General features: G+C 28.3%; 50 protein-coding genes. 7 read left to right on the top strand and 43 right to left on the bottom strand.

The genetic code is table 11. The features are described from left to right. Positions 1-314: 314 nt before the first annotated feature. The 33 genes from AYC61_RS10285 to AYC61_RS10165 form a co-directional block, all read right to left on the bottom strand. Positions 315-1,457, bottom strand: coding sequence for a radical SAM protein (locus AYC61_RS10285; protein WP_162265459.1), 1,143 nt, complete (start codon positions 1,455-1,457; stop codon positions 315-317). Between the two features lie 779 nt (positions 1,458-2,236). Next, entirely contained in the window at positions 2,237-3,493 is a 1,257-nt protein-coding gene (locus tag AYC61_RS10280; protein WP_066501277.1) for a radical SAM protein, read from the bottom strand. 611 nt (positions 3,494-4,104) lie between these two features. Beyond that, positions 4,105-5,664 (bottom strand): S8 family serine peptidase, encoded by a 1,560-nt coding sequence (locus AYC61_RS10275; RefSeq protein WP_066501273.1) that lies wholly within the window; start codon positions 5,662-5,664, stop codon positions 4,105-4,107. A 2-nt stretch (positions 5,665-5,666) separates the two neighbouring features. After that, entirely contained in the window at positions 5,667-5,951 is a 285-nt protein-coding gene (locus tag AYC61_RS10270; protein ID WP_066501267.1) for a peptide maturation system acyl carrier-related protein, read from the bottom strand. Between the two features lie 12 nt (positions 5,952-5,963). Further along, on the bottom strand, positions 5,964-7,070 hold the full coding sequence (locus tag AYC61_RS10265) for a TIGR04066 family peptide maturation system protein (RefSeq protein WP_066501262.1): 1,107 nt from the start codon (positions 7,068-7,070) through the stop codon (positions 5,964-5,966). Positions 7,071-7,087: 17 nt separating this feature from the next. Then, a complete protein-coding gene (gene ccpM / locus AYC61_RS10260; protein ID WP_066501254.1) occupies positions 7,088-8,524 on the bottom strand; it encodes a Cys-rich peptide radical SAM maturase CcpM in 1,437 nt (478 codons plus the stop codon). Between the two features lie 377 nt (positions 8,525-8,901). After that, positions 8,902-9,039 (bottom strand): hypothetical protein, encoded by a 138-nt coding sequence (locus AYC61_RS21260; protein WP_156456431.1) that lies wholly within the window; start codon positions 9,037-9,039, stop codon positions 8,902-8,904. Between the two features lie 247 nt (positions 9,040-9,286). Continuing rightward, on the bottom strand, positions 9,287-9,418 hold the full coding sequence (locus tag AYC61_RS22030; protein ID WP_275935234.1) for a hypothetical protein: 132 nt from the start codon (positions 9,416-9,418) through the stop codon (positions 9,287-9,289). A gap of 243 nt (positions 9,419-9,661) precedes the next feature. After that, positions 9,662-9,796 (bottom strand): hypothetical protein, encoded by a 135-nt coding sequence (locus AYC61_RS22025; protein WP_275935233.1) that lies wholly within the window; start codon positions 9,794-9,796, stop codon positions 9,662-9,664. Positions 9,797-9,844: 48 nt separating this feature from the next. After that, a complete protein-coding gene (locus AYC61_RS21255) occupies positions 9,845-9,994 on the bottom strand; it encodes a hypothetical protein (protein WP_156456430.1) in 150 nt (49 codons plus the stop codon). A 13-nt stretch (positions 9,995-10,007) separates the two neighbouring features. Further along, positions 10,008-10,163: a hypothetical protein gene (locus tag AYC61_RS21250; RefSeq protein ID WP_156456429.1), complete on the bottom strand. Its 156-nt coding sequence runs from the start codon at positions 10,161-10,163 to the stop codon at positions 10,008-10,010. 51 nt (positions 10,164-10,214) lie between these two features. Continuing rightward, positions 10,215-10,352: a hypothetical protein gene (locus AYC61_RS21245; protein ID WP_156456428.1), complete on the bottom strand. Its 138-nt coding sequence runs from the start codon at positions 10,350-10,352 to the stop codon at positions 10,215-10,217. Between the two features lie 572 nt (positions 10,353-10,924). Beyond that, positions 10,925-11,128, bottom strand: coding sequence for a hypothetical protein (locus AYC61_RS10255; RefSeq protein WP_066501242.1), 204 nt, complete (start codon positions 11,126-11,128; stop codon positions 10,925-10,927). 69 nt (positions 11,129-11,197) lie between these two features. Continuing rightward, positions 11,198-11,320: a hypothetical protein gene (locus AYC61_RS22020; protein ID WP_275935232.1), complete on the bottom strand. Its 123-nt coding sequence runs from the start codon at positions 11,318-11,320 to the stop codon at positions 11,198-11,200. 381 nt (positions 11,321-11,701) lie between these two features. After that, positions 11,702-11,827: a hypothetical protein gene (locus tag AYC61_RS22015; protein WP_275935231.1), complete on the bottom strand. Its 126-nt coding sequence runs from the start codon at positions 11,825-11,827 to the stop codon at positions 11,702-11,704. Positions 11,828-12,414: 587 nt separating this feature from the next. Further along, positions 12,415-14,118, bottom strand: coding sequence for a phosphoenolpyruvate--protein phosphotransferase (ptsP, locus tag AYC61_RS10250; protein ID WP_066501235.1), 1,704 nt, complete (start codon positions 14,116-14,118; stop codon positions 12,415-12,417). An 11-nt stretch (positions 14,119-14,129) separates the two neighbouring features. Beyond that, positions 14,130-14,393 (bottom strand): HPr family phosphocarrier protein, encoded by a 264-nt coding sequence (locus AYC61_RS10245; protein ID WP_066501227.1) that lies wholly within the window; start codon positions 14,391-14,393, stop codon positions 14,130-14,132. 387 nt (positions 14,394-14,780) lie between these two features. Then, positions 14,781-15,089 carry a PTS fructose transporter subunit IIB gene (locus tag AYC61_RS10240; RefSeq protein ID WP_066501217.1) on the bottom strand — a complete coding sequence of 103 codons (309 nt, stop codon included), beginning with the start codon at positions 15,087-15,089 and terminating at the stop codon, positions 14,781-14,783. Between the two features lie 45 nt (positions 15,090-15,134). After that, entirely contained in the window at positions 15,135-17,153 is a 2,019-nt protein-coding gene (locus AYC61_RS10235) for a BglG family transcription antiterminator (RefSeq protein WP_066501207.1), read from the bottom strand. Between the two features lie 263 nt (positions 17,154-17,416). Then, entirely contained in the window at positions 17,417-18,583 is a 1,167-nt protein-coding gene (locus AYC61_RS10230; protein ID WP_066501199.1) for an iron-containing alcohol dehydrogenase family protein, read from the bottom strand. A gap of 13 nt (positions 18,584-18,596) precedes the next feature. Beyond that, a complete protein-coding gene (locus AYC61_RS10225) occupies positions 18,597-19,391 on the bottom strand; it encodes an HAD-IIA family hydrolase (RefSeq protein ID WP_066501192.1) in 795 nt (264 codons plus the stop codon). Positions 19,392-19,405: 14 nt separating this feature from the next. Then, complete coding sequence (locus tag AYC61_RS10220; protein WP_066501186.1) at positions 19,406-21,571, bottom strand: beta-galactosidase; 2,166 nt, start codon at positions 21,569-21,571, stop codon at positions 19,406-19,408. Positions 21,572-21,587: 16 nt separating this feature from the next. Further along, a complete protein-coding gene (locus AYC61_RS10215; RefSeq protein WP_066501179.1) occupies positions 21,588-22,922 on the bottom strand; it encodes an L-fucose/L-arabinose isomerase family protein in 1,335 nt (444 codons plus the stop codon). A 322-nt stretch (positions 22,923-23,244) separates the two neighbouring features. Then, positions 23,245-24,090, bottom strand: coding sequence for a class II fructose-bisphosphate aldolase (locus AYC61_RS10210; RefSeq protein ID WP_066501177.1), 846 nt, complete (start codon positions 24,088-24,090; stop codon positions 23,245-23,247). A gap of 74 nt (positions 24,091-24,164) precedes the next feature. Continuing rightward, entirely contained in the window at positions 24,165-25,157 is a 993-nt protein-coding gene (locus AYC61_RS10205; protein ID WP_066501175.1) for a dihydroxyacetone kinase subunit DhaK, read from the bottom strand. Between the two features lie 17 nt (positions 25,158-25,174). Beyond that, positions 25,175-25,807, bottom strand: a complete 633-nt coding sequence (dhaL, locus tag AYC61_RS10200) for a dihydroxyacetone kinase subunit DhaL (RefSeq protein WP_066501173.1) — start codon at positions 25,805-25,807, stop codon at positions 25,175-25,177. Positions 25,808-25,871: 64 nt separating this feature from the next. Continuing rightward, positions 25,872-26,711, bottom strand: coding sequence for a sugar phosphate isomerase/epimerase family protein (locus AYC61_RS10195; protein WP_066501171.1), 840 nt, complete (start codon positions 26,709-26,711; stop codon positions 25,872-25,874). Positions 26,712-26,857: 146 nt separating this feature from the next. Next, positions 26,858-28,165, bottom strand: a complete 1,308-nt coding sequence (locus AYC61_RS10190; protein WP_066501169.1) for a PTS ascorbate transporter subunit IIC — start codon at positions 28,163-28,165, stop codon at positions 26,858-26,860. 105 nt (positions 28,166-28,270) lie between these two features. Continuing rightward, the gene (locus AYC61_RS10185; protein ID WP_242866777.1) at positions 28,271-28,561 is read right to left on the bottom strand and encodes a PTS sugar transporter subunit IIB; all 291 of its coding nucleotides are present in this window, start codon (positions 28,559-28,561) and stop codon (positions 28,271-28,273) included. An 85-nt stretch (positions 28,562-28,646) separates the two neighbouring features. Further along, positions 28,647-28,937 (bottom strand): PTS sugar transporter subunit IIB, encoded by a 291-nt coding sequence (locus AYC61_RS10180; protein ID WP_202906827.1) that lies wholly within the window; start codon positions 28,935-28,937, stop codon positions 28,647-28,649. 29 nt (positions 28,938-28,966) lie between these two features. After that, the gene (locus AYC61_RS10175) at positions 28,967-30,991 is read right to left on the bottom strand and encodes a BglG family transcription antiterminator (protein ID WP_066501166.1); all 2,025 of its coding nucleotides are present in this window, start codon (positions 30,989-30,991) and stop codon (positions 28,967-28,969) included. A 635-nt stretch (positions 30,992-31,626) separates the two neighbouring features. Beyond that, complete coding sequence (locus AYC61_RS10170; RefSeq protein ID WP_066501159.1) at positions 31,627-32,235, bottom strand: DUF5317 family protein; 609 nt, start codon at positions 32,233-32,235, stop codon at positions 31,627-31,629. 170 nt (positions 32,236-32,405) lie between these two features. Continuing rightward, positions 32,406-32,690, bottom strand: a complete 285-nt coding sequence (locus tag AYC61_RS10165; protein WP_066501154.1) for an ArsR/SmtB family transcription factor — start codon at positions 32,688-32,690, stop codon at positions 32,406-32,408. A gap of 148 nt (positions 32,691-32,838) precedes the next feature. Between AYC61_RS10165 and AYC61_RS20690 the strand changes: the two genes are divergently transcribed. Continuing rightward, on the top strand, positions 32,839-32,988 hold the full coding sequence (locus tag AYC61_RS20690; protein WP_082759901.1) for a spore coat associated protein CotJA: 150 nt from the start codon (positions 32,839-32,841) through the stop codon (positions 32,986-32,988). 44 nt (positions 32,989-33,032) lie between these two features. Beyond that, entirely contained in the window at positions 33,033-33,293 is a 261-nt protein-coding gene (locus AYC61_RS10160) for a spore coat protein CotJB (RefSeq protein WP_066501143.1), read from the top strand. A gap of 472 nt (positions 33,294-33,765) precedes the next feature. Here the strand turns inward: AYC61_RS10160 and AYC61_RS10155 are convergent, their stop codons facing one another. Next, the gene (locus tag AYC61_RS10155; RefSeq protein WP_066501137.1) at positions 33,766-35,004 is read right to left on the bottom strand and encodes an MFS transporter; all 1,239 of its coding nucleotides are present in this window, start codon (positions 35,002-35,004) and stop codon (positions 33,766-33,768) included. Between the two features lie 620 nt (positions 35,005-35,624). Here AYC61_RS10155 and AYC61_RS10150 point away from each other — a divergent pair. Then, positions 35,625-38,087, top strand: coding sequence for an efflux RND transporter permease subunit (locus AYC61_RS10150; RefSeq protein WP_066501131.1), 2,463 nt, complete (start codon positions 35,625-35,627; stop codon positions 38,085-38,087). Next, positions 38,068-41,520: a hypothetical protein gene (locus tag AYC61_RS10145; protein WP_066501125.1), complete on the top strand. Its 3,453-nt coding sequence runs from the start codon at positions 38,068-38,070 to the stop codon at positions 41,518-41,520. The genes AYC61_RS10150 and AYC61_RS10145 overlap by 20 nt, the downstream gene beginning before the upstream one ends. 94 nt (positions 41,521-41,614) lie before the next feature. On the opposite strand, the gene AYC61_RS10140 is transcribed toward AYC61_RS10145, so the two are convergent. From AYC61_RS10140 to AYC61_RS21860, 7 genes are all read right to left on the bottom strand, one after another. After that, positions 41,615-42,172, bottom strand: a complete 558-nt coding sequence (locus AYC61_RS10140; RefSeq protein WP_066501117.1) for a hypothetical protein — start codon at positions 42,170-42,172, stop codon at positions 41,615-41,617. Between the two features lie 558 nt (positions 42,173-42,730). Continuing rightward, positions 42,731-45,004 carry a HelD family protein gene (locus AYC61_RS10135; RefSeq protein ID WP_066501112.1) on the bottom strand — a complete coding sequence of 758 codons (2,274 nt, stop codon included), beginning with the start codon at positions 45,002-45,004 and terminating at the stop codon, positions 42,731-42,733. Positions 45,005-45,675: 671 nt separating this feature from the next. Continuing rightward, the gene (locus AYC61_RS10130; protein WP_066501110.1) at positions 45,676-46,470 is read right to left on the bottom strand and encodes an ABC transporter permease; all 795 of its coding nucleotides are present in this window, start codon (positions 46,468-46,470) and stop codon (positions 45,676-45,678) included. 2 nt (positions 46,471-46,472) lie between these two features. Continuing rightward, the gene (locus AYC61_RS10125; protein WP_066501108.1) at positions 46,473-47,267 is read right to left on the bottom strand and encodes an ABC transporter permease; all 795 of its coding nucleotides are present in this window, start codon (positions 47,265-47,267) and stop codon (positions 46,473-46,475) included. Continuing rightward, positions 47,264-48,244: an ABC transporter ATP-binding protein gene (locus tag AYC61_RS10120; protein WP_066501092.1), complete on the bottom strand. Its 981-nt coding sequence runs from the start codon at positions 48,242-48,244 to the stop codon at positions 47,264-47,266. The genes AYC61_RS10125 and AYC61_RS10120 overlap by 4 nt, the downstream gene beginning before the upstream one ends. Before the next feature lie 220 nt (positions 48,245-48,464). Continuing rightward, positions 48,465-48,821, bottom strand: a complete 357-nt coding sequence (locus AYC61_RS10115; RefSeq protein ID WP_066501089.1) for a hypothetical protein — start codon at positions 48,819-48,821, stop codon at positions 48,465-48,467. A 156-nt stretch (positions 48,822-48,977) separates the two neighbouring features. Then, a complete protein-coding gene (locus AYC61_RS21860; protein WP_275935235.1) occupies positions 48,978-49,214 on the bottom strand; it encodes an ATP-binding cassette domain-containing protein in 237 nt (78 codons plus the stop codon). Between the two features lie 469 nt (positions 49,215-49,683). On the opposite strand from AYC61_RS21860, the gene AYC61_RS10110 reads away from it, so the two are divergent. The 3 genes from AYC61_RS10110 to AYC61_RS10100 all read left to right on the top strand — a co-directional run bounded on the left by AYC61_RS10110 (position 49,684) and on the right by AYC61_RS10100 (position 55,101). Then, a complete protein-coding gene (locus AYC61_RS10110) occupies positions 49,684-50,256 on the top strand; it encodes a manganese catalase family protein (protein WP_066501084.1) in 573 nt (190 codons plus the stop codon). Between the two features lie 445 nt (positions 50,257-50,701). Further along, a complete protein-coding gene (locus tag AYC61_RS10105; protein ID WP_066501082.1) occupies positions 50,702-51,565 on the top strand; it encodes an S-layer homology domain-containing protein in 864 nt (287 codons plus the stop codon). A gap of 290 nt (positions 51,566-51,855) precedes the next feature. Beyond that, positions 51,856-55,101, top strand: a complete 3,246-nt coding sequence (locus tag AYC61_RS10100) for a S8 family serine peptidase (RefSeq protein ID WP_066501079.1) — start codon at positions 51,856-51,858, stop codon at positions 55,099-55,101. Between the two features lie 212 nt (positions 55,102-55,313). Here AYC61_RS10100 and AYC61_RS10095 read toward each other — a convergent pair whose 3' ends face one another. Further along, complete coding sequence (locus AYC61_RS10095) at positions 55,314-56,363, bottom strand: DmpA family aminopeptidase (protein ID WP_066501071.1); 1,050 nt, start codon at positions 56,361-56,363, stop codon at positions 55,314-55,316. A gap of 118 nt (positions 56,364-56,481) precedes the next feature. Next, complete coding sequence (gene cuyB, locus AYC61_RS10090; protein WP_066501068.1) at positions 56,482-57,177, bottom strand: cysteate racemase; 696 nt, start codon at positions 57,175-57,177, stop codon at positions 56,482-56,484. Positions 57,178-57,671: the final 494 nt, after the last annotated feature.

Below are 57,671 nucleotides of genomic sequence, written 5' to 3'. Positions count from 1 at the left end.
AACATTGAGCCATACTTTACTCAAAGGTTTACCCTAGCTATTTTAGCAATTTTTTTGAACTCTTATTAAAAAAGTTGAACTTTCTTATTATATAAAAAACTGAGCCATAGACTCAGTTTTTTGTATTACTAATCTTAAATTGGTCCTAACTTTCCAGGCAAACAGTTTGCTATGAACTCATCACACCCAGGCCATTTATTTGAACTTGCTTTATAATTTAAAAATTCCTTTTTATTCATTTTTTCACCTCCTTTTTATTTAAATGTAATTTATAGTTAGTTTTCTACGCTTTTCAAAACTTTAATGAATTATCGTTAAATACATTTTTCATTGTAATATTCCATAATAATTGGACATATTTCTTTAACACTTGAATTTATTCTATTCAATTTATCTTCCCATTTTTTTGTACTTTGTGACAGTTTGTCCATTGTATATTTATCAAGTATATCTTCTATGTTTTCTTCTTCTATGCAGCCTACAGAAAATATATCGTCTGGTACATAATCACAAGGTTTTATATTTCCATATTCACTTATAACCCACTGAAAAAGTCCTGCTCCACAATCATAACAATTCTGATCATCCATTTTTTTCATTTCACTATTTGTTTTCCATTTTTGAATATAAATTTTATCTTTATATCTGTCAGATAACTTGTCTATGATCTCGGTAATTTGCTCTTTTTCCTGAGTTGATAAACATATTGTATCCTTAAGTTCTATACCTCTTCCCATTGGTATTAGTGCTCCAAAATTAAGTTGATTCACACCATGTTCTACTGCTAAATCAATCATGTCTTCCAATCTATCTTTATTTCTCTTAGTTATTATAGTTGCTATTGTAACAGGTATACTTGCTTTTACAATTGTATCAATACCATTTATAGTTTTTTCAAAAGAGCCTTCTAAATTTGTAATCATATCATGTTCTTTAGAATCATTTGAATATACGGATACTTGAATTCTTTCAACCTTCTTGAAATGATCTATGTTCTTATTATTTATCATAACAGCAGTAGTAGTTATAGTTGTTCTAAAGTTTTCAGAGCAGTAGTCTAATACATCTAAAAAACTGTCATATGCCATAGGTTCTCCTCCTGTTAACTGTAAGGTCAGAGATTTGCCAGTCAAAAATTTTAATACATTCATCAACTTATTATAGTTAAGTGATTTATTCCCCTTTGTACTACAACTTTTATAGCAATGTTCACAATTCATTACACACTTATTTGTTAAACTTAATATAATATTTAATGGTACGTTTTTACCTTTGATTCCTGTTCTTTTAATAATATGGTTTTTAGGCACTTTACTTTTTTTTATAAGTAATGGTTTACTTTCAACAAACTCATCAAATATACAACCAATCTTTTTAATATCATTTAATTCTAACTCATCTGCTATTTCTTTAATTATTTCATCCTCTGTCTTTTTACCATCAATTTTTTCTGACATATATATTTCGATTTTGTTTATTATATACCTTTCAACATTCCCATAAAGAACAGCGTTGCTACCCAAGTAATGCAATATGGTGTTCTCAACAATATATGGATACATGAGTTTTTTATTACAGAATTATCTTCTGTAATTCCTCCTCTCTACTAATTTATTATTTGTATTTACAATATATATTGTACCATATTTGTTTTTAATTGTAAATATTGTTCATTTTAGTATTTTGCTGTTACAGGTATACAATTTACAATTTCGAGTTTGGTTACAAAGAATAAAAAAATAGGCTGCAAGATATTGTGGACTTAGCTATAGAACATGATGTGAAATGTTAAAAGCTTGATTTAATTAAATCTCAATACAACAAAAAAACCTTCTTGGAATTTTATTTTTTAATTCTTACCAAGAAGGTTTCTTGTATTTTTTTTCATAACATTATTCATTACATACTTAGAATTATTCATGTCTCTACTAATCAATTTTTATCATTCTTGAATTTGTTTTTTTAAAACTTTACCTTATTGCTATTAAAAAACAAAACCTTTGATGGCAAATAAATAAGCCTGAAAAATCAGACTTATTTAATGAGATGAACTAAATTGCTGCTACAACACGTGGTTCGCAATCTAATAAACCACCAGGAAATTCACCACACGTTTTCAAAGTGCTATTACTTACAGTGTAATTAAAAAATTCTTTTTTATTCATATTTTCACCTCCTTTTTTAATAATGAAAAATGAGTCATATATATATCTAAAAAGTTTTTAATATAATAATATTAAACACATTTTTCTTCATAGTATTTTCTAATATTTGGACATATTTCATTAACAGTTGAATTTATATCATTTAAGTCTTTCTCCCATTTTTTAATGCTTCTTGCAAGGTTGTTCAAATTATACTGTTCAAGTATATCTTCTACGCTTTCTTCTTCAATACATCCCATTGTAAATATTTCATCCGGAATGAACTCACAAGGCTTAACATTTCCATTTTCATTTATAATCCACTGGCAAAGACCTGCTCCACAATCAAAGCAATCCATATCTTTGTCCCTGTCTTTTTCAAATTCATTTTTACTACTTTCCCAATTTCCAATATTAATTTTATCTTTATATTTATTTGAAAACTCATCTATAATGCCAGTCATTTCATCAATTTCATCATTTGATAAGCATATTTGATCCTTAAGTTTTAAACATCTTCCCATTGGAACTAATGATCCAAATCTTAATTTATCTACACCATGCTCTAATGCTAGCTCGATCATATCTTGTATTCTATCCTTATTTCTCTTAGTAACTATTGTTGAAATACAAACCGGTATACCTGCTTGTACAATTGTATCTATTCCATTAATAGTTTTATCAAATGAACCATTTAAATTAGTAAACATATCATGTTCTTCAGGGTTATTTGAATATACTGACACTTGGATCATTCTTACATTTTTGAAATGGTCAATATTATTTTTATTAATTAAAACTGCAGTAGTAGTTATTCTTGTTTCAAAGTTTTCTGAGCAGTAATCTAATACATCTAAAAATCTATCATAAGCCATAGGCTCTCCACCGGTTAATTGAACTGTCATAGTTTTTCCACTTAAAAATTTTAGTGTATTCATTAATTTATTATAACTAATTGATATATTACCCTGTGTGCTACAGCTTTTGAAGCAGTGCTCACAGCTCATAACACACTTATTTGTTAAACTTAAAATCACATTTAATGGTACCTTTTTACCTTTAATTCCTGTTCTTTTAATAATATGACTTTTTGGTGTTTCACTAGTTTTTATAAGTAATGATTTACTATTAACAAACTCATCAAATATACTTCTAATTCTATCAATATCATCTGATTCTAAATCATTCGCTATCTCTTTAACTATTTCATCTTTTGTTTTCATACCATCTATTTTTTCTGACATATATACTTCAACATTATTTATTATATATCTTTTTACATCTCCATAAAGAACAGCATTTTTATCTAAATAGTGCAATGTTGTATTTTTTTGGATATACGGATACATATAACCTATATTACAGAAATATTAGCTTCTGTAACTCCTCCTCTCTTTTTTTATTTAGCAATTAAACCCAGATTATTCATAGAAAATTATGAGCAGTGAACCCAAATCTTGATTTGGCGTGAATCGCTTACTCCTAAAATAGGAGATTCATTAATAAAATCCTTCTGATTAGAAGATATCCATTAACTTCTCGACATACCAATTCGGTATGCCTTCGAATTCACTGAAATCTCCTAATTCAGAAACCTACAGCATATTATCGGGAGTTATACGAATAATCAGGTTTAAATTTTTATATTAGTAAAATTATATTGAATATTTTTTTATGATTTGTTTAATTTGTGAATATTTTGTATGAATTTATAATGATTGGTGTTGTAAACATATTATAGCATAATTTAGTTTATTTTTCTATTTTATTAATTTTTTTTAATATAATATTAATTTTAGTTAATATGTTTTTATATATATTAATTTATATTTATTTATTTTTCTTACTTTATTTTCTTGTTAAAAAAATAGTAAGCTTTCCAATACATTGAAATTATGCAACTTTTTAAGTTTAACATAATCTAATTTATTGTACAAAGCTTACTACTTAAATTTATAATTTAAACTATAATCTCTTCAGTATCATAAAAATCTACTATTTGCTCATATATCATGTTAGCATATTCTTTTATTTGGTTGTCACTAGGAAACTTTAATACTAACATTTCTTTATCTCCACGAGCCATTTTTTTATAATATTCTATATATGTTTTATCGTTTTGATTCAATATATATACATCTATATCTAACATAGCATCTAATTCGTATAGTACATTATCTTTGGCAGCAATTCCAATTATACCTATATCGCCATTATAGAAGTCAATCATACTATTAATATTATTAATATTATCTCTATTTTTTTCATCTATTTGTCTGAAATCATAAAACAAACCATACATACTATTTGTAAATATGGTAGGATTGTAACCATTTTCTTCAAAAAGTTTTCCTAATTCGACTAAAACATTTAGAACTAAATCAAGATTCGAATCCTTTATTATTATTAAAGGCATTTCTTCTCTTTTTTTTACATTTAATGGTATGTCAATATTATTAAAGTAAACAGGACTGTTTACATTTTTTAATATATTTTTTATAACTTTATCATCTTTATTATGATTTAAAATTATAGGCTTCTTGTTTATACTTATAACATATTTAATAAACTCTTCAATATCGTCAATATTTATATTACAATTATATAAATCAAATATTATGGAGTCTATTTTTATTAATCTACTTTTAATTGTTGATAGATATCCTAATATATATGGAACTATTTGATCATTTTCCAAATGATTTATATTTATTATGTCAACAGCATTGAAATATGATGGTTTAATAATATTATTTGAAGTGAATATTATGGGATTTTTTATCCAATCAAGTTCCAGATATGTTTGATAATATTTTTGATTATTATAATTTATAGAACTTTTATATAAATATTCTTTTATACTATTTAAATCTGCATTTGGATTTGTAGCTAAATAATCAGCTACAAATGCTGTTATCATAGGAGTAGCAAAACTGTTGCAATTTTGCACTTTCTTTTCTATAGATAAGTGATTTTTCAACATATGACTACCACATGCAATAATATGTACTCCATCAGCTGATTCATGGTTATATATATATTCTCCCTCTTTTAAATCACCAGTAATAGAACATTTTACTCCAATTGTATTCATAAATACTGCTGGATAAGTTATTATTCTATCATTTTTGTTTGCTGCAATTATAATTATCCCTTTTTTGAATGCTTTATAAATTACATCTTTTATTGATTTTTTATCTTGATAACACACAGTACCCATGCTTAAATTTATAATATCTATGTCATTTTCTATGCACCACTCCATTGCCGCTAATAATTTATTTAGCTTTCCATCTCCATATTTGCTTAAAACCTTTATACTACTTAATTGTATATTGCACGAAACATATTTCTTTATAATACCAGCACATGTAGTTGCGTGATTTTTTTTTTCTTTATTATAATCTATTCTGTTTATTATCTCTAAATCTTCGGTTACTTCTAAATTGTAAATGAGAGATGTATCAAAATATCTCTCATTTACACCATCATCTATTATTGCTATATGGATTTGTTTCATGTTTAATCAGCCTGAGTTTCCAATATTTCAATCACGCTGTTAAAGCTACTAAATTTCCCTTGTGCTAGATTTTGTTCGCTAATTGTTATTCCAAATTCTTTTTCCACATCACGAAGTAAATATAATAAATCTGTAGGATTTAATCTAATATCTGTTCCTAAAAAGTGTTTATCATAATATGATTCATCACCAAACTTGTTATAATCTATATTAAATCTTTTTATAAATATTTTATTAAGCATTTCTTTGTATTCATTAACTCTACTTACTTCACAAACAGCTTCCATTTTAACCCTCCTTTATAATACATCCTCTATAAATTCTTCACCTGCAAGTACATCTATTAAATAACTAGCCATTTTTATTCTATCTTCTTTTTTCTGAACATTATAAATAGGCTTTGTTGCTTTATAATGTTTAATCTTTTCGTCTATATAATCAGAATCAATTACTGTATATAATTTATTTAGGAAGAATTTCGAATCTTGATAGTCTAGTTGATTATTAGCTATATTAAAGCAATCAATTTCAAAATCAAATCTATACTTGCATAAATTTTGAATTTCTTCAAAATAGTCAGCTTTGTAATTATTGTACATCATACTCACAATAGCTGCGTCAGGTTTGACTGCTCTTGATACCATAAAACCTGTACATCCGAAATCATCAGGTAATTCTTTGCAAATAGGTGCTAAACTCCTCGGAATACCTATTATGATTACATGTGGTTTTTCAAGCACTTCTATTCCTTTGACAAAACTATTAAACTTCTTGATTTTTTCAATATTACTTGTACCATTTTCAAACATAAATGATGGGAATGAATGAAAACCAAATAATTCACAGTGATTTTTAGTTCCTATTTGCGAAACTTTATATCCCATATTTTCGAATTCTTTCCTTAATGAAAGCTGTATGTCAAATTTATTAGTTCTATCAGATATTCCTGCTACGAATACAACTGGAACAGTTATATCATAAATTATTTTTATGTCATGTAGATTATAATGTTTTTCTAGTATATTTTTAAAACCAACATTATTTTCTTTACATAAGTCTATAATTTGCTTAAGCTGCTCATCAGTTAACTCTCTCACATTTACTATTTCTTTTTTATTTTTTACAACTTGCTTAAGTTTAGGAAAAATGTACTTTTCAAAATCAAGTTCTATTTTTGAATCTACTAAAAATAATGTGTCAAATTCGTCTGTATCTTCAATTTTATCCTTTACTTTTATATTTAAAGCATGTCCAGCATCAGCACTTCCTACGTCTTTGCCTCTTAATCCCCAACCATTTGGTGATACTGCACCAACCACATCATACATTTTGTTCATTTCATTAAATCTAAAAAAATGTGTTGACTCACTATCATATGGATATATAAAAGCTTTCTTTTTAATCAATATTTTCGCCCCCTTTTTTATAGATCTACAAAGCCTAAATCTGTATCGAAAGTACATCCAAATTCTTTTAGTATACAAAGTTCTTCTAAATCTTTTTCTGCATTAAATTTAACTGACGGACAGCCTTTTATTTTTGTTTCTCTGGATAATTCACCAATCGCATCAGCAGCAGATGCACACATGGTACAAAATCTAAATGCCCAACAGTTTTTACAAAGATCTTCGCTTAACTTACCGATATTTAATATAGCTCTTATCTTATCAAGATAAAAACCATCATCGATATTACCAATAATCATCGGTTTAGATATTTCACTAACTCTTTCACATGGGAAAAAGTCTCCGTCAACATTAACAAAAAGTTTTTTTACACCTGGAACACATGGACCACCTGGGTGTTCTTTATCATTTATTGATGAACTAAATTCTCTTTCATAAAGATTTTGTTTTAATCTAATAAATTGAGAATCAAATAAATCAGATGTTAGGTTACTATCTAATCTACCAATTTTGTTCAATAATACTTTGAATTTCTCATAGCTGTACTGTATTTTATATTTTTCATATACATCAAAATTCACCTTTGCATACTTGTCAGAAATAAAACTAGTATTAACATTTAAGTCCTTTATTTCATCATAATCAGCAAAGAACTGTTTTGTGCAACTGAAATCTGTTGTTCCATCAAGAACAGCATTAAAACTAATCTTGTTTTTTACATATTCAGGGTATTTTTTATGCATATCTCTTATATTATCCATTATTACTCTGAATGTACCTTTTCCGTTTGCAGCAAAAACCCTGTTTTTATCATGTATTTCTTGTGGTCCATCTATACTAATCAAAAGTTTGAAATCGTTTTCCACAAGATATTCAAGTATCTCTCCTCTTAATAAAGTTCCATTTGTAGTCATATGATAATAAATTTCTCTACCATCTGCATTTTCTTTTGCATACTCAACACATTTTTTAATCAAATCAAACATCAATAAAGGCTCTCCGCCATAAAATCCGATACTTATAACTTGAGCTTCTGAGGAATTATCTATAACAAAATCCAAACTTTTTTTAGCAGTTTCAAAGCTCATATCAAGATCTGAATGAACTCTCTCTTCATATTTACCCGAATATGCACAGTAACTACATCTCAAATTGCATCTTTGTGTTACTTGCAAAGTTACTGTATTCAATCTGTTTTTGAGATAGAAAGGTAACATTTCATTATAAGGATGTTCTATTTCTTTAATACGTCTTTCTGATAAAAATCCTTGATCAACCATTTTTTCTATTTTTACTCTTAAGTCATTGCTTATTTCTTTTTCCTCATTAATACCTGTACTTAAATAATCAAACACATCATCAGATATATTAAGTATGGTATTAGTATTAACATCGTACACATACTTTTTGTCCCTAGTTATAAAAGTATGTATAAATGGTTTTTTAGGTAACATGTTATCATCTCCTTATTTTTGTATAATTTATTCCATTTAAAACTTTATCTGTATACAAGCTCCAATCAGTAAAATCTTATTTAATAATTAAATAGATATATAACTTAGCTTAATAGGTAAGAATACTTGGAGCTCTTCCGTCCCATCTATCTATATATTCAAGCATTTTTAGTGGGTCACATATACAGTAACATTTAACTTGAAAACTTTGTATTGATTTTCAAATATATTCTTGGTAACTATCTGATTGAAGCTTTATAACCATTTTAATTTTTATTAATTTTTATTATATTGATTTGAATATGTATTTATATATGTATATAAAATATTAGCATACGGACATCTAGTAATTTTTTTATATACATATATAAAATTATTTAGTTATAAAAATAGGTATTTTGCTGTTCATCGTAGGTATTATCATAAATAATACTACATGCACATATACACTTATATGGTGGAAGTTTGTTTAATTTTAATGTGTTAATATCAAATTTTTTTGTTAATTTCTTCATATTATCACCTCATAACATTTAAAATTTTCATATAAAGTTAATATGAATACTCAAATTTTTTATAATAAGTGAACTTAGCACTCATCATTATTGTTTTCAAGACACGTAACCTTCTTCATTTGCATCTTTATGGTAAAAGACTATTTGATTTTAATATATTGCAATCAAACTAATTAATTTCATGCGCCAGTAAAATACTAAACCATTAGAAAAATATATTTACTAACTAATTTTTATAACTTAAGTATCATATAGCAAAAGCACGTGAATAATTACAAAGATCTTCAAGAGTCATAGGACAATTACATGCACATCCTCTAAGAGATTGTCCATATAACTGAAGAGACTTTAGATTTACCTTTTTTACTAGCTTTTTCATAGTTACACCTCCTATTTTAAATATTTAATAGCACTGACATAAAACAATTTTTTATGATATTGTAAATTATAGTGGTAGTAAAAACTCTATTATCAGCTAAGTCTTTAAGCGCATAAGGACATATATATTTACATACGCTAGTAAAATATAACTCATTTTAAATAGTTTATTTCACTAGCGTAAATGGTTTATATCCTAAAATACTAATTTTTTAATAAAAATTTTTCATTAATAGTTAATTACCTAATATCTAAAAAAACTAGCTTTAAGATCATAAACGTATTCAAGGGACACAGGGCACATACAATTACAAGAATAAAAAATTTCACTATAACCATTCAATGTTTTTGCATTAACTTTTTTAGTTAATTTTTTCATATATTCCCCTCCTTATTTTTTATTAGTCAAAAATAAACTAAATCTAACTTATAGTTTTGTAATATCCATACGCATACAATTGCTTTGAGCTTTAGCATCAACCGCTACTTCGTGTAGGCATGCACAATCACAAAGCATAAACAATTCATTATAAGTTTGTATTGATTTTAAATTAGCTTTCTTTACTAATTTTCTCATATATATTCCCCTTTTACTGGTAGTAATAACGTCTATCTGCAAAAAGTCTATCATCTATAAAAGAATTTTTACTTAGTGGTGGTAACATGCATGCACATAAGCATTTTACTGATAAATCAGTATTTTTTTCTATGGTATTTAAGCCTATTTTCTTTACTAATTTTTTCATACAACCACCCTTTCATTAATAATTATGTTAGTTTTATTTTGCAATCTGACACTATATTCTCCAATAATATACAGCATCATTAGAGTCTTCAGGAATAATTTTATAAGCACACATACATATACAAATATTGTTCAATTCATTATAAGTCTGTAATGTTTTTAAATTTACTTTTTTTTGTAACTTTTTCATTATGACACCTCCTTCCAAATAAATATTAATTTTATTACATTTTTTATAATACATTTTTGTAATAAAGTTTTGTATATTATATAAAAATTTGGTAAATTGGATTTATCATGTTATAATTATATTGTTATTAAAATTTTAGTTAACTAATTATCTAGAAAAAAAATTCATGCTATAGTCTATAAATTATTTTTTAAATAATTTTTTCATACAATCATCCTTTTTTTATATTAATTAGACTTAATATTTTTTATATTAGGTCTAATTTTTTTGATTAATTCTTCCATACAATCATCATTTACTAATTGTAATTAAGCTTAGCAAATCTAAATTTAATATAGTAAGTTATAAGTCTTTTATATAGCATACTTTACTAATTACTCTACATTAAAATGAAAATCATTAATTATTACATCTTTAATATTTAATCTCTTTGATAATTTTTTTATCAAATTAACTCTTTTAAAAACCAAAGATAAAAAAATATTAAATATTATTTATTAATGTTAAGCTCAATTGATTATTTGCTTGATAAATTTTATAATTTTATATTTCAATAACAATTTTATAACTGCTTAATATTCAGGATGCTCAATTATCTTACTTTCTTCGTAATCATCACGATAATCTATATCTATTTGTCTACAAATACATGTACAATAAGGTCTACATTTTTCTAAACTAATAAAACTAACTTTTTTTATTAATTTTTTCACAAAATCATCCTTTCTTAAAATAGACTTAGTCAATACATTCATTGAAGAAATAAATATATTCATACTATTCACTTTTATACTTTTATTCAATTTTTCCGTTCATATTACAATTTTTATGATGATTTAAATGACTCAATCAATCAACCCATTATAATAAACATCATAATAATCAAATCTTACTCCACATTTACAATCATATACAGGTGGATCACTATAAAACTCCACTTTTCTAATTTTTTTCATTAATTTTTTCATACAATCTTCCTTTCTCATTTATATTGATTAAACTTAATAAAGTCATGATAATTCAATTTTGGGATAGATTTAAAATTAATTTGCTTATTTAACTATTTCTAAATAATCTTTACTCTTCTAAGCAAACCTTTATGTTTGCCTATTTGTACTACTTTTTTGTCCTAAAGGCCTATAATATTATCTAAGTCTTTTAATATATATTGCCTATTAGTTATAAATATTATTGTTTCTAATAAAAATATATTTTTAACTATCCCAAGTAGTATGAATTTAAGCTGAAACATCTCTTATGTTTGAGCTATAAATTCTATTTCATAATCTTTTTAATTCAGAATTAAGCTAACATACATAATATAAGCCCTGCTTACTAATTAATAATTATTATGGTAATCTAGTTGCCATCAAAGTATTTAAAGCTCTGTCTTCATTTGGTGAACAATAACATTTGCAAGCTGTAAACAATTCTGTTGAAGATTCATTCTGTATTTTTTTTAGTAATTTTTTCACAACATCACTCCTTTCATTTAGATACTTGTCCTACTTGAGGACTATATAGCTTTAATAAACATTTATGAAAATATTTTTTCTTGAATCGTTCTAGCTTACAAATCCTAATTTATCCAAAGGTTAATCTTTTTGAACGTTTATTATTCCTTGGTATTTAGGAATCATATAGGGATTAGAATATATATATTCTTTTATATGTTAGATTATTACATATTCATTTTTGTTCCAGTTTTTTTATTTAAAATTAAAACAAAAAAAATTAAAGATTAACTAACATAACTTTTCTTTAATTAAAAGCATATATATATTTAATATTAATCATTCTATTATTTTAGTAGAAAACTATGCAGCTTCTACAATTACATATGTCTGAGACATTGACATACACTTTTTTAAACTTACTGGATTATTGGGATGACAATTGGACTACTAATTTTTTGAAAAGTATTTTGCTTTAATAACAGTTTAAAATATAAGCAATCTATTCATAAACAAAATTTAATTTTCTATGAATAATCTGGGTTAAAAAAAAAGATGTTTTAAAACAGCAACTTTTGCCATTTTAAAACATCTCTAAAATTTATATATTATTTTATATTTTCATCAATATATTTCTTAACATCCTCAGCTGTTGGTAACATAACAACTTTTTGTGCATGTTCTTTCATTTCTTCTTTAGAAATATTTTTTATTATATGTCTAGCCTTAAGTATGGATATTGGACTCATACTAAACTCATCTAATCCAAATCCTAAAAGTATTGGAATTAATTTAGGATCTCCAGCAACTTCTCCACACATTCCAACCCAAATTCCTTCTTTATGACCATTTTCAATAGTCATCTTAATTAATCTTAATAAAGCTGGATGGAATTGATTGTATAAGTGAGATATTTTTTGATTCATTCTATCAACCGCAGTTGTATATTGGATTAAATCATTAGTACCTATACTGAAGAAATCAACCTCTTTCGCAAACATATCTGATAGTATTGCTGTAGCTGGAATTTCTATCATCATACCAATTTGTACTGAATCACTGTACTTGATACCTTCTTTTCTCAATTCATCCTTTACTTCTTCTACTATTGCTTTTGCTTTTCTAAGCTCTTCAATACTAGATATCATAGGAAACATTATTCTTAAATTTCCATGAACACTAGCTCTAAAAAGTGCTCTAAGTTGTGTTTTAAAAATACCTACTTTATCTAAGCAAAGTCTAATAGCTCTATATCCTAGGAAAGGATTCATTTCTTCAGGCATTTCCATATAAGAAAGCTTTTTATCTCCACCTATATCTAGTGTTCTAATTACTACTGGCTTACCATTTAAACCTTCTAATACTGCCTTGTAAGCTTCGAATTGTTCATCTTCAGTTGGTAACTTCTCTCTATCCATATATAAAAATTCTGTTCTATATAATCCTATACCTTCTGCATCATTCCTAATTACACCTTCTAAATCATTTGGTGTTCCTATATTACCAGCAAGTTCAACTCTAACTCCATCTTTTGATACACTTGGTTTTCCAACAAGCTCTCTTAGCATTTTTTGGAATTTGTCATATTCTTCTTTAGTTGCTTTCGCTTCATCTACAATATCTTGTGAAGGATTTACATGTACTTCACCTTTGTCTCCATCAAATACTATACTATCTCCATTTTTAACTTGAGATAATATTCCATCCAATCCAACAACAGCTGGTATTTCTAATGTTCTAGCCATTATTGCAGAGTGAGAAGTTCTTCCACCTATTTCTGTAACAAAACCGATTACTTTGTTTTTATCCATCGAAGCAGTGTCAGAAGGTGTTAAATCTCTAGCAACTATAATAACTTCTTCTTCAAGATTGGTGAAATCTGTGATTTCAATTCCTAAAAGAATTTTCATTATTCTACCAGTAATATCTTTTATGTCTGCAGCTCTTTCTCTCATATATTCATTATCCATATTTGCAAACATATCAATGAAGAAATCAGATACTTGCTTTAATGCCCAATCTACATTTACATTATCAGATGATACTTTATCTTCTACTTGACTAAAGAATTCTGGATCATCAATTATCATCATATGAGCTTCGAAAATGTTTGCTTCTTCTTCACCCATATTTTTTAATGCTAATTGATGAAGCTTTTTAACTTGTTGTTTAGCAATTTCTCTAGCTTCAGTAAGCTTTTTTATTTCATCTTGTGGATTATCTATAGCCTTTTTTACTATTTCAACTTTTTGTTCATTTTTAATTAAAACTCTACCAATAGCAATCCCTGGTGATGCTCCAATCCCTTTCATTAAATAGCCTCCTATTCACCAAAGTTGTCGTCAACTAATTTCTTTAATGCTTCAACAGCTTCCTTTTCATTTTTTCCATCAGCTACTATAGTGATAACATCACCTTTCATTGCACCCATGCTTAAAATACCCATTATACTTTTTGCATTATATTCTTTTCCTTCTTTAATCACTTTAACGTCTGCTTCATATTTTGAAGCTTCTTTTGTAAACATACTCGCTGGTCTAGCATGTAATCCTGTTTCATTTTTTAATACAGCGTCTAATTTAAACATTGTTTAAACCCCCTAATTATAATTAATTTTAGTCAGTTGCAAAACTTAACAACTATTGTTAAATACTATCCCTGATTATTCATAGAACTTTGAATAGTATGCTGTATAATTTTGAATTAGAAAATTCCAGTGAATTCGAAGGCATACCGAGTTGGTATGTCGAGAATTTAATGGACATCTTCTAATCAGAAGGATGCAGTAGAATATTTGATTTTCTATGAATAATCTGGGATTATATATTTTTATGTTTTAAAAAGAATTTCTCTAACTAAATGAGAATATTAAATATTCCCTGATACATCAAACTTAAAAAGGAGAAATCCCATAAAAACTAATTCCAAACAAATTTAATGACAATTCTTTTACTTAATCTTCCTAAAATAAAGTTTAAGCATTATCCTCTATTATTTCTTTAATTATTTTATTTGACTTTCTTATAGTGTCGTATATTGAAACATATTTTATGGGCAATTCTTTGAATCTATCAGTATTCTTTATTGGCATATCCTTTGTTAGTATTACTACATCACCTTTTTTTATATCAGTATCAGTTATCTCATTTTCTACACCCATAAAACCTTGTGTCTCTACTTTTATATCAAAACCAAATTCTCTTGCTGCTCTTTCTAATCCTTCTGCTGCCATATAAGTACTAGCCATACCCAAAGGGCACGCTGTAACAGCTAATATATTCATAGTCTCACTCCATTAACTAAACCCATGTTATATGAACAATCAGGGTTAAAATATTTTATTATCAAGTAAAACTTCATATATTTCTTCAGAAGTTCTTTTATCTCTAATTAAATTCAAAATTTCTTCATTATCTAACATAGAATAAAAATTCTTAAAAAAATATCTTATTTCGTTTTTATTTTCGAATTTTAAAGCTAATAAAAATACAATATCTACTTTCCCATTAGACCATTCTATAGGTTCTTCTAAAGTAGCAACTAATATAGTAGGTTTACTGACAAAATCATGAGAACCATGAGGTATAGCAACACCCTTACCAACTGCTGTTGAAGTTATTCTTTCTCTTTCTAAAGCTATATTTAAAAATCCATTTTCTACATATCCTTTATTTATTAGAATCCCACATAAGTCGTTTATCAATTGAATTTTATTTGTAGCTTTTACTTTTGGTAGTATTAATTCTTTTTGAAATAAATCATTTTTTTTGTCTGATAAATTACCTTTTATAAAACGTCTTGTATTTTCAATATTTTTTAAATATTTTTTAACTGCTTCTAAATCATCCTTGTTAATTATTGGATTTATCTGTATAACTGGCTTTGATAAATATTCAAAAGGTAATGTTGAAATAATTAAATCAAAGTCATTAGTTTTTATATTTTTTATATCATGAACAGAAGTAATATCTACTATCTCTAATCCTCTTATTTCTCTTTCAAGTCTAACTGCAACAAGTTGAGCAGTACCTATACCACTGCTACATACAATAACAGCTCTAGTCTTTTCATTTAATCTCTCTAATGCAGCACCTATGTGAATAGCTATATATCCAATTTCTTCTTCTGTTACTTTTATACCAAAATATTTTTCAAACAGTACACTCGATGCCCATGCTGCACCAAATATACTTGGATAATTCTTTTTTATATCTTTTAGCAGCGGATTTCTTATGCTTAAACCATATTTCATTCTGTTTATTGCAGCTCTCAAATGTAATACTAATCCTATAAAGAGTTTATTATCCTTACTGAAATCTACTGATAAAATATTTTCAATTAACAATATTATTTCTTTTGCTATCTCAATTATGTCTGTATCTATATTAATGAGTAATTCTTCTGAGCTATTATTTTTAATATTTTGTTGTATCTTTGAACATAAAATATGCAATGCTAAATTTCCAATCTCAGCCTCTGGAAAATCTATATCAAATCTAGCCTTTATTTGAGAAGATATTTTTTTTGCAACTCTATATTCATTTTTTTTCTTTAGTTCATTTAGCTGCCCTTCAAGCATTTGTACAACTTTATTCTTTTTAAGTCTTTCTAATGCTATAGCAACATGTATTACTAAACATGAATATGATTCATCTGTAAGTTTGAAATCCATATTTTGCTCTACATGAGTTAATATAAGCTCAATTTTATTTAAATCAATGTTTTTAAATAAATCTTCCAGTTGTATTTGCGCCTGTTTATGAATCCTTCTAAATTCATTAGGTTTAAAGTCGTAAAAATCTGACTCTCGTTTTTCTTCTTTTCTAAGTATTGTAAGTAAATCAGCAACTGCTTTTCTTAAGTCTTGTTCTTTTCCTACAACTTCAACACCATAATTTTTCTTTCTCTTTATTTTTAGAGAATATTTTGAAAGCCAATTTTCAACTTCTTCAAAATCATTGTATATAGTTATTCTGCTTACATATAACTCATTGCCTAAATTTTGCATAGTTACACTATCGTCCGAAAGTAATAACCGTTTAATTATATAACGTTTTCGTAACTTTGATGAATATGGCTGTATATACTCATTATTATCAGATATTACTGCTTGTAAAAACTTTTTCCCTTTTAAAGTAGTCTGTATCCAAATACCTATTCTTGGCTTTTTTATTATTTTTATTTCATCATTATTTTTAATAGAATCTTCGATTTTTTGCAAATCATTTCTTATAGTTCTATTGGATACTTTCAATTTATCAGCTATATCATTTATAGTAATAGGCTTTTGATTTTCCATCAAAATTTTAAGTATTTCGCCACATCTTTCATTAGAAAGTTTTTTCATCCTAACACCTCATAATCATTTTTATAATAAAATGGTATGACTATTATTATATTAATGTGGTAAATTGTATACTTTTATTCTACTACTTATATCTTACCATAATGATGCTGATTTGTAGGTAATACTTCATTACATATTATTGTGGCAATTGTTTATATATTTTTGCCACATATGCATAGAGAACTAAAATCAAATGATTTTAGTCCTCTGCTAAACTTTTGCAGCATATTATTTAACGTTATATGACAATTTACACTAAATGATTATCTGCTTATAGTTTCTTTATAAATCTTTATAACTGTTTCCTTATCTAATAGCCTTTTATTTAATCCAGTACAACCATGAATCAATGCATCCTCAGTCATAGCTTCTAGTTTTTCTTTAATCTTATCAGTATCCTCTAATTTTTCATTTACATTAATTTCTTTAAATAGATTTCTAATTCTTTCAATAAACCAATCTGCAACTTCATCTTGTTTTATTTCAATGTTTGGTTTTATATATTTAGCAATTTCCATTAATTCATCTTTTAATACATCTCTGTTAAAATCAATCATTGGAATTTGAAGTAATCCAACTGTAAGTCCATGTGGTAAATCACAATGTCCCGAAAGTGGACAACCTAATCCATGAGGTATCGTAGCACCACAATGACTCATAGCAATTCCTGCTATTAATGAGGCATAGGCCATTTTTTTTCTTGACTCTAAATCACCTTTTTGCACAGCAATCGGAAGATATTCAAATACTAACTTTATTGCTTCTTTTGCAAACATATCTGTCATTACATTATCTATTTTAGAAGTGTATGCTTCAAGTGCATGTCCTAAAACATCTAATCCTGTATATGCTGTTATCTTAGGAGGTAGTCCTAGCATCAATACTGGGTCTATAATTGCTACTGCTGGATAAATATCCTCTGACGTTATAGAATCTTTTATCCTTGTTTTTTCATCAGTAATTACTGAGTACATAGATGCCTCTGAACCTGTTCCTGCTGTTGTAGGTACTGCTATAATAGGTAGTGGTTTTACATCTATATTTCTTTTTTCATTTCCTCTACCATCTAAATAATCATAAATACTACCTTCATTTACAGCCAGTACTGCTATCCCTTTTGCAGTATCCATACTACTACCACCACCAAAAGCGACTATTAAATCATAGCCACCATGAGAAGCAGCATCTCCACCTTTGTCAATAATACCAACTTCAGGATTAGGTTTTACTTCATCATATATATCGTAGGATATCCCTGTAGCTTCAAGCTCTGTTTTTATAGGATCAACCAATCCAATTTTTACTAAATTTTCATCCGTTACTATCAATACTTTTTTAGCATTTCTTCCTTTACAATGCACTGTTAAGTTTTTAATGCTATTTTCTCCAAAATCTATTTTTGTTTTTAAATAAAATTGAAAATCTTTCAATTATTTCACCTTCCTATTTTACTGCATCTTTTAATTCTTTTATGGATGGATATACAAAGTCTGCTCTTATGTCTGATTTATCATAATCTTCATTAGTAGTCTCACCTGATAGTACTAAAACAGAAGTGATTCCTGCATTAGCTCCCGTTTTAATATCTGTATATAATCTATCTCCAACCATTGCTATTTCTTCTTTTTTGAAGCCGCACTTACTAGCTACTGCATCTATAATCGTCTTATTTGGCTTTCCTATTACATAAGGCTCTTTTCCTGTTGAAGCCTTTATAAAAGCTATCATTGCACCTGCATCTGGCATGAATTTTCCTTCTTCTAGCGGACAATTATAATCAGGATGTGTTGCTAAATAAGTCTTACCGTTTCTTATATAATCACACGCAATCCATAGTTTTTCATAAGTCAAAGTCGTATCAAAGCCTAATACTACATAATCTATATCTTCATCTCTTCCATCTACTAATGTAAATCCATTCCTACAAAATTCTTCTTCTAAAGAAGGTGTGCCTAACAAAAATACTTTTGCACCCGGTTTATTATTCTTTAGATAAATAGTTGTAGCTTCACCAGATGTGAAAATTTTGTTTTCATCTACTTCAATTCCTAGTCTTTTTAGTTTTTCTACGTAAACTGTGCTATTTTTAGAAGAGTTATTAGTTAAAAACACAAATGATTTGTCTTGTTCTTCTAATAAACTCAAGAAATCTAATGCTCCATCTATCAATTGATCTCCCAGATATATCGTTCCATCCATATCTAAGAGAAAACATTTTATATCTTTTATGTCTTTCATTTCACACCACCTATTTATTTTAGTTTAATAAGCTTCACTTCATTTTTAATAATCTCTAGTTCAATACAAACTCTATTTCCTTCTATTTTAAATTCAACTGGTTTATCTTCAGTTACATCAAATAATTCTTTATATGTTTTTGTAGCTTCTAAATCTATTCTTACTTTCTTTTTATCGTTATTAAAGAACCCTGAATGTTTTTGATTTACATAGTTAGTTATGATAATCCAATCTTCATTTTCACCTTCTAGATAATGTGCATCAACCTCTTTATCTTTTCTATTGCTGTAATCTAGCTTTAACTGTGGTTTAATATTTAAACTATCTATCAAATCCCAAAGAAGATATGAATTATCTTCTAAATATGCAACTTCTGGATGTGTAGCAATATATATTGCCCTACCTTTTCCATGATTATTTAAAGTAACTGCTGGTGTATCATTGTTAAACCGTGCAAGTACATTTACATCATCCTTTTTTAATTCTAAGCTCTCTTTATGCCAATGTCCTGTGTAGCTTTTATGGTTATAAGTTATATTTGGGTTTGTATTAGAAACTACTTCTGTCACTTCTACACCAAAAGTATTCATCAAATCAAAACAAGGCATTTTGTGATTGTACCATCCATATTTACCTAGCATACCTAGTCTAGCTGCACCTATTAAAGTTCCTCCAGCTTCAACATATTTGTTTAAGCTTTGAGCCATTTCCTGTGTTACCATTGCTAAAAACGGCATATAGATTATGCTGTATTCACTTATATAATCACCATTCTCAAGTATGTCCGGAGTTATAAAGTCAATATCATATCCTTTTTCCCAGAATACTCTATATGCTCCTCGCATAGCCTTAATTAAGAATGCTTCCTGTCCCATACCATTTAGCACGATAGCATTTTCTTTAGATATAAGAAGTGCTACTTTACCTTTTGGTTTAGAAGCGTTATATAGTGATTCTCCATTTTCTTTTAAAATAGCTCCTATTTCCTCAGCTGATTTTGTTCTATTTGTTGGCTGTCCATCTAAGTCAACAATAGCTCCCCAATGAAGAGGTTGAAAATCCCACTCTCTCCATCCTTGATAAAGTGTCAGCTTAGAATTATGACCTACCGCTTCAAATATATTTCTCTTTAAATCTTGTCCATTGACATTTCTATGTGGTCCTAATACCCAGCCATTGATAGGTCCACTCTCTGTTTCAAGCAGCCAATATTTTTTATTTAGAGGCTTCACTGTACTCTCAGCCATATCTAAGAACATAGATGAAAATTCAGGCTTAGATTCTAGCTTATTACCACTGCCTGGATATAAATCATACCCTACTTGATCTACAACCTTTGCAACCTCAAATTGATCTACACCTGTTAATACTCCCAATGGATCTTGGCTTTTTAAGAAGAATGTGTTTGTTGAAGTTACATGCTCAGCATCAAGAGTTTTTATCAGTTTATTTTGCCATGATATGAACTCTACAAAGTTATCCATCCAGTATAAACGCCAATCTAACCATCTTGTAACACTTGACCAACTTGTAGGCTTAGTCATTGGTGGCTCAATTTGTGACCAATCAGTGTAATGTGTGTTAGTTGCTCCCCATCTATATGCATAATTCACATCATCTAAAGTCTTATATTTATTCTTTAACCATTTTTTAAATTTTGCTTTACAGTGATCACAATAGCAGTATATATCTATGTCTCCTTCTCTAAGAGGCATAAAAGGAAATCCGAATTCATTGTGTATTTGATACGCACCAAGTGCCTCGTGATCTTTGTAACGGTTAACAAGTGTCTTAATATATCTTTCTGACTCATTTAAATAACCTACGTGATTAATACATGCCCAAGTATATGAAACATTGTTTGGATATTGCTGTCCGTGATTGTTTAATATATTTACATCAGGATACTTTTCATGTATCCAATAAGGTGGTGCTGCTGTACCTGTTCCGAGAAGTATTTTCATGCCGTGCTTTTGACATAAATCAAAGAAATCATCAAGAAATTCAAACCTAAATTTGCCCTTTTCAGGTTCTATTTGATCCCATGTATTAAATAACTCAGCAGTTCTGATAAGCTGTATTCCTGCTGCTTTCATTCTTAATATATCCTGCTCCCAGTCTTTTCTCTCTTGCATTAGTGGATAATATCCTGCGGAATAAATGATTCGTTTATCTAACATATGCTTCTCCTTTCAACTACTTCAATATTTGTATATCCATCCACTTACATAACTCCAATAAGTCTTTTTCCAAATCCTTATAAGCTAGAACGTAATGGTGCTCTACTCCGTTATTCATTATAATATCTACTACTTCATCTATTGGTTTATCAAATTTTACATCTAATTGATTTGCAACTAAATCACGATCTTCATCTACAGCCATGCCTTTCGCCATAAATAATTCATATTTGTTCTTACCTTCTTTTATCTTCATCATTGTTACATAATCTTTCTTTAATTCAAATTCCACTGCCATTCCTATACCGTTTTTAATAGTTGGATGCTCACGATATTCAGTTTTATCTGGATTATTAGCAAGACAAAGCGGTGCGGGTCCACAATGCCACATTTTTGCAATTCCTTTTTCATTTATGTTAACAAAATCTGCAAAGAAACAAGGCTGTTTGCTTAGTAAATACTGAATATACATTGTAACAAGTCCGCTCACATCACCTTCACAAGATGTTGTAATACCTTTGTTATTAAGTCTTGATACTACACCGCATACTCCCAAGCCGTAGAGTTCTTGGAATTCTGGCCAACATTTTATTGTAAAAGCATCTATATTATTTGATTCTTTGAAATCCTCTATAGCTAAATATACTCTTGCACTCTTTTCTAACATTTCATCAGTTGTTGTTACCTTAGCCACTTCATTTTTCATAGTATCTACTTCTCGTTTAACCCTATCAGTATCTATATTTTGAGCATCTCTTAAAAGTGATGCTATACTGTAATATAGTAGCTCAGGTCCAATTTGATGTCTAAATCTCAATTCATCAACATTTGATAAATAAAAGCCCGGTACTCTGCTGCCAATTATACAGAACTTTGAGGCTTTTAATTTTACTTTAACATCTATTACTCTAATCATTTTTTCTACTTTTTCATATACTGCTTTTTCATCTATAGCTCCATAGACATATGAAAACTTCTTATCTACCTTTTTCAAAAAACTTGCATACATATTAAGTCCGCATAGAGAATTTAGTGGCAATCCTCTAAATCCATCTATCATAGGTTCTCTAAAACCCCATATTAAAAGCGGCATATCTTTTAACCACTCTGTAATCTTCATCATCATACTTCCATGAGAATATGTTCCGCATTGTACAATAAGCATTTCTATTCCCTGTACTCTCATGTTTTCTAAAATTCCATCTAACCCTTTATCCTCAATTAAAACCTTGTCATGGTAAACTAATTCATAGTCCATCCTCTCAAGATGTTTAACCGATTTTTCTAAATATTCTTGGGCTATATCATATCTAAAATTAGGAAAACCTAATGAAATCAATCCTACTTTCATACTTACCTCCTCTATCAAACATATTTAACTGTGATAAAATTACCAATATAGTTGCTAGGGAACCTTCTCATGTTTCTTTGAAAGCGTAACTTCAAGAGTTCGTTTCTTCATCGCTCTTACATAAATCATAAGAAACGGGCTCTTGTCGGAACCGTCAAAGATTATGAGATGGTTCCCCTCACCAAAAACTTATGAGCTAAAACATAAAAAGTTATCCACATTTTTTATGTTTTAGTTTTGCAACTACCTAAAACTTATGAGTTAAATAATATACATTTCCAAACTATTTAAAATAATAGTTTTGCAATAACCTAAAAACTCATCAGTTAAAAACACATACCTTCATCTTCTCATCTATTTTCTTCATCATCATCTGCCTAGCATCTTCTTGAGCCTTCATCATATATATTGATGGATTTTCCTCATGAGCTTTGATAAAGCCTAGTACAAACTCTCTATCTATTTCAGTGAAAAAATTAATTTTCTTGATACCTTTTTTTATTGCTATTTTTAATGCTTCATCTGTTATACCTGTTCCTCCGTGTAAAACTAACGGTATCTTTGTCTCTTCATATATTTTATCTAGTCTATCAAAATCTAGCTTAGGTTCTTTCTTATAAAATCCATGAGCATTTCCAATAGCTACAGCTAAACAGTCAACTCCTGTTCTGTTAACAAACTCTTTTGCCAAATTAGGATCTGTCAAAACGTCATCATTATTATCTGATGCTTCTCCTTCTGTACCGCCGACCTTACCAAGCTCAGCTTCTACTGTTACCCCTTTATCCTTAGCATATAAAACTACTCTTCTGGAGTTTTCTATGTTTGTCTCATAACTTTGTGCTGAGCCATCATACATAACAGATGTAAATCCGGCATCTATAGCATCACAGCATTGCTTTACCTCTGTTGCATGATCTAAATGTATTGCAATATCTATATCAAAGTTTTTACATAAAAGCTTAACCATTTCTACAAATTCATAGTAATTTATTTTTTGCATTTCAAACTGTATTGGTGAAATTTGCATTATAATCCCTGTTTTATATTTTTCAGTACTTTCACAAACTGCCTTTATAGTTTCCATGTTACTTACGTTTATCGCAGGTATAGCTATACCATTTTTTTCTGCTCTCTCAAGTAATACTTTCATAGTTACTATATTCATTTTTTAATCTCCTTAATTTAAAGATTATTCTATAATCTATTACAGTAGGGGTGTTGTTACACCCCTCTTAAAATTTATATATTAAATCCTATTGCATCTGTTTCTTTAGCCCAAAGTTCCTTCATTTCCTCATCTAATTGACAAAATGAAAGTGCAATTCCTCCCATTTCTTGAGTAGTTATAAAATTTCCTATAGCTGGTCTAAAGCTCTTGATACCTTTCTCAGCTAATATACCTTCAACTTCTTTGTAAAATATCAACAACTCCATATAAGTTGTTTGACCACAGCCATTTACTAAAACAGCTACTTCATCACCTTCTACAAAAGGCTTATCAGCTATCAATTGCTCGCACATTTTCTTTGCTATTGCTTTTGCCGTATCTATTTTCATAGTACTTGCAGCAGCTTCTCCATGAACTCCCATACCTATTTCAATCATGTCGTCCTCTATTTCAAACATTGGAAAACCTGTAACAGGAGAAGTTCCTGGAAGTGTAGCTAGTGAAAGAGTTCTAGTTCTATCTCTAACCTTTTCAGCCATTTTAACTACTTCATCTAAATCATGTCCTTGTTCTGCATATGTTCCTGTGATTTTGTAATTAAATAGCGTTCCAGCTGTTCCTCTTCTTTCTTCTTGCTTCTCTTTTGGAGCTGATGCAATATCATCATACAAAATAACACCTTTGCAGTTGAAATCATCATCTTGTGCCATATCTATTGCCATTTTTGAATTTATAACATCTCCTGCATGATTAGATATTAAAACACAAACCCCTTTTCCAGTGTCTGCTGCCTCTATAGCTGCATAAGTAGTATCAGGTCCTGGAGCTGCAAATATACCACCATACCCATTTGCATCCAACATGTTTTCTCCAACAAATCCAATACATGCAGGTTCATGTCCTGAACCGTTACCTATTACAACTCCAACTTTATCCTTTTTTCTATTTTTCCTTACAATAACATTTTCGTGTTCTAATTTTTCTATCTTGTGACTATATGCTTTTACAAATCCATCTATCATATCTTCTACTATATAATCTGCATCATTAATAATTTTCTTCATTTAAAGTCACTCCTTATTTATAAAGTTTCAAAATAACAGGCCATTTCACATATTAAATAATAAACTGATGTAGCTCCTGCATCTTGATGACCTCTTGATTTTTCTTGTAAGAATTTCGATCTACCTCTTTTAGAAATTAAATCTTTAGTAGCCTCTACTCCATTTTTAGCAGCTTCACATGCTTTTTGAAAAGCTGATGTTAATGATTCTTTATCCTCAAATGCTTTTTCTAGGGCTTTTACAGCAGGATCAAGTGATTCTAACATTGTTTTATCTCCTAGCTTTGCTCCACCTAAATCCATAATCTTTAATTCTGCATTTCTTAGACCTTTTGCCATAAGCTCTAAAGTATCAAGTTCGTTATCTTTAGCTACTTTTGATATTTCTAAAAATATACTTCCAAACAACGGACCCATTGCTCCTCCTATTGTAGAAACTAATGCTCTACCATAGCATTTAAAATAATCTCTACAAGTACCTTCTTCTAATGCACTTATTCTTTCTTTAGCAGCTCTTGCTCCTCTTGCCATAGAAATACCATGATCTCCATCACCTATTACTGCATCTAAACGTGCTAACTCATCTCTTTTCTCTATAAATAAATCTGCAATTTTTAGTAATAATTCTTTTGATTGATTTCCTGTCAACATTTTATTCACCTTCTCAAATTTATATTTAAATGTTTGCCTAATATCTATTTCCTTATAAGGGTTGTTATTTAAACAACCCCTTCATAAATTTAATACCTTCCTCAGCAGCAACCATTGTATTTTCAGCTTTATTACTCCAAATGTATAAGTCTTTTCCTACTTCGCAATCAGCTAATACAAAGTTTTCAATTGTAATCCAGCGATTGTAGTTTATACTTTCTAGTCCTTCTTTCACTTCATTCCAGTTTATCTGCCCTGTTCCCGGAATACCTCTGTCATTTTCACATATATGCACATGATACAAATCGTTATCTGCTGTTAAAATAGCGTCTTTCATATTTATTTCTTCTATATTTGCATGAAATGTATCAAAATGAAGTTTTATATTAGGATGATTTATCTTTCTTAAATAGCTTTTACCTTCACTCATATTATTTAAAAAATAACTTTCATATCTGTTTATTGCTTCTAAAGCTAAAACAACACCTTTCTTTTTTGCATACTCACCTATTATTAATAGATTTTCTAAACTTCTTTTGATGTTGTCACCCGCATTCTTTCTCATTGTTATTTCACCCCAAGGAGCGTACAATACACCCCCAAGACAATCACTTTCAAGTTCACTGCATATGTTTATACACTTTTTCAAATGTAATATCCCTGCATTCATAATATCTTTGTCTTTAGAACCGATATTTCTATCCTTGTTAAGTCCTGTTCCACAAGTACATAATAAATCATTTTCTTTTAATGCTTTCTTGATTTTACTTGTATCAATACTGTCAGGATCCATTAACGGATACTCTATCCCATCAAATCCCATTTCTTTTACAGGTTTTATATACTGAATTAAATCTTCGTCCCATCTTTTTGTAAATGCTGATAGATGTATACCGAATTTCATAAAAACACCTTCTCTTTTATTTTAAAATTTAATCAAAATCTTACTTATTGATTAACAATCATCATAAACTTACCTATAAACTAGCACACATTTTTTAATGTGTGCTAGATGACTTTTTGTTTTAATTGAATGCTATAATTATTTCATTAAAATATCTTACCAAATACTGATCCAATCATTGCCCATAGTGAGAAGTCATTTCCACCAAATGCTTGAACGAATCCTGCTCCCGTTCCTTTTAATACTGCCATAGATCCTGCAGCAAGTACTACTATTAATACTCCACCAACAATACTTGAAATAATAACTCCTCTACGTCCACCTGTAGCATTTGCAAATATTGCTCCTGGTGCTATATCAAAGAAGCACGCAACCGTTAATGGAATAACTGCATAAGTTAACATACCTGTAGAAGCTAATATAATTATTGCTAAGGTACTTGTTACCATACTGATTAAGAATCCTAATAATAATGAATTTGGTGCAAATGGAAATACCATTGGGCAATCAAGTGCTGGTATTGCATTTGGTATGATTTTATCTGATATACCTTTAAATGCTGGTACGATTTCACCTAGCATTAAACGAACACCTGCTAATAATACTGTCATACCTGCTCCAAATGTTAATCCTGCCATTAAACTAAATGAAAATAAATCGTACTGCATACCACCTATAGTAGCTATACTTCCTATTGAACCTCCAAATGCAGCAACTCTTGCTTCAGATCCAATAACTAATCCTACCACTATATAAGTAGCAAACATAAATAATGAAGTTGCTATAGTTGTATTTCTAAAGAATTCAAGTTGAGTAGGTATTTTTAAATCTTCAGCAGATTTTTCTTTGTTTCCAAAGATTTTACCTATATATGCACCAATTACACAAAATAGTGAACAAGAGTGACCTATAGTAAAGTCATCGCTACCTGTAACTTGCTTAACAAAAGGTCTTAGCATAGCTGGCACAAATATTATATATATTGATAAAAACGCTGTCGCAAATGCTACTAATTTTGCTCCTGTTAAACCTACTTCTACACCAACACAAACAAATATATATGACATCCAGAAGAAAATATGTCCAGTTAAGAATATGTTTTTAATAGGTGATATTCTAGCTACAAGCAAATTAATTGCAAAAGCTAAAACTATAACTAGTCCAATAGTAGAACCATAATCACCTAATATATTTAACCATGCAGCAGGGTCAAATTGATTTGCTTCAGGGATATTATATAAACCTGAAAACGCTCCTGCTAATGGACTTATAGAAGCTGCTATTATATTAACACCTTTAAATAAAACAATAACACCAATAATTGTTTTGAATGTTCCATTAATTATGTCACTAAAGCTTTTTCTCTGTACTAATAAACCAATAAGTGCTACTAATCCCAAAAATATCGGCGGTTGTTTAAATATATTACTTGTCAAATAATTAATAAAATCCACATTTACCCCTCCTAATATAATTGCTTATAATTAAACTTATATTTATAAATATAATAACTATTTTTATTTAGTTTTACATTTTGGAAATTGTATTAATAATGTTCTTTATTTTATAATGTCCTTTATAATTGGCATTCCTTTAGCTTCAATTTCATTCTTGTCCATAAAATTTTCTATTTCTATCAAAGGTGCTTTTACTTTGCCTTTTAATTGTGTATATAACTCTTTTGAAGTAAATATAATATCTGTACTTATAGATGCTGCTGTTGTAACATCTGTATTTTCAACTGTAGCTTGTATACCATTTTTTTTAAGAACAGAATCAATATTCATCTTTAACAAAAGGCTTGTTCCTACTCCAAATCCACAAACAGCTAAAACCTTAATTTTACTCATAATCGTCCTCCTTTCTTCTAATATTTTGTATCTTTTTTTACTAGTCTTTGCCTTTTAGAATACCCATATTTATAATTAAGTAATTTTAAACTATCAATTCATTAATTACAGGTAATCCTTTAGTCTCTATTTCATTTTTATCCATAAAATTATCAATTTGTACTAATGGAACTTTTACGTTATTTTTTAATTGATTATATAGTTCTTTTGATGTAAATATAATATCTGTATTTATAGATGCTGCTGTTGTAACATCAACATTTTCAACTGCCCCTTGTATATTATTCTTCTTAAGCACAGCTTCGATGTTCATTTTTAGTAACAAGCTAGTTCCTACTCCAAATCCACAAACAGCCAAAACTTTGATTTTTTTCATTCTAATCACCTCTAATGTTTTTATTAAATCTAATACATTAATAATTTATTTAAAAATACTTCTTTGTCTTTACAAGTCTTACAAAATTCAATATTTTCATCTACTGATAAGAATTTTGCTATGTCCTGTAATGCTTCCATATGAGCTCCCCCAGATTCTGCTCCAAAAGCAAATACAATACTTACTGGATCATTTAACTCACTTCCAAATTCTACAGGTTCTTTTAATGTAATAATACTCATACACGTTTTTTTAACACTCGTATCAGGTCTTGCATGTGCAAAAGCAATGCCCGGCATTATAACTATATATGGTCCTAAATTGTCAACTGCATCTATCATATTATCTATATATTCCTGCTTTATACATCCTTTATCTAACAATATTGAACCTGCCTTAGTAATTGAATCTTTCCAATCTTTAGCTTCTACCTGCAGCTTAACACTGCTTTCATCTATCAAATCTTTTAACATAATAACCTTCTCCTCACCTAACCGTTTTGAATGACTATATTTTGATATTTGCTTAAATTTATTTAATCTTCTGAGCACTTTTCTAATTTCAACAAGTTCTCCTAATTTTAAAAATGGAGTGATATGCACAACGTCAATATCTGATAATTGATATACTTCTGTAGCTATAACAAAATCTACTTGTGACTTATATCTTTGATAATCGTATATTGAACAAGTCCCTATAAAATCTAACTCAGGGAACTCTTTCTTGAGCCTCACTGTTATATAGCTTAAAACTCCAACCCCTTCTGTACAAATCAAAAGTGCTCTTGCTGAATATTCTTTGGTATATAATCTTTCATAAGTTGCTCTTATATAAAACACTATAAAACTTATTTCATCTTCTATAATTTCACAACCAAAATTTTCTTCCATCAAAGCAACGCTTTCCTTAGCAATCTGAAATTCAAAAGGGAATTTTTCTTTTACATCTTTTGTATACCCTTCTTTCAACTGTTTATTACGTTTGATTCGCTTTATTAATTTTTGGATGTGCAGTGCTAAACCGTTGTAAAGTATATTGTCCTGCGTAAGCTTGATATCCATTTCAGTTTCAAAATATTTAATTATATGTCTTGTATATATAATAGTTTCATTATCTACTTTAAGACTTACATTCATATCTTCTAAATCTTTCAAATAGTTATATGACTTTAATTCTGACAATTGACCTATGATACCTACAACCTCATTTTTTGACATTTGTGTTTCATAATATATCAAAATACTATCCGCTATATATTGAGCAACTTCATAATTTTGCTCCTCTGTTACTCTATAAGGAAACTTATCATAGGTGTCACCAAGTGCTATTCTTTTAACTGACACTATTAAATATAAAGCCATTTTTAAAAACATAGCATCAGTTAAGTTAAGATGATATTTATCCTGTACATCACTTAATATTTTAAACACTTTATTTAAATCTTTAATCTCAAAAACCTTGTTGTAATTACCAAATATCTTTTTGAAATTTTCATTAAAGTTTTCATTTTCAATATACAAGATAAGACTTTTTATACTTAAGGTTTCTGCAAAGATATCAACCATCATGTCACGAATATCTTTTTCTTTACCTACAATCTTCAAACCCTTACCAGATATTTTTTCTAAAATCAGATTATATTCTTCTAAATAAATTTTGACATCTTTTAATGCTTTAATTACTGTATTTCTACTAACCATAAGCTCATTTTTTAATGTATCTATATTAAGTGGATTTTGTTGATTAAAAAATGCTAGAACAATATATCTAATTCTTTCTTTATCAGATAATACTCTATTTTCTACTGATAAAAATTTTAACTCTTCAATTAACATGTTTCTATCTTTTACACTCTTTATCATGACGCCTTTACTTGGTGTTTTTTCTAGAACTACTTTATTTTCCTTAAGCCAATCTGCTATGATTTCTAAATCATAGTGTATCGTTCTTGAACTTACATTAAAATCTTCTGCAATTTCACCAACAGAAACATATTCTTTTTTGTGAAGTAAATATTCAATTATTTCAATCTGTCTCTTTTTTAAATAATACATAGCACTACCTCATTTTTAAATTTGATTATTAAGCTGTCAGATAAATGTTCGTTTTTTAATAGCCAGAGAACTATAGAAATAATTAGTTATAAGTTATCATTTTAATGTGATAACGTTTTTTCCTTAAATAAAGTTTACCAACTGTTAGGTACTTTATACAAGTGCATTCCTTTTCATCCATACTTGCAATATGTTCTTTATTCCCTTGTTTTAGCTATATACAAAGCATAACATTTGCTTAAGACATAACGGAACTTATATCTATTCAGGAGCTTAATATGTTTATTATTTCCTATAAGCACTAATTACTATTTTCTTCTCTTTAATAAATATTATCCCAGATTATTTATTTTAACCTTATATTTAATTTCAATAAACTCTTACTCAGTTTTTTCCTAGGAATAAATGGCTCATCAAAAACATAGATTCGTTTTCTTTTATATAAAAAAACAAAGTCTTCTATAAAAATTTATAAAGAAGGCTTTGAACTTTACTCTACATAGTACCTATATTTTTATCGTAATATTTAATTTGAAATAATTTGAGTTAGTACTTAATTAAATCAGTTTTATAATCAAAATGAAAGCTCGTTAACTCCTTTTTAAAGGAATAACGAGCTTTTTATAGTCTACTTTTTATTTGATTAAATAATCAAATTCTATCATATTGCAATTATTACCAAAAGCATTTTTATTTACCATGATTTTTTGTATTAATACAAAAATACCAATAGCTATAATAATATCACCAATACTTATAACCTTAGCCATCACATTAGGATAAGGTATTGGTATAATATCACCTAAAAATGCTAGCTTTGTTATTTCTGATGAAATTGTTTGCGTTAAAATTTTTCCACCTTGTAATAGTTTAATTTTACCCGCTAAGTTTGCATATTTTAACGCTTCTATTGATACTGGTATTTTTCCACCATTTATTAACATAACTAATAAATTTAATACTGTGCCTAAAAATACTATAATCAAGGATTTATACCTAAAATTCAAAATTAGTCCTACCAAAACCAACATGTATACAGCACCTTGAATAAACATGAAATAATCATTTATATAAGCTCCTAAATCATATATATTCTCATTATAAATATACATAGAGCTAAATTCTAAAATCACTGCAATAATAAACAAATACCATCCTTTAATTTTACTGTCAAATATTTTAAATATTTTACCCTTTCTAAGTTTACCTGCTACTAATGAAATTATAACTGATTCAGCAATCATTATTTATTTCGCTCCTTTTGTTAGTTTAAATAATAAAATGATAATAATTAATACGCCCTGCAAAAAATAAATATATTATGACAGAACTTTATACATATTACATTCGCCATAATATATTGTAACCCTTTTTTTAGACTTGCACTCAGAAATTGTTATAATTTGTCTGAATTTTAGAACATAATTTCTATAATTTTCTTTACTTCTTCATTTACAACGTAATAATTTATCTCTACACCATTTCTCTTTCCTTTTATAATCCCTGCTGCTTTAAGCTTAGATATATGCTGAGATACAGTTGATTGAGGTGCATTTAAACAATTTTGCATATAAGATACATTGCACCCTTCATTTTCAACTAATCCTTTAATTATGCATAGCCTTATAGGATGTCCTATAGCCTTCAAAATATCTGCTTTCTTTTCCATAAGATTAATATCTATATCTTTATCCTTCATACTTTTTATCTCCTTACAATATCTTTATATTAAAATATTATGATGTAAATAAGATTTTGTCAACCATCAACTATATGTTCTGTTCACAAATATTTATATTTAAACGTAAAATAATATAAGTAAATCTTTTATAAAAGGAGGAACCATATTGGATAATTATGACTTTAAGCCTTACGAGTATAAGCTTGCACGTGCATATGTTCCATTTCAAAAATTAGATAAAATATATTCTCCTAAGCAAGCACTATGCAAGGGTACTCTCTTTCCAGAGTTATATATGCCTTATAAATTAAAATAGGTATTAATAGTTATTTATATAAAACATATAAAAGGATGATGAAAATGGAACATTTACAAAAAAGAGATTTAAAAATTTTGATGGAAGTTGATTTTAGTTTGTTAGAAATCAATTTGTTTTTAGACACTCATCCAAATGATGAAACAGCAATTAAACTTCATAATACACTTGCTCAAAAAAGAATGCAGGTAAGAAATGATTATGTATGTAAATACGGACCTTTATCAAATGAAGATATGAGTATGTGTCCTTGGCAATATATTGAAGCTCCTTGGCCATGGAATATTAATTTTAAAAGCTGCTAAAATTCAAAGCATAATTTTTAATAAAAACGCTCATAATATAAGTAGTGGGAACATAATAATCGAGCCAAGATGTATATATGTTTCTCATTGAGATATGTATATGTCAGCCAAAGATTGTATATTGATTCTAAAGAGTTAATATACGGTTGGAGGAAAGATTATTTATGGTTGGTAATACCTATCATATCTAGTCGAGCTAAGATTCTATGTGGTGTTAATGTGATATCACCATAGGGTTGAACAAATCATTTTTTTAGGTAGTGACTAATTTTTTGAAGCAAAAGATTGATAATGCTATCTAAAAGAGTGTAAGTTAAGGTTATTATGTTCTCACTACTAATTAATAATCCATCTAAGTTTCTTTCTTATAATTAATATAAACCACTCTGTGCTTAGCAGAGTGGTCTATATTTTCAAAAATATTATAGCTAAATTTACATGTAATTTTAAATTGGAAGTCAAGTGTAATTTTCTATACTCTTTCAATTGACATTTTTTTATAAAACACCATTAGTATAATACCAAACAAAGTAAAACTACCTCCAAGTATGATTAAAAAAGTAGAAAAATCTATCCACTCCAAAACAATACCAATAATACCATAAGCAATTGGCATTGAAATATTACCCATCATAGAAGCAAGACTAAACACTCTTCCCGACATTTCTTTAGGGGTATTTGTTTGAAGTAGAAGCTGCCAAAATGTTGAAGCATTTGCAATAGCTATTCCCATCAGGCTTATTACAATTAAATAGAATACCAACGTATTAATATCAAGTAATTTAAGCCCCCCAATACTAAAATATAGTACTCCTAAAAAAGCAACAACAATAAACAATAATTGGTCTTTTTTGTTCTTAATATGTTTAATATTCAAAACTATTGACCCTATTATCATTCCAAAACCCAGAGAACCTTCTAAATAACCTAAGTTATATACACTCCCATTTGATATAGACTCAGCAAGAAATGGCATAATAACAACAAAACTTCCTACTGCAAAGTGAACAACAGCAATTACAAAAATAATAATCAGAATCTTCTTCCTCTCTAACAAAAATTCAAAACCTTCTTTTATCCCTATGCTAATGCTTGTCATAGATTTAACAATTTCTTCTTGTTGATTCTTTATAGGAGCTTTACCTGAAATGAATAGTTCAAAGAAAGCAGATAAAATAAATGATACTCCATTTATCAAAAACGCACCAAAAAATCCAATATAACCAACAACACTAGCCCCAATTATTGGACCAATAATAGTGCTTATGCCATTAATCATTTGATTTAAAGCATTTGCTTTAGGCAACTGTTCTTCATCTACAAATTCAGGTACCATTGCATTTATGGCAGGGTCAAAAAATGAAGACAACAAAGATATAGCTATAGATATACTCACTATATGCCATAATTGAAGTGAATCAAAGAATTCCAGATATGCAAGTATTAGTATCAATGCCCCCCTTAACGTATCTGTTAGCACTATAATGTTTTTTCGATTCTTTATATCAACGTATACACCAGCGATAGGACCAAACAAAAATCCTGGTAAAGCAGAAGCAATGAGCACAATCCCCATTATAAGGGGAGATTCGCTTTTTTGTAAAATCCACCATGCTAATGCAATACTATGAAATTTATCGCCCGTCTTTGATACCAGTTTTCCAAACCAAATAAGTGCAAAATTCTTGTTAATAAGTAATTTACTTTTCATTATATAGCCCACCTTTCATAGTTTATAATTATTATGAACTATAAAGTTATAAATCAGTTTACTGTGATTTTATTTTTTAGCTTCCTTGATTTTTATTTATATACCATCATGTAAGCATAATTATACCATTTTTCATTTAGAATAAAACAATAAAATAATCTAAATATATATCTCTCTCAAACATTTTAGGTAAAGGCTATTTATGGTTAGGTTGGTACTATTAAATTATTATAAAATTCTCCTTAATATAGTTATCGGTATTTTAAATATTATTGTTAAAGCAATTACTTCTCATCTCACTTACTTCACTTCCACATGGTGTTAATTTACCAAAATTTAAAATTTAGTAAATATATTTGTCATTTCCTATTTGTTATATTTATGTCAAAATCATTTACTACAACTACTATTTTTTCACAATATGTGGTATACTGAAATTTATCATCTTTGTTTAGTATTAACAATCTGTCCAATTTAATAAAAGAATTAATTGTAATTTTATATCAGTTTGACAGCTATTTATTTGGGTCTATATATTAAGAAGCAGCTATTGTAAAGTCATAGAAATTGTTTTATACTTTTTTATATTAAGTTTATATTTTAATTAGTGAGGGTTGACTATGGACAATAATGAAAACAAAGCACCATTGATAGTAAAAATTTCGACTCAGATTGTTGATAAAAGAAATGCCTTTTTTCTGATTTACACAATATTAGTTATCTTTTGTCTTTTTTCAAGGTCATGGGTAAATATCAATGACGATATTACATCATATTTGCCAGAAACTACTGAAACAAGACAGGGACTTATCATTATGGAAGAAGAATTTACAACTTATGGAAGCGCAAAGATTATGATATCAAACATTACTTATGAACACGCGTTAAGTATAAAAGAAGATTTAGAGGCTATAGAGGGTGTTTCAGAAATTAAGTTTGATGAAAGTGAAGATCACTTCAAATTAGCTTCAGCACTTTTTTTAATTACATTTGAAGGTGAAGATAAAGATGAAATAACTCAAAATGCTATGAAGGAAGTTCTTGCCTATATAGAAGATTATGATCATTACGTATCTAGTACCATTACGGAAGATTCTGTTGCTTCATTAGAGGCTGAAATAAAAGTGGTATTAATAGTTGCAGTATTTATAATACTAGGTGTTTTATTTTTTACATCTAAAACTTATATGGAAATACCTGTTTTGGTTCTTACTTTTGGTGTAGCAGCTATTTTAAATATGGGAACTCATTTCTTCTATGGAGAAATTTCTTTTATATCAAACTCAATTGCTGTTGTTTTACAGTTAGCATTAGCGATTGACTATGCAATTATTCTGTGTCATAGATTTACTGAAGAAAGAGAAAATCTACCAGCAAGAGAAGCAGCAATTAAAGCCTTGAGTAAAGCTATTCCAGAAATTTCATCAAGTAGCTTGACAACTATATCTGGTTTAATGGCATTGATGTTTATGCAATATAGACTAGGTTTTGATATGGGGCTAGTTTTGATTAAGGCTTTATTATTTAGTTTATTAGTTGTTTTTACTTTAATGCCAGGGCTTTTGATGGTATTTAGTAATGCAATGGATAAAACTGTACATAAAAACTTTGTACCTAAGATAACAAAATGGGGTAATTTTGTAGTAAAAACAAAATATATTATTCCACCATTATTTATTATCTTAGTTATAGGAGCGTTTTACTTGTCAAATAAAACAAATTATGTTTATGGCTATAGCACACTAACGACAGTAAAGCAAAATGAATCTCAAATTGCTAAGAAAAAAATAGATGAAACTTTTGGCAGTAATAATTTACTTGCTGTTATTGTACCAGCTGGTAATTATGAACTAGAAGGAAAGTTATTACGAGCATTTGAAGAATTAGAAATTACAGAAACAACCACTGGACTTGCAAACTCAAAAGTAGATGACAGATACTATGTTACAGACAAATTAAATCCAAGACAATTTGCTGAATTAACTGACATAGACATTGAAGTATCTAATTTACTTTACAGAGCTTATGCAATTGAACAAGGCGCATATAGTAAATTAGTTAATGGTCTAGATGAATATGCTGTACCATTAATCGATATTTTCATCTTCTTGTATGACCAAAAAGAAGCAGGGTATTTTACATTGAGTGATGAGTTAGAAACTGAAATAACTGATTTATATGAAAAATTAAGTGAAGGAAAGGCTCAATTAGAAAGTGATAATTATTCTAGATTATTACTTAATTTAAACATGCCTGAAGAAGGTGAAATAGCTTTCAATTGGCTGGATAAAATCCATGACATAGCGTATCAATACTATGACAATATTTATTTTGCTGGAGCTACTACCAGTGATAATGATTTAGGAATCTTTTTCGCAAAAGATAATATTATCATTAGTGTTTTATCTGGATTATTTGTAATGATTATTTTGTTATTTACATTTAAATCATCAGGTCTTCCGGTGCTATTGGTTTTAACCATACAAGGTAGTATTTGGATTAACTTTTCGTTTCCAGTTATTCAGAATATTAATATTTTCTTCATGAGTTATTTGGTTGTAACATCTATTCAAATGGGTGCAACTATAGATTATGCTATTGTAATAACCAGCCGTTATATGGAGCTAAAAAAATGTATGCCTATAAATGAAGCTATGATAGAATCTTTAAATCAAGCTTTTCCAACAATTATTACTTCAGGTACTATTTTGGCATCAGCTGGTATATTAATTGGTAGAATTACATCAGACTATGCTATTGCTTCTATTGGTACCTGTTTAGGAAGAGGTACAATTATTTCTCTGATTTTAGTTATGGGTGTTCTTCCTCAAACTCTACTGTTTGGTGATAAAATAATTGAAAAAACTGCATTTGTCTTGAAGCGAAGAGGACTTATATCAACACATAGAGGCAGTTTAAGGATGAATGGTCGGTTACAAGGCTACATTTCAGGTTATGTTGATGGAGAAATAAAAGGTACCATAAGAGGTGAAGTCAAGGGACTTGTTGAAGTTGGAAGTATATCAGATAAGAATAAAGCATTATCAGCGAAGGAGGATGAAAATGATGAGAAAATTAAATAGATATCTATGCATATTACTGACAATATTCATTTTATCATCTCAATCCATAGCTTATAATGAAAATATAGAAACAACTTCTGATGTCATATATATATACACAGCAGAAGACTTAATTAGGCTTTCTGAGAACTGTACTTTAGATACCTATTCTCAAAATAAAATAGTGAAATTAGCTGCTAACATAGATTTATCTGATACTGATTTTCAAACAATACCTATATTTTCTGGTATTTTTGATGGAAATTACTATACTATAAGTAATTTTAATTCTAACAGTATTGGTTCTAATCAAGGCTTGTTCCGATATTTACAAGAAGATGGCGTTATCAAAAATCTTCATGTAAAAGGCACTATAAAACCTATTGGTTCAAAAGAAGAAGTAGGTGGAATTGTTAGTAACAATAAAGGACTAATTACTAGTTGCTCTTTTAAAGGAGAAGTACTTGGAGACACAAGTATTGGTGCAATAGTTGGCTATAATGAAAAAACAGGAATTATAGAAAACTGTCAATCAATGGGTTTAGTAATCGGTGAACATCATACAGGTGGAATTGTTGGTTTAAATGTAGGATATGTAAAATCTTGCACTAATGACAGTAATGTCAACACAACAAATGATGCTATCCCTAATAAAGATATGTCATCTTACAATTTAAAAAATCTTAATATTAATAACATAAATTCAACAGAAAACTTAGATGCTCAAATAGATATCGGCGGAATTGTAGGATACAATCAAGGTATTGTAGAATTAAGTGAAAATCACGGAAACATCGGTTACCAGCATGTTGGATATAATATTGGAGGTATTGCTGGCAGACAATCAGGTTATATTTCAAATTGCAAAAACTTTGGACTTGTAAATGGAAGAAAAGATGTTGGTGGCGTTGTTGGACAAGCTGAACCATTCATTCGTCTCTTGTTTTCAGAGGATACATTACAACGTATTGATGAAGAACTTATTGATTTAAATAAATTAATAGATAAAGCTATTAATGAAGGAGATAAATCCTCAAGTGTAATTATTTCTAGATTAGAAAGTTTAAATACAATTACAACTTCTGCCTCTAATAAAATGCAAAATCTGATTAATAACACAACTGATTACATTGATGAGTCAACAACTATAATCAATACTACTGCTGATAGAATACGTCATGTTATGACTCGATTAGAACCTGTGATTGAAAACTTTAAAAAAGCATCTGATGAACTTACAAATAGTTTTGATAAATTAGAGACAGGCTTTTATAAATTAGAAAAAGCTTCATCATACCTAAATGATAGTATTGAAGATTTAAATGATGCCTTTGAAGATTTTGATAAAGCATCAAGAGATGCCAGTCTAGCTTTTGATAAAATGTCAAAAGCTATGAAACTTGTTGAAAAGGCTGCTGAGAATTCTGAAGAAGTTGATGAAGCACTGAAGGAACTAGATAGTGCATTGTTAGACCTTCAGCTAGCTATGGAAGCAGGCATTAGGGCACTTGATAAACTTGCAGAAGCACTAGAAAAAATAGATGACCCTATAGGCGAAGATTGGGATGTTATCATTGGAGAATTACGTGATGAACTTGAAACTATGTCAAAGCATATTAATGAAGCTATGCCTAAAATAAGACATGCATTATCTGTGCTTTCAAAAGAGTTTAAAGATGATCAAGCTTTAATAAAAGAAGCCTTAGCCTGGATGGATCTTGCTATGCAGGATTTGGAGGATTTTACAAAACACACAAACAATGCTTTTGCACATATACAAGATTCTTTAGATGATCTTGATTCAGTATCATCAGCTACAAAAGCTGCTATGAAATATTTTTCAAAAGGTATGGGGCATTTTTCAAATGCATCAGATGAATGCTCAAATGGTTTAGAAGAATTAAAATCAATATTTAAAGAAATCAATGCATATGAAAAATTACAGCTACCTAAATTAAGTGATTATATAACTGAAAGTAGTGATTCTTTATTTGATGAAATGAATAATATCTCTAATGAATTAGCATTACTTAATACAGAAGCAAAAGATACATCAGAATCTTTTCACAATAATCTAAGAGCAATTAACAAACAATTTGAAGTTATTGCGGATATTATTAGAGATGGATTAAATTCAATATCTTTTGATAATGAAGATTTATTTGAAGATATCTCAGATCAAAATCTACAAGAAGAACCAGCTATTGAAAAAGGTCTAATCAGAGACTGCTACAATGAAGGTACTATTTTAGGTGATGTAAATGTAGGTGGTATTGCAGGTTCAATGGCTATAGAATATGATTTTGATCCAGAAGACGATATAATAAACAAGGGAAATCATTCATTTAACTTTAAATATCAAACAATATCATTTTTGATGTCATCAGTTAATAATGGAATTATTCAAGCAAAGAAAGATTGTGCTGGTGGTATTACAGGAAAGATGGATTTAGGTTTAATAACCACAAGTGAAAATTATGGTTCTATAGAGAATTTAGATGGAAATTACACTGGAGGAATAGTTGGCTCATCAAGCAGTGTAATTAGAAAATGTTATTCTTTGAGTGAACTTTCTGGTAAAAATTATGTTGGTGGAATAGCTGGGTATGCCACTGATATCTATGACTCTCTTTCATTGGTTCAAATAAATAAATCCAACGAATATACCGGTGCAATTGCAGGTGACATTACTGGTAAATTTGAGAACAATTCCTTTGTTAAATGTAAATGGGAAGGTGTAGATGGAATTAGTTATAGCGGTAAAGCTACACCTCAAGCTTATGATAGTTTTATTTTAAATGAAGGTTTGCCAGAAGCATTTAAATCATTTCAATTAACTTTTGTTGTTAATGACGATATTATAAAGACAATACCATTTAAATATGGAGATTCACTCAGTTTAGAAGAGATACCAGATATCCCTAAAAAAGAAGGATACTATGGTAGTTGGCCTAAATATAATTATAATAATCTAGTATTCTCGAAAAAGCTTGAAGCAATTTATACACCAATGATTCAAGTACTAGCATCAGATGATAAATCTCATTCCAAGTTATTAGTAGAAGGAGCCTTTGACCCTGATGATACATTAAAGATAAATGAAATTTATTCTTCAGATACAATGATTAAAAATTATCCTGTGACTGAAGAATGGTCAGTACAGCTAAATACAGCATCTAATAAGCCTTTAACTTTTAGGTTTTTAAAACCTGACTCAAAAAATGTTGTACTGTACCAAAGAATAGATGATAGTGAGTGGCAAGAAATAAAAACAACGGTAGATGGAAGCTATTTATTATTTGAATCAGATCTAACAAACTTTAGTATAGCAGTTGTAGAGAAGAAGAGTAATATTGTCTTTTATGTTCTAGCTCTAGTGTTAATAGTAATTATTGTTTTAGTAATATACAAGAAAAAAAGTCGTAATACAAAAAAAGTTAAGGCAACAACATAGGATAATGTTTGGATTTGTAAAACATAATGATTTGAATAGGACAAGCCAACTAATTGTTTAAATTAACAATTGGTTGGCTTTTGTTATGCGGCCGTTATCTTAAATTTAATACTTCTTCGATTAATGCTAATGTTTTATCATTACCTTCATATGCTATATAGTCTTTTGGAACTTTATAAGGTTCATTTCTTCTATATGCTTTAGGAACATATATAATATTGTTTATCACATCATAAACTATAAATAAGGTAGTTATGTCTGAATTTTCTGTTCCATTTTTATAATCATAATGATTTTTAATATAATAAAGTTTACTATTCAATGATTTGTCTATCATTACATTATGAGATTCATTAAGATATTCAACACTTTTTAATAGTTCTGTTAAGCATATTACATTAACAACATCATCTTTATCACCTTTACAATTATCATATAATGATACACTTCCTACATTTAATCCTTGTCCATTAAAATTTTGAATATCTTCTATTTCGTTTATTATAAAAGATATTGCGTCTATCTCTTTACTAAAAACATATTTACTGGCTTCTTGATGGGTGTAATTTCGTTGTAAATCGTAACTTGTTACTCCATAAAAGACAACAATAGCAATAATAATTATTAACATTACTATCTTAATTTTTTTCATTATTAAATATCTCCTTATAATAAATTTTAAGCTAAATTCATCAATTGCTACTCATAATATTCTCTTATGTACTGCATCCTGATTAGTTATTGATATATATCAAATGCTCTTAATTATACAATTCATTATTATTTTCTTACTATCCTTCTTCTTTGATATGTATTATTATATATAAAATTTTAGATTATTTAATTTAATATATTCAAAAGTAGATAAAATAAAATTTTTTAATTATAGTACTATTACTAAATTTTATAACTGTTTTATTATTTTAATGAAACATAAAAAAAGATAGATTTTTACCTATACATTAAAGTGTCAGTTTTGTGGTAACGTAGGATTAAATTTATTTGAACTAAAAATAGATATTTGATACATTAGCATCTTCTGTACATTTTTCAATGTTGAAATGTAACCCATGATTCTCATGGATTACCTAGTTAACTCATTTCAATAAGTTCCAAATATTTTTTAGATACATTCATCAATAATCAAGTCTCTTTCAGCTTGATCATTGATGAATGGTACATCATAAAAAATACTACTACTTTATATGATCTATCCTTTTACAAATAACTCCTCATCAATATGCTCAATAAATTTATTAGGTTTTCCTTTATAATAAATACTTAACCTATGTAATGCCCTTGTGCAAACTGTGTAAAACAACAATTTTTCCTCTTCTCTATCATAGACATTTTTATCCCCATCAAAGATTATTACTCCGTCAAATTCAAGTCCTTTAGCAAGATATGAAGGGACAATATTAATTCCACTCTTAAAATTCTCATCCTCTTTTCTAATTAGGTTTACATTCTGATTATCTATTTCTATAAAATCATTGTATGCCCTAAAAGCAGTTGAAGCTGTTTTGCATATTACTGCTATGGAACATAATCCACTTTCCAACATAGATTCAATCTCGATTTTAATTTTCATGATTCTGTCCTTATAATCAATTGCGTCTATTAATCTTGGTTTTTCCCCATGTCTCAAAACATTAAGAATCTTTTTATTATTAATTATTGCTTTTGTGAAGTCTGATATTTCTATTGTAGAACGATAACTCTTGTGTAATTCTATTATTTTACAATTTCTAGTATGAAAAATATTTGCTATAATATTATAATTTACTGTGTTGACATAAGGATTAATAGATTGGTTAACATCCCCTAATATAGTGAATCCTGCTTTAGGAAATAATTCTTTAAATAACTTATATTGAAAAGGAGAATAATCCTGAGCTTCATCAATGATAACATACTTTATATGTGCCATATTTCTTATATCACCAAGTAAATGTTTTATATATAACATAGGTGTTATATCTTCAAATATAATTTTGTTATTATTGAGATTTTGTAAAGTACTCCTTAATATCTCTTCAATATTAACTGGAAGTTCAATTCCACTTGCTAACTTCTTAAACAACTCTTTATCTCTTACAAGTTCTCTATAAACTTGCATTTCATTAATTGATAATAGATTTTTAATATGATTTCTAAAACTAATTATTTCTTTATTTAATACATCTTTTATTAAATCCTCTTCGTAATAGTATTGAATGTTCTCTTCTAATTCTTTTTCAATCTGTTTATACCTTAATTCTTTAATATTATTCTGTTCTAACCTACATTCTATATCCTTTATAATCTCTTTATATCTAAGCTTAATAGGCCATTTTCCATATGTCTTATGATAAAGATCATTCAGTTCTTTTGCTGTAATAATTATCCATTCATTGAATTTAATATCTTCAAATTCTTCAGTAGTCTCTTCGAGAGATATAATATATCTTCTGATTATTCTCTGGAATTTCAATGTTCCTTTAAACATAATACTTTCTTTTTTATATTTATAAATTTCACTTGCCCCTCCTGAAAGAATTTCTTCCATCTGATTATACCCATCTTCTATCATTAATCCTGTTCTTAATGAATCTATGGCATACTCAATAAAGGTTCTTTGAGATATTTTATCCTCTCCAAGTTCTGGAATCACTTCAGATATATAATCGTTAAATACATCATTAGGAGAAAAGATTACTATATTATCAGACTTAAGTCCTCTGTTATGATATTTATACAGCACATAAGCAGCTCTATGAAGAGCTATAGAAGTTTTTCCACTTCCTGCGGGTCCCTGTACAATAAGAATATCCTCATTTTTATTTCTTATCACCCTATTTTGTTCCTTTTGAATTGATTTAATGATTGTTCTCATATTCTCATCGCAATTATTACTTAAACATTCCATAAGTATATCATCATCTGCTATCTTAATATCAGTATTAAACATATACTTTATCTTTCCATTGCTTATATCGTACTGTCTTTTTAGATTAATATCACCTTTTATCAGTCCGTCTGCACATTCATACTCGGCCTTTCCTAGCTCATATTCATAGAACATTCCGCAAATTGGAGAACGCCAATCATAGATTAATATATCCATATCATCTATTAATGTACCTACCCCTATATAGATAGATTCCATATCATCTATCCCACATTCTTTAAAGTCAATTCTTCCAAAATAAATGTTTTTTTGAAGAAGTTTTAATTTTCTAATATTCTTACTTGCTATCTCAACTTTTTGCTTTTCATTTTTCACCATTTGAATGTTCTGTGTTATATCTACAATAGCATTTAAATCCTTTAAATTTTCCGGAACTGTTACTTCATTATCCCAAAAATTGCGTCCTAATTCCAAGCCTTGATTGAATGCTTTCTTTCTTCTCTTCTCTGAATCAATTAATTGGTTTTTGATTATGCACTTTATTCTCTCAAGTCTTTCCTCTTCAAATTTCCATTCATTATTAGATAACTCCATTTGAACCCCTCCTTCAAATTTGCATTTAACGTGCTTAGCTGAAAGTTATGAATGAAATCTCCTATGTTCTTTACTTATAACTGTAGTTTTATATTTTCCTCCACTAGAATAGACAAATATTAGTATATAACTTATTAGTATAAAATGTAAGTCTATATTTTTTATGCATTTTATGGTATAATATATATAAAGGAACAATTGTAACTATCTCTTAAAAGTATCAGCTTAGCCTGCTCTGTTAACATTTCAAACCTGATAGTAGGAATACTCCAAATGGAATGAGTATTATAGTTAAATTCAATTCAGTTTGCTACATCGTAAGTCACACATTCTTTTATTTATTTGGTCATATATACATGTTGTAAATGATTTTTACTAGGTGTTTTATCAAATGATTGTATATTAAACTGTTTAAGCTTGTGTTAGATAAAATCCCAAGTTTCTTTGTAATTATCTGAAACAGCAAATTCATTATCTTCAATATAATTAATAAATTCTTCTTCTCTTCAAAGTAGAAGAAACTTCAAACTCTAGCATTCTAACTCATTTATAGACCATTCTATTTCATGAAAAATTATACTAATCTTTTTAAATCTATACACAACTTTAAAGCCTGTATTTATCTCTAATATTGATAAACACAGGCTTCAAATAGTAAAGATTAATATTCTTCATCCTCCTTGTGATTCATACTTTCTTACTCCTACAACCCACAAAACTGTCATAATAACCAAAAGTATGCCTACCCAAATAGCCTGAAATCTTAGATGCTTGAGTGCCTGCATTCCTGCATATCTCCCTTGAAATATTGATATAGGTACATAATAGATATATTGAAAAGGTAACCATCCTGATAGATCACCTATGATTTTAGGAAAGAATGCTATCGGTAATATTTGCCCTGATAATAATTTTATAACATTCCATAAATTATCTCTGAGTGTCATTATATTTTTTACCCAAAATGTTAATTCACCTACTATGAAAAATAAGCAATACATTATTACTAATCCTAGAAAAACATTTAAAAATGCTAATGCAAAATTAGCAATACTTACTGTTAGTTTGATTTCAACAATAATTTTACTCAAATACAAGAAAATAAATCCTGATATTATTCCCCAAAAAAAGTACCCTATCTTAGTACAAAATTGATACAGTGGATAACAAATTGGCTTTGTCAAATACATGTTCAACTTACCTGTATTGATATCAGTAAATACTTGATAAGCAGTTATCCCTACAGGCATTATTGCAGTTTCAAGTATATTCAGTAAGAAATAATATGTGATAATGTCTTCAAAAGTGTAATTCTTTATTGTATTTGTACTTGCATAAACAAATTTCCATATTAGATATAATATTAATAACTTTAATGGTAAGTACATAATTTGCCCTATAAAATTTAAAACATATTCTTTTATTCTGCATAGCTCAATTCTCAAAATACAAATATATTTTTTCATCTTTATCCTCCATTTGACTCATATCTTTTTATTCCTAACCGCCATATCTTTATGAATAAACCAAACGTTATAAAATAAAAAATAAAAAGCTTGACAAAGAACATAAAATTAACGCTCATTTTGCCTAATAATATGACAGCAGGATAATACGATATAAATGCAATCGGAACTATATATGTTAAAACTATTTTCATCTTATTTGGAAAAATGTTTAAAGGATATTGTTTGCTTTCCGCTAAACCTAGTATCAACCCTCTAAATACCTCTATTTTACCAAACCAGAATGCCGTAAATGTTATAATACCATATATAAAGTTATAAATTAGTACTCCTATAAGCATTACTATAATACTCAATGCTATATTACTTACTTTTATAGATATCGCACTGTTTATAGCTACAATTACTATTAAGATCAAGCTTACTAAAAATTGTTGTATAAAATAAACTATTGAAACACTTTCAAACAATACTGCAAACAATGTGTTTATCGGTCTGCTTAAATATTTATCTAGGCTTCCTGCTACTATTTTACTTGGCAAATCTCTAAATCCAAAAAATAATCCTCCTAAACTTTCACCAAATAATGTAATTGCACTAAACATAGCTAATTGTGAAAAATTCCAACCCCCAAGCTCTTTTATATTGCTAAGCAGTGAATACCAAAATAAAAATACAAAACCCGTATTAAATATTAAATGCAGCAGCACCATCGAAAGCTCAAATTTAAAAACATATATTTCTTGCCAAGAAATTATAATAAATCTTCTCACTAATTTCATATATTTGCTTATCATGACGATTCTCCTTGATCGTTTATATATATATCTTGTAGTACTCTTTCCAAACTCAATGTATTTATATTAAAATCAACAATCTTATCATTATTAATTAAATTGTTAACAACATTTCCTACTTCCTGCTTATCCACTTTTATAGTAGTTTTGTATCTCTGAGATTCTAAAATTTGATTTTGTATACCATCTAATATTTCATTTACATTGATATCTTTTTCATGCATAATTTCAACTATCTTGTATTTATCTCTATTTTCAAGTTCTTTTACCGCTCCATCATACCTGATAATACCCTTATCAATAATCATTATACGCTCGCAAATTTTATCAATATCACCTATATCATGTGTAGTTAGAAATATAGTAGTATCAAAGTTCTTATTTAAATACATAAAAAAATCCAGTATCTTCTGCTTGGCTATTATATCAAGTCCAATAGTAGGCTCGTCCAAAAATAATATCTTTGGATTATGTAATAATGATACAGCAATCTCACATCTCATTCTCTGTCCAAGTGACAGCTTTCTAACAGGGATATTTAGTATACTATTTAAATCTAATTTTTCTATAAATAATTCCATTCTTTCTTTGTAATCATTGCTTGATATTGAATAAACATCTTTGTAGAATTTAAAAGACTCAATAGCTGGTATGTCATAAAACATTACTGACTTTTGACCCATTATTACAGCAATATCCATAGACAACTTATTTCTACTCTTGTATGGTATATATCCATTTGCAGTTATCTGTCCAGATGTTGGTGTCAATATTCCAGACAGCATCTTAATGGTTGTTGTTTTACCTGCTCCATTTAATCCTACAAAACCAACTATTTCACCTTTTTCTATATCAAAGCTTATATTATCTACTGCTATCTTGTCTTCATGAGATGGAAATAAAAAATTTTTTAACGTCTTTCTTTTATTCTTTTTTGGTACTCTATACACTTTTATTAGATTTTTTGTATGTATCATAATACATGCTCCTTTTAACATTTTCTTTTATTTTTATTATATTTTATCATCGATTAATTATTTTAACAATTTTTTACAATTTAGCTTTTACTCTTTGTTTCATGAAAAGACTATATCTTCTACTTAAACATTATGGGCTTTCATACCAGAACAATATGGTTATGCCATACTTTGTCAATATCTCTTTTATTCGTTTTAGTATTCTGCTGTCATTTCTAGTTTAGTAACTTTTAGGAGAAGCTATATAGTATTTTCCTTCATATTCTATTACAATCACTTCGTTCTCATTTCTACCTCTAAAAGTATATATACTGCAACCTTTTTTAAATATATTGGCACTTCCATTTGTTTTTGGTTTCATAGATCCATCAATTACATTGTTTATTTCGCCTATTTTATTGTTTATATCTTGTATAGTTGCAGATGAATAACTTATATCTTTCACATAATAAAGCGTATCATTCCAAAAAATCATTGGAGGAAAGTCAAATTTAGTAACCTCGGTTTTTTTACTACAACCTACTATTGTAATTAATACAATAGCTATTAAGCAGTTTAATATTTTATTTTTTAACACTATTCAATTCCTCCCACTATAAATTGAAATTTTATTAAATACATCTATTCTTTAGAATTACTATTCATATTTAAAAGAAGAACAATGGATATATACTACATGCAAATTCATTGAATTAGATGTATACTACTATAGTTGTTTACTCATAAATAAATTTTAGTACATGATATAATTAAAAACCTCTGACACTCTTATCTTTGGATTATGTAATAATGATACAGCAATATACATAGACAACTTATTTCTACTCTTGTATGGTATATATCCATTTGTAGTTATCTGTCCAGATGTTGGTGTCAATATCTCCGACAACATTTTAATGGTTGTTGTTTTACCTGCTCCATTTAATCCTACAAAACCAACTATTTCATGTTTTTCTATATCAAAGCTTATATTATCTACTGCTATCTTGTCTTCATGAAATGGAAATAAAAAATTTTTTAACGTCTTGCATTTTATTCTTTTTTGGTACTCTATACACTTTTGTTAGATTTTTTTGTATGTATAATACATGCTCTTTTTAACATTTTCTTTTATTTTTATTATATTTTATCATTGATTAATTATTTTAACAATTTTTTATAATTTGGCTTTTACTCTTTGTTTAATGAAACGACTATGTCTTCTACTCAAACATTATGGGCTTTCATACCAGAACAATACTTCATTATTGAATTTAATGTCTACTTATAGATTATTTGTAGTATTTCTACATACCAAGAATTCACACGTAATATAAAAAACACATATTATAAATATAAACATGTTTTATTTTTTATAATCTATATAGAATCATAAACTTCTAAAACTACGAACAAATTATGACTCTCGTATAGATTAGAGCAAGGAGGCTTAAATCGTTGTGTGGAAATATGAAAAGAAACTACAATATCCTGTAAGAGTGGATACTTGTAATCCTGCTTTAGCTCAAATGATACTAGAACAATTTGGTGGACCTGATGGTGAGCTTTCTGCTGGTATTCGTTATCTAACTCAAAGGTATAGTATGCCTACTAACGAAGCTAAGGGGATTCTTACGGACATAGGGACTGAGGAACTAGCTCACTGGGAAATAATAGGTACATTAGTTTGGCAGCTTGTAAAAAATGCTCCTGTGTGTAAAATAAAAGGTACACCTTTTGAAGCACATTTTGCATCTCATGGTAGGAGTCCATTCCCAGAAACAGCTGGTGGAGTAGCTTGGACAGCAACATTTATTCAATCTAAGGAAGACCCTATCGCTAATCTGGTTGAAGATATGGCAGCAGAACAAAAAGCAAGAGCAACTTATGAAAGCTTAATACAATTAAGTGATGATCCAGGGGTAACCGATACATTAACATTCCTAAGAGAAAGAGAAATAGTTCATTTTCAAAGATTCGGTGAAACATTGAGGATTGTTCAAGAAAAACAGGATTGTAAGAAGTTTTATTAATCAAAAACCTCAGACACTATCTCACGCTAATTACTTTTGAGTTTGTTTAATTTGAGAAATAGCTTTAGAAATATTCTAAGGCTATTTTTATAGTAATTATTATTATTTCAGATTTTTTTGTTTGCGAAAATTCAAACAATCATTTATATATTCTAAATTAATCTCATTAAGCCAAACATAATAAGTTTTTGAATCTTTATATTCACTTATCTTACAAGATAATAGTATGTTAAACTATCTGTCCTGTAATTATTAACTCATAAAATATACTATTTACTATAGTGCTTATAATTATATTTTTATTATTACCCTATATATTTATATGTTGAACCTATTAAGTTATAAAAAATTAAACTATACTTCTTTTGTTTATATATTATTTATAATGTCCGTGTGTTTTTTGTTATTTATGTTATATAATGTAATTTAGAAAGGAGAGTTAAATATGTTCAAAAAATTACTAAGCATTTTGCTTACAGCGTTTATATTATTTTCTGGATATACTTATGCAGATTCTACGGAAGATAACAAAAACCATTGGTTATTTGAAAACATAAATGAACAGTTTGCAAAAGTTATGTTTCCTGACATATTAAATAGCTCAACCAAGATAGCTTTACTAGATAAAAGTATCTCAGTAAAAGAATTTAATACTATCATGAATAACTTCTGCATTAGAAATAATATAGAAACTACTTTTACTGTAGAAGAGGCTTCTATAGAAGGACTGTTGAGAAAGGATGCCTTTAAAACTATTTCAAATCTTATAAAAACTGAAACGTGTGATGTAACGCTACCTTTTAGTGATATTGAAAATATTGAGCAGGACTATATTAGTGCTATTAAAAAACTCTATTCATTAAAAATAATAAAAGGAGTGTCCAATGATTTAGTTAAACCTAATGAACAAATAACTTTAGCCCAATCTATTATGTTGCTTCAGAATTTTAATGATTTATTGGAGGTAAATATGAAAAAAATAAGCTATAAAATAATAAGTAGAGAAAATTTAGGTAATAGCACAGAAGGAATTTCAACAAAAGAAAAAGATGATAAAATTATACTAACTATTATAAAAGCATTCCCAAATCCAGGCTATAACATGGATATAAAAAATATAATTGAAAAAGAAAATGGTGAATACTTGATTAATATGAAAATCATATCTCCTGAACGTAATAAATTATATTCTCAAGTAATAACTTATCGAAAAATTAATATAGAAATAGACATGCATATACTAAAAAATCAATATAAATTCAAACTTAACCTTCCAAATGTTTTAAATCCTATAAAAAATAAATACTAAAATCGCTGTAATAATATGTCGCTGTTATGAAAAAAGAGTTTTTAGGTCGAACGAATTTTGTTGAATTTTTTTATATTAATGTTAAAATTTATATATGAAGTTATAATCTACTAAAGGTTGGTGATGCCTATTAATCAATCTAAATAATTTTTTACTTCTTAAGTTTTACTTCTTAGTTTTACTTCTTAGTTTTACTTCTTAGTTTACTTCTTAGTTTACTTCTTAGTTTTATTTCTTAATTTTACTTTCTATAATTTCTTTTAAAAAACAAGAAAGGATGATGATATTTTATGAAAAAACTTTTTTCTATTATGTTAGTTTTAACACTTGTACTATCTAGTTTTTCAATGGCTTTTGCTGCTCCAGAGTTAAATTATATGGAGAATAAGAAAAGTATATCTTTAGATGAAAGAATTCAAGGTTTAAATGATAGTGATCAAATACGTATAATTGTTGAACTAACCGAAGAACCATTAATCTCACACGCTACAGACAATAATAAGAAGGTTTCAGAATTAGATAATAATACAATTCAATCTATGACTAAAACTATACAAAATGAACAAAACACACTTACAAACACACTTAGTTCTAAAAACATAAAAGTTAAAGTTCATAAAACTTTTACAAACATATTTAACGGATTTAGTTGTACAACAACTCTTAAAGAAGCTAAAGAATTAGAAAAATTATCGGGTGTAAAAAAAGTTTATGTAGCTAATAAGTATAATAGACCTGAACCTGAAATGCATGAGAGCTTAGGTACTATTGAAGCTAGACTTGTATGGGAAAACTTAGGATATACTGGTGAAGGTAAAGTTATTTCTATTATAGATAGTGGTATAGATCCAAGTCATCAGGATATGGTACTATCAAATCCAGAAAACAAAAAATTAGACCAAGCTTTTATTGAAAGCTTAGGTTTAGCTGGAACATGGCGTACCGATAAAGTTCCTTATGGATATAATTACTTTGATAATGATCTAGAAATATTAGATTTAGGTCCAAATGCTTCCAGACATGGTATGCATGTAGCAGGTACTGCTGCTGCTAATGGTGATGAAGAAAATGGTGGAATAAAAGGTGTTGCACCAGAAGCACAATTACTTGCTATGAAAGTATTTGGTAATGGTGATATAGCTTACACTTGGAGTGACATATATATTGAAGCTATAGACGATTCAATATTAATGGGTGCAGATGTTATTAATATGAGTTTAGGTTCTACAGCTGGTTTTGTTAAGCCTGACGATCCTGAACAACAAGCTGTAAAAAGAGCAGTTGATAATGGTCTTGTAGTAGCTATTTCAGGAGGAAACTCTGAAAAATTTGGTTCTCCTTTTGATCCATTAGCAAAAAACCCAGACATAGGTGTTGTAGGTTCTCCTGGAACAACTTTTGAATCTTTCCAAGTTGCATCTTCTGATAATGTTATTTATTTATATAAACATGGTATACAAGCTCCTGGCATTGCTAATGATATAGTTGGTTATGGTATAGATGATTGGGCTGATAGATTATCATCAACTACAGGTTTAGAATTAACTGCTATTGGTGGTTCTAAGCTAGGTGCTTTAGAAGATTATGAAGGAATAGATGTTACTGGCAAAGTAGTATTAGTTAGTAGAGGTTCTTATTCATTTAGAGATAAAACTGCATGGGCTTCACAAAAAGGTGCTATAGGTATTTTAGTATATGATCACGGTTTATCTACTTTCTATAAAAACCAAGGTGGATGGGAAATACCTTTCGCAATGATTTCTAAAGAAGAAGGGCTTGCATTAGAAGAACTATTGGCAGATGGAACTATAAATATAAACGTAGAATTTATTGAAAAGAATCTAAGTCCTACTTCTGGTTACCTATCTGACTTTAGTTCATGGGGACTTGCTCCAAATCTAGTATTCAAGCCAGAAATTACTGCTCCAGGTGGAAGTATCATATCAACTGATCAAAATAACGGATATCAAATGATGAGTGGAACATCTATGGCTTCTCCACACGTTGCAGGTGGTAGTGCATTAGTATTACAATTTGTAGAAGAGAAATTCCCAGAGTTACAAGGTGCTCAAAAGGTTGAAATGGTTAAGAACCTAATGATGTCTACAGCTAATCCTGTTTTAGAACCTATTACAGATGATGTATCTGAATATACTTCACCAAGAAGACAGGGTGCAGGAGTTATGGATCTTTATAAAGCAACAACTGCTGATGCAATAGTTGTTGACAAATTAACTAATATGAGCAAAGTTGCACTTAATGAAGTAGATAATAGTATTAATTTTACAGTTAAAGTTAAAAACCTTACTTATAGACCATTATTCTACAAAGTATCTGGAACTGTTGCTACAGATTTAGTTGATGAAGGTTTTATTTTGGGTAAACCTCAACCTATCGTTAATGAAGATAATGAAACTCCTATTAAGTTCAAATTTAAATATAACTTCTTTAATATGTTTAATAACATTAATAAGCTATCTAATGAGAATAACATTGAATATAACTTTAATGAATTAAACGAAATCAAAGAAATGATAAATATTGAAGATGAAGCCAATATTAAAAATATGACTAAAGCTGAATTTGAAAGCAGATGTGACTTAGATTGTTTTGAAAATCTAATATTTGTTCCAATAAAAGGTAGCGTTGACGTAAAAGTATCAATTGACTTAGATGATGCAAAAGCTCTAGTATCAGATGCAACTCTTGACGAATTATTCGAAAATGGTGCATTTGTAGAAGGATTCGTACAGTTTAAAGACATTTTATCTGACAACGGTAATAATGATCTTTCTATACCATATTGTGGATTCTACGGTGATTGGGATCAAGCTCCTATACTTGATGGTACTTTATATGATGAAGAATCATTTTATGGTGCAGCAGGTATATTAGGAACTTATGGTGATGATCTTTTCTATCTAGGAGAAAAAACTGATGGCTCATTTGACTCTTCTAAAATTGCATTCTCACCTAATGGAGATGACGCATATGACAATATGTTACCATTATTATCTCTTCTAAGAAATGCTAGATATATAGATATGGATATATTAGATGCTAATGATACTAAAATATTAGATTTTGTTGATGAAGATTGCATACCAAAAAGTTACTGTGATGGTAGCTCAGCAGACATGTATTATTTTGAGCCTGCATGGATGTGGGATGGTACAATAGATGGTGAAGTTGTTCCTGATGGTCAATATTATCTTCAAGTTAAAACTGTTATAGATTACCCAGATGCTAGATGGAATACTAATACATTCCCAATTTATGTAGATACAGTAGCTCCAGTTATCAATAATTTAGATTTTAGCCAAGAAACTGGTATATTGACAACTGATGCAACTGATGAAGGTATTTCAATTTACGAATATATTCTATTTGAAAATGGTGCAATACTTCAAAGAAATGATACTGGTCAGTTTAACATCAATGAACTTGATAGTGGTGAGCATAATGTAAGAGTTTTAGTTTTAGATTATGCTAATAACTTAGGAGTATCTAATGAGATAACAGTAGTAGCTGAATAATATCTTTGAATTCTAAAAGCTGGGTTAAATCGACCCAGCTTTTTTTAATCTATAGAAAATTATAAACATTTTAAAATTGTAAGAGCTATAATTTCCTTTAAAGCTTTTTCTATAAAATCACATTATTACCAAAATATAATCGAAGATTTTGCTCCTTACTTTGATTATATAATTCAAATTATTGAATTTTAATTCCTCTGTATTATTTTAATTTATATTTTTTCAATGAATTCTTTCAATGATTTTCTCTCTTTCTTATCTCGTCCAATAGTTGTATCAGCACATATTAGTGCATTTAGAATAGCCTCTTCTACACATTCGGCAGCTGCTTTAAAAGCACTGTCTATTTTATTTTCATTTAATATTTTTATATTTACACTTGCTGTTTCTTCATAATGTTTGATTATATTTGCTGTTGAAAATCCAATAACAATGTCTCCGCTTCCATTTCCATAATATGAACCTACTCTACCTAAACCAACACTAGCTCTTTTACATATTCTGTTTAATTGCCTACTGCTCAGTGGTAAATCAGTCGCTAAAATCATAATTATAGATCCTTTGTCAATCTCATTATTATTTTCTTTAAGCAACTTTTCAATTACAACACCAGTTTTTTTGCCATCTATAGTTAATCTTTTACCTTCACCAAAATTAGCAAGTACTAAGGCTCCCATTGTAAATTTTTCTTTTTCTATTTCAAAAACTCTAGAAGCTGTACCTATCCCTCCTTTTAAACCTAAACAACACATTCCAGTTCCTGCACCTACTGCACCTTCTTCAAATTCTTCACTAACATTTTTTAATGCTTCAAAAACATGTTCTTTTTTAACATGCAACCCTCTTATATCGTTTAATATTCCATCATTACACTCACATATTATTGGATTAACAGTTCCAGTTGTACTGCCTATATCTTTATTTTCTTTAAGCATGTACTCAACAAGAGCTTCATAAGCAGTACCTACGCTTAATGTATTAGTTAGTATTATTGGAGTTTCTAGGGTTCCCAACTCATTAAGCTGTATTAAACCTGTAGTTTTCCCAAATCCATTAATTATACAGCTTCCAGCGATTAGCTTGTCCTTAAAAATATTATTCTTATGCGGTAATAATGCAGTAACACCTGTTTTTATATTATTATCATTAAGTGTACAATGTCCAACTAGTACTCCATCAACATCAGTAATTGCATTTCTTTCACCGACTTTCATGTTTCCAATAGTCACACCATAATCACGAATTCTTTTTTGATTTTTCATAAAAACCCTCCATTAACTCATATCAGATTTATAATCTTTATTGAATTTTGCATAGGTTAGTTTGCCTTATTTGAATCGCACATAGTTAACTCAAATATTCAACTAATATAGGTCTATTTTACTTGATTTTTTTACCTCCGAAAGCTATAGCTTTTTTTGCAATTATCTCTAAAGGGTCTACGAATTGACCTTTTATATCAAATAAATCATATGCTGTAGACAATTCTGTACATCCTAAAATAAATACATCTACACCTTTTTCTTCTAGTTCTAATTTTGCATTATAAAAACTATCTAATTCGATATCTTCTCGTCCTGCTTTTATATTGTATATAAATTTCATAATTTTCTCTGTATTTTCTTGATTTGGCTTTACTATTTCAATATTATATCTTTCGAATATATCATCATATACTTTTGAAATGTATGTACCTTTTGTTGCAAGTAATCCAACTTTATCAATTTTCCAATTACTTATTACGTACTCTGCTGTTTCTTCAATCATATTTAAGAAAGGTATATTTATTTCTGAAACAATTTGATCATAAAAATAATGTGCTGTATTGCATGGCATTATCAAATAATCAGCTCCAGCTTTTTCTAAGTTTTGTGAAGTTTCTATAAGACTTTTTAGCGGACTTTCTCCTTTTCCTAATATATATTCTGTTCTATCTGGTATAGCAGCATTATTATTAATTAATATATTTAAATGCTCCTGATCTATTTTTGCGTCTGTGAAATATATGATTTTTTTATATAATATTGAAGTAGCTAATGGTCCCATTCCTCCAACTATGCCTAATATTTTACTCATAATAATCCTCCTTGCATAAATTAAATAATTCCTCTTTTGTATAATTGTTTAGCATTTATTTTGTCATATCAATAATAGATAATTTAGCGAAGCACTTGGAAGTTTCAGGTTTGTAATATTTCTAGTAGTTTATGTCATATATATTGCTTTCCCTAGAATAGGATAAAATGATAGCATTTCTGCTATAAACAAAGGTATCATAAATGCTGATACTATACACTCCTACTAATAAACTTTTATTGGCAAAGCTATTCTGTAAGTTAGCCATAAAAGTATTGTTACAAATAATGATAACAATATACAAACTAATATAGTTATTCTGCTTTTTTTATACACCTTTGACTCATATAATTCATATTATATTATTGGTTCTTTTACATTATAAAAATTATTTTATAATATTTAAACAAAATTATCTATATAACTTTGAATAATATGCTTTATATTTAAGCAGAGAACCTAAATTTAGAGTAAATCGCTTACTCAGAGGAAGA

Source organism: Abyssisolibacter fermentans (assembly GCF_001559865.1).
GTDB classification, from domain to species: domain Bacteria; phylum Bacillota; class Clostridia; order Tissierellales; family MCWD3; genus Abyssisolibacter; species Abyssisolibacter fermentans.
The sequence above is the reverse complement of the archived record's forward strand: the minus strand, read 5'-3'. Positions and strand labels throughout refer to the sequence as shown.

What these genes read in the sequence shown, in the direction of transcription:
- AYC61_RS10180 (WP_202906827.1), bottom strand. Translation starts at nt 28,937, where the DNA reads ATGAAAAAAATCAAAGTTTTGGCTGTTTGTGGATTTGGAGTAGGAACT.
- AYC61_RS10155 (WP_066501137.1), bottom strand. Translation starts at nt 35,004, where the DNA reads ATGAAAAGTAAATTACTTATTAACAAGAATTTTGCACTTATTTGGTTT.
- AYC61_RS22025 (WP_275935233.1), bottom strand. Translation starts at nt 9,796, where the DNA reads ATGAAAAAATTAACTAAAAAAGTTAATGCAAAAACATTGAATGGTTAT.
- AYC61_RS10120 (WP_066501092.1), bottom strand. Translation starts at nt 48,244, where the DNA reads ATGATACATACAAAAAATCTAATAAAAGTGTATAGAGTACCAAAAAAG.
- ccpM (WP_066501254.1), bottom strand. Translation starts at nt 8,524, where the DNA reads ATGTTACCTAAAAAACCATTTATACATACTTTTATAACTAGGGACAAA.
- AYC61_RS21250 (WP_156456429.1), bottom strand. Translation starts at nt 10,163, where the DNA reads ATGAAAAAATTAGTAAAGAAAATAGGCTTAAATACCATAGAAAAAAAT.
- AYC61_RS10175 (WP_066501166.1), bottom strand. Translation starts at nt 30,991, where the DNA reads ATGTATTATTTAAAAAAGAGACAGATTGAAATAATTGAATATTTACTT.
- dhaL (WP_066501173.1), bottom strand. Translation starts at nt 25,807, where the DNA reads ATGTTGACAGGAAATCAATCAAAAGAATTATTACTAAAAATTGCAGAT.
- AYC61_RS10285 (WP_162265459.1), bottom strand. Translation starts at nt 1,457, where the DNA reads ATGTCAGAAAAAATTGATGGTAAAAAGACAGAGGATGAAATAATTAAA.
- AYC61_RS10125 (WP_066501108.1), bottom strand. Translation starts at nt 47,267, where the DNA reads ATGATAAGCAAATATATGAAATTAGTGAGAAGATTTATTATAATTTCT.
- AYC61_RS10150 (WP_066501131.1), top strand. Translation starts at nt 35,625, where the DNA reads ATGGACAATAATGAAAACAAAGCACCATTGATAGTAAAAATTTCGACT.
- AYC61_RS10100 (WP_066501079.1), top strand. Translation starts at nt 51,856, where the DNA reads ATGAAAAAACTTTTTTCTATTATGTTAGTTTTAACACTTGTACTATCT.
- AYC61_RS10195 (WP_066501171.1), bottom strand. Translation starts at nt 26,711, where the DNA reads ATGAAATTCGGTATACATCTATCAGCATTTACAAAAAGATGGGACGAA.
- AYC61_RS10095 (WP_066501071.1), bottom strand. Translation starts at nt 56,363, where the DNA reads ATGAAAAATCAAAAAAGAATTCGTGATTATGGTGTGACTATTGGAAAC.
- AYC61_RS10210 (WP_066501177.1), bottom strand. Translation starts at nt 24,090, where the DNA reads ATGAATATAGTAACTATGAAAGTATTACTTGAGAGAGCAGAAAAAAAT.
- AYC61_RS22030 (WP_275935234.1), bottom strand. Translation starts at nt 9,418, where the DNA reads ATGAAAAAGCTAGTAAAAAAGGTAAATCTAAAGTCTCTTCAGTTATAT.
- AYC61_RS10135 (WP_066501112.1), bottom strand. Translation starts at nt 45,004, where the DNA reads ATGGAGTTATCTAATAATGAATGGAAATTTGAAGAGGAAAGACTTGAG.
- AYC61_RS10160 (WP_066501143.1), top strand. Translation starts at nt 33,033, where the DNA reads ATGGAACATTTACAAAAAAGAGATTTAAAAATTTTGATGGAAGTTGAT.
- ptsP (WP_066501235.1), bottom strand. Translation starts at nt 14,118, where the DNA reads ATGAAAGGGATTGGAGCATCACCAGGGATTGCTATTGGTAGAGTTTTA.
- cuyB (WP_066501068.1), bottom strand. Translation starts at nt 57,177, where the DNA reads ATGAGTAAAATATTAGGCATAGTTGGAGGAATGGGACCATTAGCTACT.
- AYC61_RS10255 (WP_066501242.1), bottom strand. Translation starts at nt 11,128, where the DNA reads ATGAATATATTTATTTCTTCAATGAATGTATTGACTAAGTCTATTTTA.
- AYC61_RS10235 (WP_066501207.1), bottom strand. Translation starts at nt 17,153, where the DNA reads ATGAAAAAACTTTCTAATGAAAGATGTGGCGAAATACTTAAAATTTTG.
- AYC61_RS10275 (WP_066501273.1), bottom strand. Translation starts at nt 5,664, where the DNA reads ATGAAACAAATCCATATAGCAATAATAGATGATGGTGTAAATGAGAGA.
- AYC61_RS10145 (WP_066501125.1), top strand. Translation starts at nt 38,068, where the DNA reads ATGATGAGAAAATTAAATAGATATCTATGCATATTACTGACAATATTC.
- AYC61_RS10165 (WP_066501154.1), bottom strand. Translation starts at nt 32,690, where the DNA reads ATGAAGGATAAAGATATAGATATTAATCTTATGGAAAAGAAAGCAGAT.
- AYC61_RS10220 (WP_066501186.1), bottom strand. Translation starts at nt 21,571, where the DNA reads ATGTTAGATAAACGAATCATTTATTCCGCAGGATATTATCCACTAATG.
- AYC61_RS10170 (WP_066501159.1), bottom strand. Translation starts at nt 32,235, where the DNA reads ATGATTGCTGAATCAGTTATAATTTCATTAGTAGCAGGTAAACTTAGA.
- AYC61_RS10140 (WP_066501117.1), bottom strand. Translation starts at nt 42,172, where the DNA reads ATGAAAAAAATTAAGATAGTAATGTTAATAATTATTATTGCTATTGTT.
- AYC61_RS10215 (WP_066501179.1), bottom strand. Translation starts at nt 22,922, where the DNA reads ATGAAAGTAGGATTGATTTCATTAGGTTTTCCTAATTTTAGATATGAT.
- AYC61_RS21255 (WP_156456430.1), bottom strand. Translation starts at nt 9,994, where the DNA reads ATGAGAAAATTAGTAAAGAAAGCTAATTTAAAATCAATACAAACTTAT.
- AYC61_RS10105 (WP_066501082.1), top strand. Translation starts at nt 50,702, where the DNA reads ATGTTCAAAAAATTACTAAGCATTTTGCTTACAGCGTTTATATTATTT.
- AYC61_RS10270 (WP_066501267.1), bottom strand. Translation starts at nt 5,951, where the DNA reads ATGGAAGCTGTTTGTGAAGTAAGTAGAGTTAATGAATACAAAGAAATG.
- AYC61_RS10225 (WP_066501192.1), bottom strand. Translation starts at nt 19,391, where the DNA reads ATGAAAGACATAAAAGATATAAAATGTTTTCTCTTAGATATGGATGGA.
- AYC61_RS22020 (WP_275935232.1), bottom strand. Translation starts at nt 11,320, where the DNA reads ATGAAAAAATTAATGAAAAAAATTAGAAAAGTGGAGTTTTATAGTGAT.
- AYC61_RS10240 (WP_066501217.1), bottom strand. Translation starts at nt 15,089, where the DNA reads ATGAATATATTAGCTGTTACAGCGTGCCCTTTGGGTATGGCTAGTACT.
- AYC61_RS10280 (WP_066501277.1), bottom strand. Translation starts at nt 3,493, where the DNA reads ATGTATCCGTATATCCAAAAAAATACAACATTGCACTATTTAGATAAA.
- AYC61_RS10130 (WP_066501110.1), bottom strand. Translation starts at nt 46,470, where the DNA reads ATGAAAAAATATATTTGTATTTTGAGAATTGAGCTATGCAGAATAAAA.
- AYC61_RS10205 (WP_066501175.1), bottom strand. Translation starts at nt 25,157, where the DNA reads ATGAAGAAAATTATTAATGATGCAGATTATATAGTAGAAGATATGATA.
- AYC61_RS21245 (WP_156456428.1), bottom strand. Translation starts at nt 10,352, where the DNA reads ATGAAAAAGTTACAAAAAAAAGTAAATTTAAAAACATTACAGACTTAT.
- AYC61_RS21260 (WP_156456431.1), bottom strand. Translation starts at nt 9,039, where the DNA reads ATGAAGAAATTAACAAAAAAATTTGATATTAACACATTAAAATTAAAC.
- AYC61_RS10245 (WP_066501227.1), bottom strand. Translation starts at nt 14,393, where the DNA reads ATGTTTAAATTAGACGCTGTATTAAAAAATGAAACAGGATTACATGCT.
- AYC61_RS10185 (WP_242866777.1), bottom strand. Translation starts at nt 28,561, where the DNA reads ATGAGTAAAATTAAGGTTTTAGCTGTTTGTGGATTTGGAGTAGGAACA.